The following is a 50,406-nucleotide window of genomic DNA, read 5'->3' as shown; positions in this document are numbered from 1 at the left end:
CACTTATTCCTTAGATGATTTTGCTGTGACGTTCTTTGTCACCGGCAATGGCTTTACCACCTTATCCGTGGAAATCTATTCCCGGGCACGACAAGGAATCAGTTTGGAAATCAACGCTTTGTCCACTTTGGTCTTCTTGTTTTCCATGGTGCTGGTGGTAGGGTATTACTTCATCAGTAAGGAAAACAAAAAACGCCCTGGACGCGGTCGCCGTAAAGAAATGGAGGTGCCAGAAATCCGATGAAACGATTGCAATCATTGATTATTGGTATCGTGGCGATTATCTGTGTCTTGCTTTTTGCGGTGAAACAGCTAGAGCACGCGACAGGGATGGCCGGAGCCAAAGTGGTCAATATTTACAATTGGGGCGATTACATCGACCCTGATTTGATTACTAAGTTTGAAGAAGAAACAGGCTATAAGGTGAATTATGAAACCTTTGATTCCAACGAAGCCATGTTTACCAAGATTCAGCAAGGGGGCACAGCCTATGACATTACGATCCCTTCTGAATACATGATTCAAAAAATGATGAAAGAAAATCTCTTGGTAAAACTAGATCACAGTAAAATCAAAGGGTTGGATAATATTCATGATGACTTTTTGGATCTCAGTTTTGATCCAGGTAACCAGTATTCCATTCCTTATTTTTGGGGAACGTTGGGGATTGTCTACAATGATAAATTCATTGAGGAGGGGGCGATCACTTCTTGGAATGACTTGTGGAAAAAAGATTTCCGCGACTCCTTAATGGTAATTGACGGTGCCCGGGAAGTCATGGGGATTGGCTTACAGAGTTTTGGTTATTCATTGAATTCAAAAGAAGACGACCAACTACAACAAGCCTTTGAACATTTAAAAGACTTAACGCCAAATATCAAAGCCATTGTAGCCGATGAAATCAAGATGTACATGGCCAATGAAGAAAGTCCTTTAGCCATCACTTTTTCCGGAGAAGCAGCCGATATGATGTATGAAAATGAACATCTCCATTACGTGATTCCTAAAGAAGGCTCTAATCTCTGGTTTGATAATATCGTCATTCCCAAAACCGCCAAAAATATTGACGGGGCCTATGCTTTTATCAACTTCATGTTGGAGCCTGAAAACGCCGCCCAAAATGCGGAATACATCGGTTACTCCACACCAAATGAAGCGGCTAAAGAACTCTTACCTGCGGAAATCTCTGGAGATACCCAGTTTTATCCCACTGATGAGATGCTTCGCCATATGGAAGTCTATGAAGACTTAGGCCCAGAATACTTGGGAATTTACAATGATTTGTTTTTAGAATTGAAGATGTACAGGAGATAATGGTAAAAGGCTGTAAGAATGGAGATTTATCAAGGTTCTAAAGAGCTTAAAATTGTCCTTTTTCCATCTGAGTTTTCCAATCTTCTACCAAAAGCGGCTGGAAAGCCGCTTTTTTTGTGTTATTTTATTTTTTCTACCACGTTTTTCTACCAGAGAAAAGTGGTGAAATATTTGATGATATTGGCATTGGTAGAATTTAATTCAGTAGAATAAAAATGAATTTTATTTTGTATACATCTCGATTAAATACTCTATTAAGTTTAGCGAATTTCCAAAAAAATAATTTAAGTGTTGGTTTTCATGGTCAACACCTGTAGTTCCCCTTTCTACAATGAAAGAAAGATCACTTTGCTTTACATACGTACTATTTTCAGTAGCGGTTATAGCAATGACCTTACCACCATAATTTTTACATTCTTGCATTTTAATTAGGCCATGCCTATTTTCCCCAGACTGGGAGAAAGTAATTAACGTATGTGGTGTCTCATCTGAAACTAAACTTATTTCAACTCCCTCTAGATCAATTGCATAGATTTTTTTGAGAAGAAGCTTTCGGTAGGTGTAATCTACCAAAAATTGACAAAATCCTTCTCCAAATAAATAGATTTTTTTTGTAGCAAATGCATTTGAAAAATATTCATCGATTGCCTCCCAATTGTGAGAAGAACTAGCAAATGGAAGATTATCAACTTGCCTACTTGATTTAATGGAAAATTCTGTTTCTAAGAAAAAAATAAATTCCTTGAAATTTTTGAAACCAGCACGTTTTGCTAGGCGACTGATTGAAGACTGAGATGTAAAATTTTGCTCTGCCACAGTTTTTATTTCTATTTGTTTCTTTTTCTTGATGTCTGAAATTATATTTTCGATGATTTTTTCATCGTCACCTCTAAGATTACTATTTGGTAGCAATCTATTAAAATAGTAAATTTTCTCCATATGTATCTCCTTACATGAAAGTACTTTCGATAATGGAAAGAACTATCATCTTGTTTTGAAAGCATTGTATGCGCTATCTGTATAGATTATACTACGATCATAAAGAAAGCAAATACAATTGTATGAAAGTAATTTCTTTACGAAAGAGGCAAAAAATGAAGAAAATAATTATTAATGCGGATGATTTTGGATACTCGACTGCGGTTAATTTAGGTATTGTAGAAGCATATAAAAATGGAGTTCTGACTTCTACTACGCTAATGGCTAACATGCCTGGATGTGATAACGCAATTGAGCTAGCAAAGAAGAATCCTGGTCTTGGAGTCGGTGGACACTTAGTGTTAACTTGTGGCTCGCCAAGAACAAAGAATCGTACATTAACAGATTGTAATCAAAAGTTTTTTGGATTAAAAGGATACCAAGCCAATCGAAGTATGATGGATGAACACGAGATATTTAATGAATGGTGTAGCCAAATTGATTACTTAATAGAAAAAGGACTGAAACTGACTCATTTGGATAGCCATCATCATGTGCATACATTTCCTGAAAACTACGAGATTACTAAAAGAATCGCTGAAAAGTATCATTTATGTTTTCGAAATGCATATGGACTTGAAGAAAATGTGACTCTTCCTTATCAAAAGGGAATCAGTGGCTTTTTAGATTTAATGGATCATGACGAGATTCGCAATCTCAAGTTCACCGTAAATGAAAGACACAAAGAATGTTTTGAAGAAATTCAATCAGTCCTAGACTTAGTTGAGGAGGGGGAAGTAACGGAATTAATGGTCCATCCAGCATTTGTTGATGAAATTTTATATTTTAACTCTTCCTTTAACGTTCAACGTGTCAAAGAAGTTGCTCTACTATGTGATCCTTTGATGCATAAAGTTATAGAAGAACGAAATATTGAGTGTTGCCATTATGGAAATTTGGTGATGCTAGAAAATAGGTAGATGTTATGTGAATAATTTTTATTTAAAGAGGGAGATGTGAAAGATGAAAGAGAAGTTTATGAAGTCTGCGAGTACTTTTTCTAAGGCAATAATCCAACCTGTTATGTTTATGGCGGTGACAGGGATTATTTTATCTGTCTGTGCAATTCTTAAACTAGAAATGATGCCTAATGGATTTAAGGAAGTTGGGAATTTTGTTTTTAATATTATGTCTGGTGGCATGATTGGTCAATTAAGCGCGATTTTTTGTGTGGGGATAGCGACTGCTTTAGCTAAACCTAAATACAAAACGGATGCGGCAATTTTGGGCATCATAACTTATCTAGTTTTTTTATATGCTAATAATGCTTGGTTGACAGTCACAAATCGTTTGGCACAAGCTGGAGAACAAGGGCTTTATGGTACCGGCCAAGGAACAGTTTTTGGAATTCAAGTCACTGATATGGGTGTGTTTTTAGGAATTTTACTAGGTGTTTTTGTAGGAGTGATGGTCAATAAGTTTGGAGAAATCAAACTTCATAAATATTTAGCACCATATTCAGGAACTAAATCTGCTTATATCCTAATTGTTTTTGCAACTATTTTATTTGCTATTGGAATTACTTATTTTTGGCCAGCGGTTAACTCAGTAGTCGAGTCGGTCGTTAAAGCAACCACTACTGCAGGATCAGTAGGATTCTTTTTCTATGGGTTCTTAAACAGATTGTTGTTACCATTAGGATTACATCACTTTTTATGGATGCCAATCTTTTATACACCGCTTGGAGGAACTGCAGAAATTGCCGGTCAAGTTTATAATGGTGCATTTAACATTTGGCTAGCAGAACTAGGAAATGCAGGATCGATTACTACAATGCATCCATCAATTGGATATTTGGCAAACTTTGGCTCGATTTCTCTTCCTATTGGGATTGCTTTTGCACTCTGGAAAACTGCTCGTCCTGAGAATCGAAAAAAAGTTGCTGCAATATTGATTCCAACAGTAACAACGGCATTCTTAGCAGGTGTTACTGAACCATTAGAGTTTCTCTTCTTATTCCTGTCACCACTCTTGTGGACGGCACATGCCATCGTTTATGGATTAAGCATGTTAATCACAAACTTAGTCGGAATTAATATTCAATTCGACACTGGTATTAATATGATTATCAATAGTTTTGCTTTTCCAAGTCGTTTGGGACATCAGTATTTAATTCCTATTGTATTCATTGTAACAGGCGTGTTGGAATACTTTGTATTCAAAACGTTAATTCTTAAGCTAGATATTCCCACACTGGGACGTGAAAAGAAAGAAAATTCCAGTGAGTCTGTAGTCACAGATGAAGCCGTTGAGCTACAAAATTCAATTGATGCTGACTCTGAATTTGAACCACAGATTCAAAATATTGTAGCTGGTCTTGGTGGGGCAGATAATATTGAAAATATTATTAACTGCTATACAAGGCTCCGGGTTGATGTAAAAGATGCTGATAAAGTAAATATGCAGATTCTTAAAGAAAAGGTTCAAGCATCTGGCATAGTGGATAAAGGCAAACATATTCAAATTATTATTGGTGTTGGCGTAGAGGAAGAGAGAGAAAAAGTAGAAGCTTATATGGCTAAATTAAAAGTAGCCGAAGCATAGCATAGTATTGATATAACAATTGGAGGAATTAAAAGTGGGAAACAAATTTGTAATGATCGGTGGAGGATCCACCCAATCACCTGGTATTTTGGAAGTTTTACGAAAAAGAGCAAAAGAGCTAAATTTAACTGACCTTGTCTTATATGACAATGATGAAGAGCGAGTAAATCTTTTGGGACAATATACTAAAATGTATTATGGAGAAACTGGGTCCAAAGTAAATGTCACTTATACTACAGATATAGATAAGGCGTTACAAGGTGCTGATTTCTTATTCATGCAAATACGTCCAGGTTTAAATAAACAAAGAGCAATTGATGAGAAGATCTGTATACGAAATGGAGTTGTGGGACAAGAAACTTGTGGACTAGGAGGATTCTCATTTGCAATGCGTGTTATCCCTGCTGTGCTAGAGATCATTCGTAAGGTTAAAGAAATTTGTCCCGATGCATGGATTTTAAACTATACTAATCCGGAGGCTATTTTATCCGAGGCAATTTATCGAGAATTTCCAGATGCAAATGTATTATGTATTTGTGATATGCCAATTTCTATCGAAGGTGCAATTGCAAAGTATTTCAATAAGGATTTACGGGACCTTACATTTAAGTATTTTGGCTTAAATCACTTTGGATGGTGGACGAATGTCATTGATGAAAAGGGCAAAGATTTGCTTCCTGAACTTCGAGAAGATGTTTTATCAGGAAAAATTGATACGTTGCTTATGTCCAATGGAGAGACAGAGGGTGATCAATACTGGATTGATACTTATAAACAAATGATTAGTCTATTCAAAAGGTTTCCAGAGTATTTTCCAAATTGTTACTTGCAATATTACTTAACCCCTGATGAAATGATTGCACACGATGATCCAAGTTTTACTCGCGGAGATTATGTCATGCAAGGACGCGAGAAAAGAATTTATGATGAATGTCGTCGCGTAATTGCTGCGGGTTCTGCTAAGGACTCTTCTCTCCATGCAGGGGTTCATGGAAATTATATTGTTGATATTGCCTACGCAATTATTCACAATACAAGAGAACGCTTTACAGTAAATAAAAAAAATCATGGGGCAATTTCCAACTTTGACTCAGAAGCAGTAGTAGAAACTCCAGCTTACGTTGGTTCTATGGGTGCTGAAACAATCAACATTGGAGAGATCCCTGCTTTTCAAAAGGGATTGATGGAAATGCAAAAAGCCTATGAAAAAATAACAGTGGATGCTGCGTTGTCAGGGTCATATCAAAAAGCTTTGGAAGCTGTCATGTTGAATAAAACAATTCCTAATTATACTATTGGGAAAAAAGTATTAGATGAACTATACGAAGCTAACAAAGGATTATGGCCCGAGTTAAGTTAAGTATTTCAGAAATGTATCCTGCTGTGAATTATGAAATAGAGTCGTCGCTATGGCGGCTCTTTCTTGTATGGAAAGCATTTTGAGAAACTTGTTTAATTTTTTTGATAGCCTCCATTGGAGATAGGAGAATGATAAGTGTTTAAATTATTTAAGAAAAAGGGAATCGATATTTTTTCTCCAGTAAATGGAGAAGTCATAGAGTTGGCAAAAGTAAATGATCCCGTATTCAGTCAAAAGATGATGGGAGAAGGTTTTGCTGTGGTTCCCTCTGATTCAACTGTTTATTCGCCGGTTGCTGGGATAATCAAATCGATTTTTCCAACAAAACATGCAATTTCTATTAGTAGTGACGATGGAACAGAAATATTGTTACATATTGGAATTGATACTGTTTCACTAGAAGGAAATGGGCTTTATCCTAAAGTTTTTGAAGGAAAAAGAGTTGCTATAGGGGATCCATTACTTGTTATGGATTTGCAGTATTTAAAAGAACAGGAAAAGGAAGATACAGTAATTGTAGTATTTCCTGAGTTAGAGGGTAAGCAAGTCAGTATATTTAATGGGTTTAAAGAAGTAGGAGATAAAGTTGCGACGATCAAGTAGTCTTTTTTTGGAAACTTTTGACAGAGGAATCAAATTTTGCAATTTGTTCATAAAAAATATTGAGAGATAGCAAAGTTCAAGTAGGATAGTAATAGAAAGATAAAACTCCAGGTTGGATTTCGCCACAAGCGAATTACCATACCTGGAGTTTTGTCTATTTATTTTAGGGGCGTTGTAGCTAGACTGGATGTATAAAGATCATGGTTCTAACAGAGAACTTTACTCCCATAGATTTTTTAATCAATACAAAATCAAAAACCGCTTATCCCAAATACTTTCGTAAAAATAAATCGTATCTTTGGCACTCATATATGGGTTGTCCACTGTACTGGTGAGGTTTCTCTCCATAAAAAGTTGATAGCCTAAGCCGTGAGCCATTTTAATCGTAGCATCCAAGCAGTACTCTGTTTGAGCACCACAGATTTCTATGTTTTGAATCTTTCTCTTTTGTAGTTCGTCAGCTAAGTTCGTTTGATAAAAAGCGTTGGCGTGCCACTTTTGTAGGAAGAGCGTGCCTTTATCTTTTTGAAGTTTGGGGATGATTTCCCAAGTAGAGGTGTTTGCCACAAGGTCTTCCTCATTGTGTTGGACAAAAATAATTGGTAAGCCAGCTTCATGGTATTTGGAAATTTTTTGATTGACTTTAACAATTAGTTTTTCCAACTGATAGAGGGGCTTTTCCCCATAGCAAACCCCATTTTGTAAATCAATAATCATTAAGGCGTCTTTTAACAATTCATCACTCATAGTAGCTCATCCAATGGAGTATACGCCAAGTTTAAATCTTCTGCTACAGCTTTTAAGGTCAGTTTTCCACGATAAGTATTAACGCCGTGGTAAAGGTCTGAACTTGTTTGTAAAACCTCTGTTAAAGGAGCTTGTGCCAGTTGTAAAATATAAGGCAAGGTGGCGTTACTCAACGCATAAGTGGACGTTTGAGGCACGGCTCCTGGCATATTCGCTACAGCGTAATGAATGACGCTTTCTTTTACATAAGTAGGCTTATCGTGGGTGGTGACGGTATCGCCAGTTTCAAAAATCCCGCCTTGGTCGATGGCGATGTCCACAATCACCGCACCTTCCTTCATGCTGGCGACCATTTCACGAGTTACCAATTTTGGCGCTTTATGTCCCGGTAAGAGCACGGCGCCAATGACTAAATCAGCAGTGACTAAGGAAGTTTCCAAATTGCTAATGTTTGATGCTAAGGTTTGAATTTGGCCGGAAAATTCCGATTCTAATTCTTGCAGTCGTTGTAAATTGGTATCCAAGACGGTGACTTTTGCGCCTAATCCAAAGGCGATTTGTGCTGCATTTGTGCCTGCAATTCCGCCACCGATAATCACGACTTCTCCTCTTTTAACCCCGGGAACTCCAGCTAGTAGAATTCCTTCACCCCCAGAAGAACGTTCCAAAAAGCGTGCTCCTAGTTGAGGCGCCATGCGACCAGCTATGACACTCATGGGAGCCAAAAGGGGCAATTGTCCCTCTGCTGTGGTGACATTTTCGTAGGCAATAGCATTGACCTTAGCTGCTAATAACGCTTCGGCTAAAGGTTGATTGGCTGCCATATGCAAATAAGTGAAGAGGAGTAAGTCTTCACGGAAATATTGATATTCGCAATCCAGTGGTTCTTTGACTTTTAAAACCAATTCACAAGACCAAACATCATGAGCGGATTGTTTAATCACCGCTCCCACATTTTCATATTCATCATCGTAAATAGCAGAACCGAGGCCGGCTTTGGTTTCCACCCAAACTTCATGGCCTCGTTTGACTAGCTCTAGGACACCGCTGGGAGGCAAAGCGACCCGATTTTCATTGTTTTTGATTTCTTTTAAAATACCGATTCTCATTCAATCACTCCTTTGATAACGTATTCTTAACTATCAGTATAGCAAAGAATCAAGGCCGAATGGGCAAAGAAAAAAACTGTCCAAAAAAAGGGACAGTTTTTAGCTTAAAGAGAAGTGTCTTTGGTAAAGGCCCAATAGTGACGAAACTGAGTAGTATAATCACTGGCTGTAAACCAACTATAAGTATGATTTTTTTCGGGATTGTCACTGGGATCTAAGATGGTTAAGTTATCTGTGTCAGCTTGATAACGAGCTAAGACCATAATATGACCATTATCGGTAAACTCCCCGGGAAGCGCAGAAACTGCTACGGGAATATCTTGTTCCAAATAGGTTTGGGCTTTGGAAAAATCAGCGTCTAAATCATGAAGCGTCAAGTTGTATTCTTTAGCAAAAGCAGGGAAGATAGACCAGTCTGTACCTGCGTCTGCCTGATAGTATTGGTCTTTTGCCCAATTTGTAATCTCGGTGGGAGAGACTTCCCGGTTTTCGTAATAAGCTAAAATCATCGCTAGAGAAGTTGGTGCACAACCGTTTTCCGCGATGGTTTTCCCGTTATCTACTCCATAGGTTTCAGTAGCCCAACGTTCATCGGTCTGTAAGAGTAATGGTGTCTGAATGCCTTCATCTTGTAAATAAGTATTGGCATTGGTGGCGTATTCTGTTTGGCTTAGGCTGTTTTCGTAGTGGACCTCAGAAGAAGTGCTGTAAGTGAATCGGTGCATAGCAAAAGTTGTCATGCCCCAAAATATCAGTAGCAAACCTATCAAAATTCTCAATGGTCTTTTTTTTCCTTCGACGCGCATAGTGCCCCTCCTTTTCAGTTGTCCTCAATTACTTTCATTTAAACAAAAAGCAGAAGAAAATACATCGGACTAAAGTAGGAGAGTGGACAGTATAAAAAAGGGGATGTGACATAAGTAACTAATAAACAAAAAATAGCGAACGTTTTGATTTTAAGTCAAATAAATGTACGTTTGAAAATTAATCGTGAAGAAGTCGTGTTTCAGTCCGTAGAAGAAACATTACCATACGTGTTCAGAGAAAAAGTGAATTACGGTGACTTAGCTTGATGAAATCAAGGTTAGTCACCGTTTGAAATTTTTAGAAATGAAAAGACGAGACTCTTCCTATGTTCCTTCATGAAAGAGTCTCGTCTTTTGCTTTCGTCTCACGTATAGTAATGTTCGGTTCGGAGGACTGGAATACGACTTATGTCACAGCCCCGAAAGCTTAATTTTCATATTCTTCTAATTCCAGGCTGGCATTTTCCCAGTCTTCCAAGAAAGCTTCTTGTTTTTCTTGGGCTGCTTCTAATTGTTGGTTCAAATCACTTAAAACTACGTGATCAGCTTGAATCTCAGGTTTAGCCATTTCCATTTCTAAATGATGAATGGTTTCTTCTAATTTGGCTAAATCTTCTTCGATTTGTGTGACTTTCCGTTGCAAGTTGCGCAATCGTTTTTGTTGTTCTTTGGTGTTTTGGAAGGTTTCTTTGCCGCTGGAGACGGTAGGGATTACCGTGTCGGTTTCTAGCAAGGCTTTTAGTTCTTCTTCTTCTTTTTTCTTTTCCAAATAGTAATCGTAATCGCCTAAGTAGAGCTTGCTGCCTTCAGCAGAGAGTTCGACGACTTTGGAAGCAAGACGATTGATAAAGTAGCGGTCGTGGGAAACAAAAAATAATGTACCTTCATAATCAATTAACGCATTTTCTAAGACTTCTTTATTGTCGATGTCTAAATGGTTGGTCGGTTCATCTAAGATTAAGAAGTTTTCTTTGTTCATGGCTAATTTGGCCAAAGCGACCCGGGCTTTTTCACCACCGCTTAATAAGGCGATGGGTTTTTCCACATCTTCTCCAGAGAATAAAAAGCTGCCTAGGACATTTCGAATTTCGACTTCTGGGGTGGTGGGATGTTCGTCCCAGAGTTCTTGCAAAATGGTCTTTTGGGGATTGAGTTCTGTCTGTCCTTGGTCGTAATAACCAATGGTGACATTGGTTCCTAGATGGACCTCTCCTTTAATCAAAGGCAGTTCGCCAATGAGGGACTTCAATAAAGTGGATTTACCGATTCCATTTGGTCCTACTAAAGCGATGGCATCTTTGCGGCGCACATCCAGATTTACTGGTGCTGCCAAAATGTGATTGTCATAGCCAATTGCTACGTCTTCTGTTTGACAGACCACGTTACCAGATGGTTTGGTAATGTCAAACAGGAAGTGGGCCGACTTTTCATCCCCTTGTGGTCGATCCATGCGTTCCATTTTTTCCAATTGTTTCCGACGGCTTTGGGCGCGTTTCGTGGTGGAAGCCCGGACCAAGTTGCGAGCCACAAAGTCTTCTAGCTTGTGAATTTCTTCTTGTTGTTTTTCGTAGGTTTTCCATTCGCTTTGGAGTTGTTCTGCTTTAAGGTCCAAATAGCGACTGTAGTTTCCTTTGTAATGACGCATTTTGTGGCGGCTGATTTCATAGATTTCAGTTACGACTTTATCCAAGAAATAGCGGTCATGGGAGACGATTAAGAGTGCACCGCTGTAGTTTTGTAAATAGTTTTCTAACCAAGACAAAGTCTCAATATCCAAATGGTTGGTCGGTTCATCGAGAATTAAAATATCGGGTTTTTGCAACAACATGCGAGCCAGCGCCAGGCGGGTCTTTTGCCCACCGGATAAAGTGTCGATGGTTTGTTGATAAAAGCTTTCATCAAATTGGAAGCCGTGGAGGACGGAACGGATTTCTGCTTCATAGCCATAACCATTTTGAGCTAAAAAGTCATGTTGCAATTGATCGTATTCTTTTAATAACCGTTCAGCTGCTGGTGTCCCTTGCGTGCTTTGGGCAATTTCTTGTTCCAACTGGCCTAAGCGGGTTTCCATTTGACGGAGACGATGAAACGCTTCGAGCATTTCTGCCCAAACGGTTTTATCAGAATCTAGACCGGTATCTTGGGCCAAGTAGCCAATGGTGGCCGTTTTATTTTTGGCGATGGTTCCTTCATCGGGAGCTTCCAATCCAGCGATGATTTTTAATAAAGTGGACTTACCGGCACCATTGCGCCCTACTAAACCGATACGGGAATGGTCCGCTACTTCTAATTGAATATTTTGGAATAAAACTTCGGCGCCAAAGAGCCGAGCAATTTGATTTGCTTGTAATAAGATCATAGTCGATTTTCCTTGCTTGTGAAAAGTAGGTCGAACTGGCTTTTTTTTCCGTGCTTTTAGCTAGCCGACGCTCCTTGTCAGTCTATCATACTTTCCTTCCCGTTGCGATGGTCTTGCTTAAAAAGTAAAGCTTGCTCTTGATTGAGCAAGGTTGTTGTTTTTTCACAAGATTACTGGTATGATTTCGTCAGTCCACAAGAGAAATTCACAAGCGGAGGAATCGAAATTGAAAGATCAAGTTATTCCCAAGGCGACGGCTAAACGTCTGCCTTTATATTATCGCTATTTGCGTATATTGCATCATTCTGGCAAGCAAAAAGTTTCATCCACAGAACTAAGCGACGCAGTACAAGTAGACAGTGCGACCATTCGCCGAGACTTTTCTTATTTTGGTGAATTAGGCAAACGAGGCTACGGTTACGACGTGGAAGCTTTGATGAACTTTTTTGCCAAAACGTTAAATGATGACCAAATGTCCAATGTTGCTTTAGTCGGTGTGGGGAATTTGGGGAGCGCCTTATTAAAATACAAATTCCACCAAAGCAACAGCATTCGTATCAGTGCGGCTTTTGATGTGAATCAAGAGATTATCGGCCGTATTTTAGATGGTATCCCTGTGTATCCTTTGGAAGATATGGCGGAACAAATTCGCCTACAAGAAATTGACATTGCCATTTTAACGGTACCAGCAGAACATTCTCAACCGATCGTGGATGAACTGGTGAGAGCCGGGATTAAGGGGATTTTGAATTTTACCCCTGCACGTCTTCACGCGCCAAAACAAGTTTTAATTCAAAACGTAGACTTGACTAATGAATTGCAGACTTTGATTTATTTCTTGCACAGCAATCCCAATAGAGAAGCTGACTAAAAAAACTCGCCGATTTGGCGAGTTTTTTTCTTACATACGAATCATCAAAAGAAGCTTATTTTTGCTCTTCAAAAAGCGCTTGGTAATCCACCGCTTCATTTCCCGCTGTTTGATAATTTTCTACGGTAGTTTTTAAGCGATCAAAGTCGATAAAGCGGGCTTGGCGAGCGACTTCTTTTCCTTGGGCAAAAAGTAAAATTGCCGGAGCGGTTAACACTTGGAATTCTCCGGCAACTTCTGGCATTTTGGCGGCATCAAACTGGTAAATAGGAATTTCAGTGCTCTTTAAGTGTTGTATCAATTGGGGCTTGACCGAAACACAGACACTACAGTTGGGCATCGAAATATAAGCGATTGCTAAAGGCGCGGTTGTTAAGGCGTTTAAGCCGGTTTGAAAATCATGTACTGAAATCATTTGATCACCTCGGCTTCACTTTAATACCTACAGGGGTAAATGTCAAAAAGAGTGCTTGCAGGAAAAAATTCCTTCCATCTACCAAATTTTCCTAGAAACTGATACAATCAAACTAGTCAAAAAAGCGGGGGAAGCCTCGTTTAAAGGAAAAAGGGAGACAGTTTATGACGACAATTTGGATGATGGCATTGGCAGCATTAGTTGGGGTGGTAATTGGTGCATTAATTGTAGTAATCGCTTTTAACTTGCGAATCCGCTATGAAGAGCGCCGGGATATTCGCCGCCGGATGTTGGAACACAAGACCAAAGAGATTGAGACAATTCTTTTGTTAAACCAAAAGATTCAAGAAATTTTACAAAAGCGGGCAGCTACCATGTCCAATTATGTGAGCTTTGATAGTTTTGATGATGTGTATATCACCATTGATGACTATGTTTTTTTACAATCCTTTGCCGCACAAAATAATTTTTATTTACCAAACTACATTGTAGAAGAGTTCTTTAAACAAATCAGTCAGCGAAAAGTGATCTTGTCCCCAGAAGATACCATTGCCATGGGGGGCTATGCTTACAAAGGAGCTCGAGTCTTATTAGAACAATTTTCTGATTCTTTATTGGAATTAGTGAGAGAGCGCAAAGTTCAATTAAAGAAACTTGCCAGTGAAGAACTGACTTATTTGAAATAAACAAGAAAGCGACGGAGTAGTATCTGTCGCTTTTTGATTGCGAGAAATTCCCTTAAAAGGATAGAAAATGGTACAATGAACGAGATTGGAGTGGAAATAATGACACAAGTGGTAGCCCATCGTGGGGCAAGTGGTGTTCGTCCTGAAAATACTCTACCTTCATTTTCTGAGGCCATTCGCCAAGGTACCAATATTATTGAGTTGGACGTGCATCTTTCAAAGGATCAACAGTTAATCGTGATGCACGATGAAGATGTGGAACGAACCACAGATGGCAAAGGCCTGATTCGCGAACACACATTAGCGGAATTAAAACGACTAAATGCTGGTTCTTGGTTTTCTGAAGATTATACGTCAACCAAAATTCCCACTTTACAAGAAGTGGTGAATCTTTTGTTGATTCGCAATTTTCGCGGTGTGCTGTTAATTGAAATCAAAACCGATAAATACGAATATCCAGAGATTGAAGAGCGCTTGGCTGCTTTTATGCAAAGTCAAGAGTGGACTTTTTCGTACTGGTATTGCAGTTTCAATATCAACTCTTTGGACCGCTTGCATGAATTAGATCCCGGTGCCCAGTTGGATTTGATTTTAGGGACTTCTGAAAATAAAGTACAACAGGCCATTGACCGTGGCTATATTGAAGGCATTCATCCCAAGTTGGAATGGGCGGAAAAAAATGCTGGTAGATTGGCAAGTTTTCCTTTGGCAGTGCGCCCATGGACGGTGAATACCATGGTGGGGATTCGCAGTTGCTTAAATTTAGGCGTGACGGGTATTATCACCAACTTCCCTGAAATGTGCTTTGAAGGAATCAACACTTTTCGACAGGAGCAAAAATAATGGAAAAAGTCTTAGTGATTGCTGGCCCCACTGCAGTAGGCAAGACGGCTTTAAGTATCCAATTGGCAAAAAAATTCAATGGCGAAATCATCAGCGGCGATTCTTTGCAAGTGTATCGAGGGTTGGATATCGGCACAGCCAAAGTCACAAAATCAGAAGCCCAAGGAATTCCCCATTATTTGATTGACATTAAAGATCCGAAAGAAGGCTTTTCAGTAGCGGAGTTTCAAACTTTGGCCCAAGAGAAAATTCGAGAGATTACTAGTCGAGGCAAACTGCCTATTGTAGTAGGCGGCACGGGATTGTATATTCAAGCCCTTTTGTATGACTATGACCTGGGTGGCAAAGCAAAAGGTGAAACACTGGCAATTCGTCAAAAGTACGAAGAGATTGCCAAAACCTGTGGCAATCAAGAGTTGTGGGCGTTGTTAGCCCAAAAAGATCCCGCAGCTGCCCAAAAGATTCATTTTAACAACCAGCGAAAAGTGATCCGGGCACTGGAAGTTTTTGAAAATACCGGTCGCAGTATCCTTGCCCCGGAAAATGCACCGCAAAAACGCTACGATGATTTTTTAATCGCCTTAACTACAGAGCGCAGTTTGCTGTATGAGCGAATTAATCAACGGGTGGAGCAGATGTTTGATGCTGGCCTAAAAGCAGAAGCGGAGTTGTTGCGGGATTTGCCGGACAGTCAAGGAGCAAAAGGCATTGGCTATCGAGAATTTTTTGATTATTTTGCTGGTATAACAGATTTAGCTTCTGTAAAAGAAGCCATTAAACAAGATTCTCGTCGCTATGCCAAACGCCAGCTGACTTGGTTTCGCAATCGCATGAACCCTTTGTGGCTGGATTTAGTCCAACATCCAGAACATGGGAGTGTCTTAGAAGCAAAAATATACCAATGGTTGGAGGAATGACCATGGAAGTAAAACAGGAACGGGTAATTCTCGTGGGGGTAGAAACAGAGGAAACCTGGCGTAATTTTGGCGAGTCCATGTTGGAATTAAAAGGTTTGACCAAAACGGCCAAAGGAACGGTTTGCTTTTCTTTAATTCAAAAACGGCCCCAAGTAGATCGCCAAACGGTCATCGGAAAAGGCAAACTGGCCGAACTGCGCCAGCTAGTAGAGGCCCACGAAGCGGATTTGGTGATTTTTAACCACGAATTAAGTCCCCGTCAAAGCCAGTTAATCCAAGATCAAGTGGCAGTGCCAGTAATTGACCGGGTACAGCTGATTTTAGACATTTTTGCCATGCGAGCGCGTTCGAAAGAAGGCAAACTACAAGTGGAGTTGGCTCAATTGGAGTATCTCTTGCCTCGTTTAGTGGGCCAAGGGAAAAATCTTTCACGATTAGGTGGAGGGATTGGTACTCGAGGACCTGGGGAAACGAAACTGGAAACCGATCGTCGGCATATCCGCAAGAAAATTACCAATATTAAACGAGAACTAAAAGAAGTGGCAGCTCACCGAGAGCGCACGCGGCAAAAACGCCAGAACCAAGTCTTTCAAATTGGTTTAATCGGTTATACCAATGCCGGGAAGTCCACGATTTTAAATTTGTTAACCAGTGCGGCGACTTATGAGCAAGATGAACTTTTTGCTACATTAGATCCATTAACCAAGCAATGGCGCTTGCCGGAAGGATTTCAAGTGACACTTACTGATACGGTAGGTTTTATTCAAGACTTGCCCACCCAGTTGATTGATGCGTTTCACTCTACTTTAGAAGAAAGCCGCAATATGGATCTTTTGCTACATGTGGTGGACGCTGCCAGTCCCGATCGTTCGCAACAAGAAGCCACGGTGATCGAGTTAATGAAAGAGTTGGAATTTGATCAAATTCCTTTACTGACAATTTACAATAAGGCGGATAAAATTACTCCAGATCAGTTTGTGCCCACGTTATTTCCCAACGTGCTGATTTCAGCCAAAAGCAGCCGGGGCAAAGAAGAACTAACAAAAGCTATCAAATTGCGCTTAATGGAAATTTTGGAGCCTTATTCCTTGAGGGTAGCTCAGTCAGAAGGCAAGCGTTTAAGCCGTTTGAAAAAAGAAACCTTGCTGTTAACAGAAGAGTATCAAGCAGACAGTCAAAGCTATTTGGTAAAAGGGTTTGCCGAAAAGAAGGCCCCTGTTTTAAGAAAGAAGGAAAATGATTCATGAGTTGGACCAAAAATTTTTCACCGGAATTAGTGACGAAAATCAATGAAGTGGATGGGTTAATTGCCGATCGTTTAGCCGAAGTGCGGCAAGTGGCATTAAGCAATCAAGCCAAAGTATTGGAAGCTTTTGCCCAAGCACAGATTTCTGAAACTCATTTTATGCCTTCCACCGGTTACGGTCATGATGACCTAGGTCGAGATGCTCTAGAAGCAGTTTATGCCCAAGTCTTTGGCACCGAGGCAGCCTTAGTGCGGCCACAAATCGCTTCAGGTACCCATGCCATTGCCACGGCGTTATTTGGTTGTTTACGCCCCGGGGATAAATTGCTTTATATTACCGGCACACCCTATGATACTTTATTAGAAGTGATTGGTTTAACCGGGGATGGAGTTGGCAGTCTCAAAGAGTGGGGCATTGATTTTGATGAAGTGGGACTGTTGCCAGATGGTTCTGTGGATTTTGAACAAGTCAAAGCAAAATTGGATCCTAGTGTAAAAGTGGTGGGGATTCAGCGTTCTCGTGGGTATGCCAGTCGCCCGTCTTTCACCATCGCTCAAATCAAAGAAATGTGTGACTTTGTTAAAGCCATTGCTCCGGAAGTGACAATTTTTGTGGACAACTGTTACGGGGAATTTGCAGAAGAATTGGAACCAACTCAAGTGGGAGCCGATGTAATGGCCGGCTCGTTAATCAAAAATCCGGGAGGCGGGATTGCCAAAACCGGTGGCTATATCGTAGGACCAGAAAAAATGGTTTCTGCTTGTGCCAATCAACTATCCGCACCAGGTGTGGGGATGGAAGGCGGGGCCATGTTAAGCACGGTCTTTGATATGTTGCAAGGGTTCTTCTTGGCTCCCCATGTGGTCAGCCAAGCCATCAGTGGAGCGATTTTTACTGCGGCTTTACTCGCTGCCCACGACATTGATTCTACACCGGCTTGGGATGAGCCACGGACGGATTTGATTCAATTGGTGGACTTAAAAGACAAAGAAGCCATGATTACGTTTGCCCAAGCGATTCAACGTTTTTCCCCAGTGGATGGTTTTGTAGCTCCGATTCCGGCTTACATGCCCGGTTATGAAGATGATATCATCATGGCAGCCGGCACTTTTATTCAAGGCGCCAGCATTGAGCTTTCCGCAGACGGTCCATTACGAGAACCTTACTCATTGTATGTGCAAGGCGGTTTGACCTATGAACACGTAAAGATTGCAGTGGCCAATGCGGTAAATGACGTTTTCTATCAAAAGTAATCCTTTTTAGGACAGCATCTCAAGCAATCGAGATGCTGTCTTTTTTTTAGCTTTCATGAAACATAGACTTCATTTTAATCACGTCCATCTTTTTAAAAAAGAAACGGTTTTTTATTGCTGGCAAGCTTCTATACTGAATTTTTTTCAAAAAAAATTTGAATGTTCGGTTTTTCGCGAGCTGAAATCATTGATAAATCAGCATTTTTAAATTTTTAGAAAATTTTTTCGAAATCGATGTTAGATTATCTAACATAAGCCGTTGACGAATTTTTTGAAAGTGGTATAGTTAACCCATGATCAAATTGGATGATTCATGAGAGGAGCAAAACTATGCGGGAAAAAGAATTACGACGTTCCTTGTCTGTTTTCCCCATCGGGACCGTGATGAAGTTAACGGATTTGACAGCACGTCAAATTCGCTACTATGAAGAACAAGATCTGATCCATCCCGAACGCAGTGAAGGAAATAGACGGATGTATTCATTAAACGATATCGATACCTTGTTAGAAATCAAGGACTATCTCTCCGACGGCCTTAATATGGCTGGAATCAAACATGCTTATCAAATGAAACAGCGCCAAGAAAAACAAGCCCAAGCCAAAAAGCCTTTAACCGACAATGATGTCCGTCGTATTTTTTATGATGAACTGTTAAACCAAGGTGGCTTGAATCAACAAAATCCATACCAACAAGGACCACGAATGTAGCCTTGTTGTGGAAATAAAATATCAATATATAAGGATGGGATAAAATGCCAAAAGCAAATTACACAACCGAAGATATTAAACGCATCGCCTCAGAAGAAAACGTACGCTTTTTACGTTTGATGTTCACTGATATCATGGGAACAATCAAAAACGTGGAAGTGCCAGTCAGCCAATTGGAAAAAGTCTTAGACAACAAGATGATGTTTGATGGTTCTTCGATTGAAGGCTTTGTGCGGATTGAAGAATCTGACATGTACTTACATCCAGATGTCTCCACGTGGATGATCTTCCCTTGGGAAAGCGACCATGGCAAAGTAGCTCGTCTTATCTGTGATATTTACAATCCAGACGGCACACCATTTGCCGGCGACCCTCGTGGTAACTTGAAACGGGTCTTGACCAATATGGAAGAAATGGGCTTCACTTCTTTCAACTTAGGGCCAGAACCAGAATTCTTCTTGTTTAAATTAGATGAAGATGGTGAAATCACGACTGATTTAAACGATGCAGGTGGGTACTTTGACTTTGCCCCAACTGACCTTGGGGAAAACTGCCGTCGTGACATCGTTCTTGAATTAGAAAATCTTGGCTTTGAAGTGGAAGCTTCTCACCATGAAGTAGCTCCTGGACAACACGAAATCGACTTTAAATATGCCAATGTAGTAGAAGCTTGTGACAATATCCAAACTTTCAAGCTTGTAGTAAAAACCATTGCCAGAAAACATGGCTTACACGCAACGTTTATGCCAAAACCATTATTTGGTATCAACGGTAGCGGCATGCACTGCAATATGTCTCTTTTCAAAGGCAAAGACAATGCCTTCTTTGATGAAGATGGGGAGCAACAATTATCTACTACCGCTTACCACTTCTTAGGCGGTTTGATGAAACACGCTCGGGCCTATACAGCAGTCTGCAACCCGATCGTCAACTCTTACAAACGTTTAGTACCAGGTTATGAAGCTCCGGTTTACGTAGCATGGTCTGGCTGCAACCGTTCCCCATTAATCCGGGTACCAGAATCTCGTGGTTTGTCCACTCGTTTGGAATTGCGCTCCGTGGATCCATCAGCGAACCCATATTTAGCCATGGCTGTTTTACTAGAAGCCGGCCTTGACGGGATTCGCAACGAAATGACACCACCACCATCTGTTGACCGTAATATCTACGTGATGAACGAACAAGAACGGGAAGAAGCGCAAATTCAAGACTTGCCTTCTACTTTGCACAATGCTTTGAAAGAATTGCGTAAAGACCAAGTGATGATCGATGCTTTAGGGCAACACATCTTCTGTAACTTCAATGAAGCTAAACGCATGGAATGGGCTTCCTTCCGTCAAACGGTTTCTGAGTGGGAAAGAGAACAATATTTGGAATTGTATTAAAAACAGGAAACAAACCGCTACAGGCTCCGGCTTGTGGCGGTTTGTTTGTTCTCTTATTTTGTCTTGCGAGCAAAATGCGAGCAAGTTAGTAATTTAGTTTGTTCAAACCTTCTATGAGGTTTGCTTGCATTTTATCAGTGACGTGGTTATAGATCTCCATTGTTGTTTTCATATCTTTGTGCCCTACGCGGTCCATGATTGCTTTAATTGGCATTCCCATTTCAGCTAACATGGAGACATGAGTATGCCGGAGATAATGAGTGGAAACGGGCTTGTCAATACCGGCTTTTTCTGCTGCATTTCTGAGACACGGTTCAAAGGTACGATAATCGATAGGCATCCCTTTTTTATTTGTAAAAATATAATTACGATCCTCGTAATTAGGAAATTCTCTTTTCATGAGTTGATTTTCTTGCTGTACTTTTCTAATGATTTCCACTGCTCTTTTTGAGAGAGGGATGTTGCGAAAAGCCTTGGACGTTTTTGGAGCTGTTCGAACTGGCTCGTCTGAGTATTTTCCGTCTCGGTGATCTATTGTGCCATTAACGGTGATGTAAGTTTCGTGAAATTCTGAATTTCTTAGGGCCACCATCTCTCCATACCGCAGTCCTGTTAAAGCTTGAAATTCAACCATATCTGCTTTTCTAGCGTTGACGGGTCTCGTATTCAGCTGGTCAATCAAAGCCCGAAGCTCATTTTTTTCTAAGTATTTTTCATGGCTTGCTTCCTGGCGTAAAATTAATTCCATACGAAATTGCGGAACTGTTACTTGATAGTTGTCTTTTTTTGCTTGCTTCATAACAGCGATGATTAGAGCTTTTATCTTTCTTGTATAGTTAAAAGAATACTTCTCTTCATAATATACTTTTTCAGTGAGGCTTTGCAAAAATAGCTCGTCGATATTTCGTATCATGGTTTTTGGACCAACAAGTCGCTTCACTGTTTCTACTGTCGAGATTGTGGATAGGTAGGAGGAGCGCTTTGCTTTCAGTTTGTACTTTTTTAAATAATTATCCATCGCTTTTTCAAACGTGATATTTGGTAGTTTGGAACTATTTAGCTGTTCATCGATTAGACCTTGGAGTAATTTTGCAGCCTGTTTCTTTGCCTGATTGGATTTGCTCGTGAGAGTTACAGAAACAGTTCTAGTTTTTTCAGTAAGTGGATCTTTGTAACGCTCACGGTATTGGTAGACAGTTTTTCCTTCTTTTGATTTTCTTTCTTTCATCCACATTATGATTTCCTCCTATTTTCTGCTAAAATAGGGCATAAGAAATAGGCCTATTTTAGGCTTGTTTTTTCGCAAGGCATTTCCCGCCGGTCGCCAAACTAGTCGGGAGATGTCTTTTTTTTATTGCCCAAATTCAAGAAAGGCATCTCGAACGATTGGGGCCATGTTCATGCTAAGTGAGTTCTTTTCAATAAAATCTAAATAGTTTACCGCTGAAGGATTTGCTTCGGGAAGTTCCATGTATTGCCTAACTAAATGACGTATCATGAATTCTTCTGCCTCATTTTCCATCTTCGCGTGCATCGCAAAAGTGGCACAATAGAGAGCTTCATTTTTCTGATGTTTTGCAGCGTGGCCCAACTCGTGTAAAAGGGCCTTGGTCATTTCATATTCATTAAGAATTGAACATAGCACGACTATGTTATAGGCAGCAATGTAGTGGCCATTATCGTCAAGATTGGGGTCATAGATGATTGTAACTTTCAGTTCTTCAATGATTTCCTTAATACGTTTGTCCAAAAACAGCCACCTGCCTACTTTTTCGATTTCAAATATCCTTCAATGATGCCCTTTAAGATTTCTCGATCATTGTCAGTGATAGGATCTCCGCTATAAGACATTACGGAGGCGAGAGCGGCTTCGATTTTTTCATCATCTGTCAAGCTATCCTTGAAATCTTCTTCTGGGTCAGAGGCAGGCCACGGGTCTTTTCGGTCGGTTCGGCCTAAAAGATAGTCAGTGGATACCGTAAAAAAGTCAGCCACTTTTTCTAAGACTGATGTGTTGGGTTTGCGAACATCCCATTTTCCAATCGTTCCATTTGAAATATTTAGTTTTCTTTCGAGTTCTGCGAGAGTCATTTTTCGTTGGTCTGCCAACATTTTTACTCGCTCTTTTGTGTTTACAAAATCGGCCATTTTAATTCTCCTCACAAAATTAGGATTAAATCTATTGACAAATAGAATTAAGTCTATTAAACTGAGGATGTGCTTGGGAGAGCGCAACAGCTTAAAGCCTTAACCCGATTCGTGAAAATCGATGAGATACCCAGATTCCGTTTTCGGGTATCTCTATGCACTAATGATAGAATTAAATCTATTGTTTGTCAAGGAGATTAGGCAATAAGTGTAGAAAATTATCTATTGGAAGGAGGGATGAAAATGATCTACGACAAAATAAAAAGTCTTGCTGCTCGTCGTGATATCTCGATTGCCGAATTGGAACGGAGTCTGGGGATTTCAAATGGCTCAATCTCAAAGTGGAATGTGGCCTCACCAAATTCCGCCAACTTGTTCAAAGTTGCCAAGTTTTTTGGTGTGACAATGGAGGAGCTGCTTGAAGAAAGTGAGGTGCAGGAGAATGCCAAAGCCGGTTCAAGTGAATCTTGATGAAGTTGAACAAAATCCAGACCGTGTGGCGATTAAGTATGGGAACAAAGAAGTAATTATGAAAATGTACTCCATTAAACAAGCTAGTTTGGATCGCTGGATTCGCATCATGGGTGAAACTCCAGAGTTTTCAGGTGGAGTGCTGCATCCGACTCACAAGATAGTGCTGATCGAGCTGGACGTTTTCGATGAGTTTGTTAGGTGGATGGATAAGAACAGGTATCGGAGGAGAAGTTGATGGAGAAAGATCACACGTTTGCAGCAATTTTAGTTACAACACTTTTAGGTGGATATGCCACTGTTCTGATTTTCGTCGCGGAGTATTCGAGGATGTCAGCTCTGTGTTTGACCTGGGCGCCAATCATCCTACTGGGCACGTACCTAATCGGTAAAAAAGTGGGGAGGGAAGAATAAGTGAGTAGCGATGTAGAAACGCATATAGGAAATTTGGAAACCTTGACTACAGATCTCGAACAAGTAGTTGATGTTTTAATCGTAGCCTCAGATTTATTTGTAATGCTACCTCGAGAGTTTAAACAAGGGCAGAGTCTAGTGGATGTAGCTGTAATTAGCCTGCAAAATATTCTTGCAGAAACGCAAGACGAACTAACTATGACTCAAGATTGCATAAAAAAAACTGACTCCGCCGGCAAGCAATGAGTCAGTTCATTAAAAACCATTCAAGTGCATTATAGCACGATTCGGAGGTGGGAACACGTTGGATGAAATTGATATTGTCATGAAACACCTTAGGGCGATGGGAGAATTGAAACCGGAAAAGCCCCCTAAAGCACCTAAGAAACCAAAAGAGCCTAAAGCTTTCGATCCAGAAAAAGCAACACCCGCAAGACAAAAAGCTTACGACAAGCGGATGGCTACCTATAACGAAAAGCTAAAAACGTATAACGAAGAGTTTTCTAGGTACGCCAGGGCTTTTGATAATTGGAAGCTTAACGATGACCGCAAGAAGATTTTAGTGTCACAGGTCAAGCTTACAGAAAACGGAACGTTGCTTGGGGGCAGTCCTCATCGGGCGTTTATGTTAACAGGATTTGAAAACGAGATGGAGATAGATTATTTCATCGGTGGAGAGGGTAAGAAGTTCCCGGATTTTACCAAATTCTTTCCCAATCTTGACTCACCGTTATTAACGCTAACTGACATCACTGCCTTTCGAAAATTCTGCCAACCCTTGACCTCAGTATCGGAAAGTTTGTTAGTCATTCTTGAAAACGGGGAGTGGACATTCAAACCTAACCCCCATGACAAAAATCCCTTTTTTCAATCTGCTGCCTGGGATTTGGATTACTTCGATGAGCCGGTGAAGTTTGGCATTGACCCCCAGAAGCTAGTTGATATGATTATGCTTTTTGAAAAATTGAAAGTAAAAGAGATTCGGATGCATCTTGTATCACCAGTACGACCTATCATTTTTGAAACTGAACGGGGCAACTATGTGATTTGTCCTATACGAATGAACTTTTAGGAGGAAAAAATAATGGCAAAAATTACATTAAATATTGAGGCAGAAAATACGAAAGATTTGAAAGCGACTATCGAAGACTTGAATGCGGCTATGAATCCAGCCCCTACCGTACAAATTGGCATCGAGGGAGATCACTTGGCCAAGTCGCTAGCAGAAGCTGTCTCAGAAAAGCTGGAAGAGCCAGAGAAACCAAAAAAGCCAGCCACAAAGAAGAAACCAGCACCAAAGAAAGAAGTGCCGGTAGAGGACTCTACGGACTCAACCTCAGACACCGAACCATCCGAAGCTGGAGAGTCGCAAGAGCCTATTGAAGAAGCACCACAGAAATCGGCAACGGCTGACCATCATCCGGGAGCCACCAAAGCAGATGTCCAAGCGTTGATGAAAAAAGCAATGTCTAGTGGGCATCGGGATGCGGTCAAAACTGCCTTTCAACGAAATAACGCTACGAAACTAAGTGAATTAGCAGAAGAGGACTATGGCGTGTTCATGACAGATTTGGAGGCACTGATGGAGGGTGATAAATAATGGCAAGTCCAACTTTTCATGCCCGGCTTTCTCCTTCTGGTGCCAAGCGGTGGCTTCACTGCACTATGGCGCCGACGATGGAAGACGGAATACCTGACAGTGGCAGTGTGTATGCGGCAGAAGGAACGGCGGCACACAGCTTGGCAGAGTTAAAACTGCAATACGAGACGGGCAAAATTACCAAGCGAACCTTTACTCTACGCTACAACAAGTTTAAAGCGAACAATGAGTTTTACAGCCCTGGCATGGACGACTATGTAGACGAATACGTTGGCACGGTGATGGAGCGATTCAATGCTCTACCGAATGCCTCGATCGACTTGGAAGTGCGGGTGGACTACTCCGACTGGGTGCCAGACGGAACTGGGACCTCTGATGTGGTAATTGCGGCGGATGGGGTGATTGAAGTAATCGACCTGAAATATGGGAAGGGTGTTCCTGTTTCTGCTGAGTGGAACGAACAAGCCATGCTATACGGTTTGGGAGCTTTTCACGAATACGACATGATCTATGATTTTCAAGAAGTTCGCATGACTATTGTGCAACCTCGCCTAGGTAGCATCAGCACGTTTGAGATGACGATAGAGGAGCTTTTGAGTTGGGCGAATGATTTTGTGAAGCCTCAAGCCGAAAAAGCCTCTAAAGGTGAAGGGGAGTTTGACCCATCACCAGACACCTGTCAATGGTGTAAAGCAAAAGGGTTCTGTAAGGCCCGGGCTGAGAAAAATTTAGAGATAGCATCTTATGAATTTAAGAACCCGGCTTTTCTATCTCCTTTAGAGTTAGCTGACATCTTGGCCAAAGCGAAAGAAATTACTTCCTGGATTAAAGATGTAGAAGAGTATTCTCTTGAGATTGTCCGAGATCATGATGCCCGAGTTCCTGGTTGGAAATTGGTTGAAGGTCGTAGTAATAGGAAGCTGACGGATGAAGAAGCCGCCATCTTCGTTCTTGAAGCAGAAGGCTTTGAGGATGATGACATCCTGAAACCTCGCACTCTCCAAACCATCACTGCCTTAGAGAAAGTGATTGGCAAAAAACGTTTTGCTGAACTTCTTGGGGAATATGTAGTGAAGCCAGAAGGGAAACCTGTACTCGTACCCGAAGAAGACAAGCGCCCAGCTCTGAACGGTCTAGCTTCTGCCGAAGAGGACTTCGGGGGTGTCGGGGATGACTGAAAAAGAGAAGAAGGAAAAAGTAGTTCTCTTTCAAGGTTCTAACTATCGAGTTTTGGCTATGGATCGCTACAACGTCATGCTAGAAATCCTAAACAGTGAAGGTAACTACAAATTCGTTGGCTATTACACATCAACAGTAAAAGCTTTGCAGGCGTTGATTCGGCAAGACTTACTAATGGACCGCACAGAAACACGAGATATCAAAGAATACCTGAACGAAATTCAAGTCTACAAAGAAAAAATTATGAACGACATCGAGGCACATTTTTCAGCCGAAGATGATGAACTATTCAACTAAAAAAAACGAAAGTAGGAAATTAAAATGGCAAAACGAAATGGAACGAAAGTAATCACAAATAAAGTACGGTTGAGCTATGCCAACCTTTTACAACCAAAGGCGTTTGAGGGACAAGAAGCGAAATACTCTACTATGCTCTTGATTGACAAGGACGACAAAGAAACGGTCAAGCTGATGAAGGAAGCTATCAAAGAAGCTTATGAAGCAGCTAAAGGGGACAAGTTGAAAGGAGTCAAACCTGATCGCTTAAAAACCACTCTGCGTGACGGGGACGATGAATTTGATACAGAAGAACGGCCTGAGTTTGCCAACAAGTATTTCATCAATGTTTCTTCAAAGACGAAACCGGGTTTGGTGAAACGTGAAGGTGGGATGACGGTTAAGACCGAAGATCCCGATGAAATCTATAGTGGTGTGTATGCTTTTGCCTCCATTAACTTTTACGCATACAACACTGCTGGCAACAAGGGGATTTCTGCTGGACTTAATAACATCATGACGACTGGTAAAGGGGACTATCTAGGAGGACGTGCTTCTGCGGATGCGGACTTTGGTGATATGGACTGGGACGATGAAGAAGAATCTGGAGACGATTTCTTCGCATAAAAAGTGAATAGGGGCAGCGATGCCCCTTTCTTTAATTCTGGAGGTGTTAGGACGTGACGATGACAACCAAGCAGGTTGCACAGTATATAGCAAAACAGCTACTCGCTGCCGGAGTAGTAATCCAATACTACGAAGCGTATTCTACCAATTCCATCTACCTTAAATTCGATTGTGGTCTTGCTAATTCTTTGCGCATTGGTGACCACAAAGGGAAAAAGAATTTGAATTATATGTTCATGGTGGATGTCAATCATCGAGGTGCAAGGAAAATTTTGCGGGGTAAGTTTACTCAATATATCTATGGGCCTGATGAGATTCAGCTCAATCTTTTGGTTGAGCACATTCTGCATCATCGAGAAACAAAGATTATGAATTGTTTCACCGAAGATTTCTATCGTGAGGATATGAAAGCAGCCTACTTGAAAAACCGTAAGCAAGCGGGATTCTGGAAGCAATCAAAGTTCATTGGCAAGAAAGTGGAATTTCTATGAAAACGTTAAATATTGATATCGAAACTTACTCAGAAGAGGACCTGGGTAAAGTCGGGGTTTACAAGTACGCCGATAGTCCTAGCTTCGAAATCCTTCTTTTCGCATACGCCATCGATGGTGGCCAAGTGGAGTGTGAGGACATGACGCTTTCAGATGTGCCGGATGAAGTAGTTAAGGCTTTGACAGATAAGGATGTTTTGAAAGTAGCGTTTAATGCTCAGTTCGAACGGATTTGTCTTTCTAAGTGGCTAGGGGTTCCGTACTATCTGGATGCCCGGCAGTGGCACTGCACCATGGTCCACGCCAACGAGTTAGGTTTGCCAGCTTCACTTGGTCAGTGCGCCAAGTATTTAGGCATCGAACAGCAGAAAGATACCCGAGGCACACAGCTCATCAATTATTTTTCGAAGCCGTGTAAACCGACAAAGGCGAACGGAATGCGGACACGAAATTTGCCGGAACATGATCCCGAAAAATGGGCTACCTTTACTGAGTACTGTATTCAAGACGTGGTGGTAGAAATGGCTATTGCTGACAAGTTGAGCCGTTTCCCAGTCAAAGAATCAGAGTGGGAGCTTTACGCCCTTGATCAACGCATCAATGATTTAGGTGCTGAGATTGACCATGAATTAGCGACAGCAGCGATTGAGATTATGGACCAATTAACGGACGAAAATATGGAGAAAATGAGAGCTGTCACGGGCTTAGAAAACCCCAACAGCTTGAAACAATTCAAAGAATGGCTAGCTGGCCAAGGCACGCCATTCGAAAAACTGGGTAAGGAATTAGTCGAGAAGGCGCTAGCGCTTGGCAATCTGCCGGAACAAGTGCAGGAGGCTCTAAAGCTCCGTCTCAGTCTTTCGAATTCCTCCACTAAAAAGTATCTGATGATGGACGGCGCACGTTGTAGCGATGGCCGTATTCACGGTATCTTGCAATTCTATGGCGCCAACAGGACCGGCCGTTGGGCGGGGCGTCTTTTGCAGGTACAGAACCTTCCCCGCAACTATCTGGATGATATTGGCTATGCCCGAGATTTGGTAAAAGCCAAAGATCTTGAAGCGATTGAATGGGTCTATGGCGATGTGCCGGACACTCTCAAACAGTTAATCCGCACCGGGTTAGTCGCCAAAGAAGGGCACCGTTTCATTGTTTCCGATTTTTCCGCGATTGAAGCCCGAGTGATCGCCTGGTATGCCAATCAAGAGTGGGTACTAGATGTTTTTCGCACTCATGGGCAAATCTATGAAGCGACGGCGGCTCAGATGTTTGGACTTGGCGCTGTGGAAGATTATGACTGGAAAAGTCATGAGGGGAAAGCCATGCGACAACGTGGGAAAGTGGCAACGTTGGCTTTAGGTTATCAGGGTGGACCTGGCGCGTTGATCGCGATGGGGGCTTTGGACAATGGCATTGCTGAAAGTGAGTTGCCGGAAATCGTTAGCCGATGGCGTGAAACCAATAAACGGATTACTCGCTTCTGGTATGACACGCAGGCAGCAGTTCTCGACTGTCTGGAAAATGGCGGCGTGAGGAAGGGACCGAGAGGACTCAAGTTTTTCAAGAGGTCTGGTTTTCTTTTCATCCAGCTACCAAGTGGCCGGCGTTTGGCTTATGCGAAGGCACACATAGAGGAAGGAAAGTTTGGCCCTGCTGTCTTTTACGAGGGACAAGGAGACAAAGTGGTATTCACCAAACAGCAGACCTATGGCGGGAAACTGGTGGAAAACATCGTACAAGCAACAGCTCGGGATGTGTTGGCAGAAGCCATGCAACGACTCGAAAAAGCGGGCTATCCGATTGTTTTTCACATCCACGATGAAGCGGTGGCCGAGGTGCCTGACGGCTCTCACTCCATCGAGGAGATGAACAAACTAATGGCCGTGGCGCCTGATTGGGCAGACGGATTGCCGTTGAATGCTGAGGGATTTGAGACCAAGTATTACATGAAAGATTAAGGAGGAAGATTTGATGAAACAATTTTATGTTCAGTATTTGAACTCTTCGAATAAGTTATGTGGCGAATATATTGCCGCCTATGATTTGAGGGATGCCGAGCTAACTGCGAAAAATATTCAAGGACTTTCTCGCATCATTGACGTGAAGGAGGTAGAAGGATGAAAAACTATGACCCGAATATTTATTGGGGGAGACACACAATTAAAGTGTCTTTTCAATGCTGGGATTATAAAGGGTATGTGACCTACCGGGTTGGGGGTAATGCGAAAGGTATCAGCGTACTCCAGATAGATCACTATGAACTTTCAGATACGAAATTTTTAGATAACAACGTTCGCCTCCGAGATAGTGGTGAGGGGTGGTACCGGATGTATTTGACTAATGGAGAAGGTGAAGAGCTAGAAGTTGAAGAAGAGTGGACAGAAATCAGCAACAGTATTGTTGGAGTGCAGATTATTGATTTTGTGAAGGAGGGTGAAGCATGATAAAAACGAGTCATTGGGAGACGTTAAATTTTGAAAATGCTATGAGGGGGATGCGGAACCCTATGAACAGCTGGGAGAAATCAGACAGCGTGCATCAACATATTGGTCCGAATGATTTAGATTTATTGCTGCGCTTGACTAAAGCCGGCACCGACCACAGAAAAGTTCTTCGCCAGATGATGGTTTCTGTCGATATCACGGCCCCGTTGTATTGGTGGAAGGAGTTTGATACTTACAAAGTCGGTACTGTGGCCAATTCTACTAGTACGATGCACAAGATCCACACGAAGCCTTTTGAGATGGTGGATTTTAGCACTGATCAGATGGTAGGAACCGCCGTGCTGTTTATGGCAGAGCAGGTGATACCGACACTAGAGAGTATGCGCATAGTATATCTGACTCATCATGACAAAAAGGTGTGGTATTCAATTATCCAGCTTTTGCCGTCTAGCTATAACCAAACTCGGACAGTGACACTAAATTATGAAGTGCTTCTGAATATGTATTTGGCAAGACGAAAACACAAGCTTCAAGAATGGCAAGACTTTTGCGAGGAAGTCTCGGCACTTCCTTACTTCAAAGAAATTTCGGGGGTGTAGCAGATGGATGCTGAAACGATTGCTCTTTTAAGGAAGCTACTATTTTGGCTGAATCAACATATCCCGGAATTGCAAGAGCTGTGGATGCACCTTTTGAACCTTTTAGCTAACTATGGATGAGAGGGTGTGAGTGAGATGAGAAGATCGTTGACTGAAACGTTCTGGGTGAACATGGAACGATATCAGGAATTACGGGGGCTTGATGATAAGCAAATTGCCCAGCATCTGGGGATTAGAAGGGATTCATGGAGAGAATACCGCAGTATGAAGCAGAGTCCGAAACTACAACGGGTGGAAAAACTCGCCAAGATTCTGCGAGTAAAACCGATTGACCTTCTGGAGAGCTGGACGGAAAAGGAATGGCGAGAAGTTTTTGAGAAAGGATAAGGACGTATGGAACAACCGAAAGTAGCACCAAAACTGAAATATGACGGTGAGATCAAACTCGCCATCGGAAGTTCCAAGACCGAACGTAAGTGGAAGAACCGAGAGCAGTCTTGGTCTGAGTTTCTTCTTGGACTGAATACGCCTACTGTGACCCAAGAGACGGTGGCGGACTACAAGAAGATGCCGAAGAGCCGGCAGGACGCCATCAAGGACGTTGGCGGGTTCGTGGGTGGTTGGCTAAAGGAAGGCAAGCGGAAGCGGGGCTACGTGCAACAGCGTAGTCTCGTGACGCTAGATGCCGATAGCACGACTCTGGATTTCTGGGATGACGTACAGCTGATGGCAGATTTCGCCTGTGCGGTGTACACAACCCACAGTCATCTGGTGAAAGGACCACGGTACCGGTTAATCATTCCCCTCAGTAGGCCTGTAACGGCTGAGGAATATGAACCGCTAGCCCGGAAAGTGGCAGAGATGTTCGGCATGGACAACTTCGACGACACGACGTATCAAGGCGAACGGTTAATGTACCGACCCAGCCACTCGATGGACGGTGAGTACTTCACTGACTACTTGGATCAACCTTGGCTGGATCCCGACACAGTTCTTAGTGAGTATGTGGATTGGCGAGATGCCAGTTTTTGGCCGGAGAGTAGTCGAGGACACACGATTCGAGACGCCCAGGCGAAAAAAGCTGGGGATCCCTTGGAGAAAAAGGGCATCGTGGGTGCCTTCTGTCGGACCTACGATATTGTTTCTGCGATTGAGACTTTTCTGCCAGATGTCTATGGACCGACTGGGCGAGATGACCGCTGGACCTTCTTAGGTGGGACCACTTCTGGTGGATTGGTCGTCTATGAAGACAAATGGGCCTATAGTCACCACGGGACGGACCCGGTGGGAGACCAATTGGCGAACGCTTTTGACCTTGTCCGGATCCATAAGTTTGGGGATTTGGATGAAGACGCTAAGCCCAATACACCGCCTCAAAAGATGAAATCCTATCGTGCGATGAATGAGTTTCTACAAGATGATAAGGCGGTAATCGGTCAAATGGCCAAGGATCGTTTGGGCGAGGCCGCGGAAGACTTTGACGGGTTTGAAGTGGATGAGGATAATGCGATTGAAACTGGATGGCTGACTTTTGATCAGAATGGTTTCCCAATTATTAATCCATACCTATTAGCACAAGAAGTAGTAAGTGAGGTGCCACTGTTCTATGATGGCCAAGAGTTTCTGCGATATGACCAACGAAAAGGAATCTGGTGCACGGGGGCGGAAGACTACCTAAGAAGTTACCTCACCAACCGAAAACTGCTGAAAGAAACTAAGATTCGGCATTTGTCTGAGGCCATTTCGGCTATTAAGAATTTGATCTACACTGAGGAAGATTTTCAGGAAACGGACGTCAATAAGTTGGTTTTGTCCAACGGTATTTATGACCTGAAACAGGACACGTTTACTGCCGGTTTTGACAAGAAACTCTATGCCAGAACCGCCCACCCTGTTGAATTTGATGCAGAAGCAGATTGCCCAGTATTTGACGGATTTGTTCGGCAGATAGTTGGGGGCGAAAATGCCGCCTTTGTTTATGAGTGGTTTGGTTATAATTTCTACCGAGAATACACGCTACAGAAGATGCTTTTCATTCACGGAAAAGCCGGAACAGGAAAGTCTACTTTAGTTAATATCTTGAAAGAACTGATTGGCAAAGATAACTATAGCGCCGTCACGTTGAAAAACCTGATGAACGAACGCTTTGCACCAGCTGGACTTTACCGAAAGGCTGCCAATTTCGATACAGATGCCAAGCCTGAGTATTTGGCCGATGGTTCTTTGCTGAAACAATTGACCGGGGAAGATACTATCTATGCGGATCGTAAGAATCAGGAGCCTATATATTTCTATAATTACGCCAAGCTGACCTTTGCCATGAACGAGCTGCCGGCCATGCGAGATTTTAGTGGTGGTTTGAAGCGTCGTCTGTTGATTCTAAAGATTGATGAAGAATTAACCGATGAAGTTAAACGGGAGTTTCCATTGAAAGTGATGATGGACGAAATGCCGGGGATTTTTAATAAAGCGATGAAGGGCCTACGGAAGGCGCTGCAACACGGATTCACTGAAACGTCGGACATGTTAGAAAATGTTGGACGGTGGGTCCAAGGCAATGATGTGCTTTCACTGTTTATTGAGGATGAATGCGAAGTTGGCCCAGAGCTGAAAACCCCAGCTAAAGAAGCCTACAGCAGTTATGTTAGTTACTGTAAGCAGTCAGGCTATCACGCAATGACAAGAAACAATTTTGTGAATCGTATGAAGGAATTAGGCTATGAAAACAAGGCAGTGAAAGTTGACGGAAAAGCCATAAAATGTTGGCTTGGAATTAAGGTGGATGACGAATTTTAGGTTACTTTTCCTCAAAGGTAAAAAAGGTAACCGGCGAAAAAGGTTACTTAGTTACTTTTATTTTGAACTCAAAAAATTTTTGTTAGTGAGAAAAAAAGGTAACTAGGTAACTAGTAACTTTAAAAAAGTAACCCAACTGAAAAAGGTAACCAAAAGGTAACCCGTTAAATCGTTGATATAAAAATATTTATAGTATATCGGTTACCTAGTTACCTTTTTCTTCTATTGAAATAGTATAAAAAAATAAAATATATAAAAGGGTATATAGGGGTATGCATAGGTTAAATATATAGGGAGCCTGAGTGAGTTGGAAAAAAAGGTAACCGGAAAGAGGGGATGGGCATGGATTTAGAAAAAGATGTGGAGAAGCATTTGAAAAGCCAAATTTCAAAAAGAGGAGGTCTGAGTTTGAAATGGACCTCGACGGTGAGAGGTGTGCCGGACCAAATTATTTGTCTCCCGAACGGGGACACTGTTTTCGTCGAGGTGAAAAAGCCAGACGGCCAGACGCGAAAATCCCAAGACAAAATGATTCGAACTTTGCAAGATTTGCATCAAACAGTTTTTGTCTGTTACACAAAAATGCAAGTAGACACACTGGTGAGAGACTTGGAAAGAATCGGGTGCTTTAACCGTGGAAGCTAAACTTCATGAGTACCAGGAGTATTCGAAAGACTGGATTCTGGATCATCCATACTGCGCCTTGTTCTTAGATATGGGCCTAGGGAAGTCTTTAACCACCTTGACTGCTATCGATGAATTGCTAAACACATTTGAAGTGATTGAAAATGTTTTGGTGATCGCGCCTTTGTCAGTAGCAGAAAAGACCTGGAGTGATGAAATCGAGAAGTGGGACCATTTGAACCACCTAACCTTTTCCAAAGTGTTAGGATCCAGACAACAAAGAATGGCGGCTTTAGACAAAAAGGCAGATGTCTATTTAATCAATCGGGAGAATGTGGAGTGGCTAGTTGATCACTACCGAAAAGATTGGCCGTTTCGAACCGTCATCATCGATGAGTCCTCCAGTTTCAAATCGCCATCAGCGAAACGATTCAAGGCTTTGCGGAAAGTCCGGCCAATGATTGAGCGGTTGGTAGAACTGACCGGGACACCATCGCCGAACAACCTAATGGACCTGTGGAGCCAGATTTATCTTTTGGATCAGGGTGAGCGATTAGGAAAAACGATCACTGCTTTTCGAAATCACTATTTCACCCCGGCCTCGCAAAACGGTCACATTGTTTATAGCTGGGCGCTACTTCCGGGAGCAGAAGAGGCAATCTACAAGAAAATCAGTGATATTTGTGTTTCGATGAAGGCCAAGGATTACTTGAATTTACCACCCCGTACCAACAACGTGATTGAGGTGGAGCTATCCAGTGCAGACTGGAAAAAATACAAAGAACTGGAACGGCATTATGTGTTGGAACTCGATGAGTCGGATGTGGTAGCTAGCAATGCCGCTACCCTTTCCAACAAATTGCTACAAATGGCGAATGGCTGTATCTACGACGAAAATGGAGAAGCAAAGCCAATCCACGAGAAAAAGCTAGACGCTTTGGAGCGAGTTATCGAAGAATCACAGGGGCAGCCAGTTTTAGTTTTTTACCAGTACAAGCACGACCTTAGTCGAATTCAAGAGCGATTCAAGCAAGCTAAAGTGTTAGATGTTTCTGCCGGCGACATCAAAAAGTGGAATGAGGGTAAGATTCCTGTACTTTTGGCCCACCCACAATCTGCCGGCCATGGGTTAAATCTTCAAGCAGGAGGGCACATCATTGTTTGGTTCGGGCTAACTTGGTCTTTGGAGTTTTACCAGCAAGCTAATGCCAGATTGGATCGTCAAGGACAGCAGAACCCTGTCATCGTTCATCATCTTGTCGCAAAAGGAACGATTGACGAAGATGTGATGAAGGCGCTAGAAACCAAAGAAGTAGGGCAAGAAGCTTTAATGGCAGCCGTCAAGGCACGAATTAACGAGTATCGGAGGTAGGAATATTGGCAAATGGGTTAACGAAGCATCAGCTAGAAATTATTGCAGAAGCAGTTTTAAAGCAGCAGAAGAAACAGGAAAAGAAAACTGAAACCGCCGAGAAAGACTGGCGATTGAGAAATACCAAATTACTTCTTCGCCATTACCGCTGGTTAAGTCTACACTGTGAGGAACTAGTGGAGGATCTCGACGAATACGAGGAAATTCTTTTTGAGCCGGAAGAATTAAACCTTAAAGCGCTTATGAAATACAAGGCGAAAACGAAAAAAATGATGGATTATTTTGATGCTACTTGGGGTTCCTATTATCAACATTGCAAGAATCGGGGAGCAATGGCCCAGCGCAGAGTTGATGTTTTGTACAAGCTTTATATATCAAAAGCTGATTTCAAAAAAGTTGAAATTGCTGAAATCTATGGGGTTGATGAGTCTACTATTCGCCGAGATGAGAGCAAGGCGACCAAAGAATTGTCTATCTTCCTTTTTGGAATTGATAGCCTTAACGATCTTGAAAATATTTTGTCCGCAGGTTGAATGCACAAACAGTGCCTTGAAACCGCCGATAAAAAGATTTAAGATGATATCGTGAAATAATTATGAGATGAGAAGGCATTCGCTTCGGCGGGTGCCTTTTTTATGCAGAAAGAAGGTGAATAGACGTGACAATGACCGCTAAACAGCAAATCTTTGCGGATGAATACCTAAAGGACCTCAACGGGACCAGAGCTTATAAAGCTGCTTATCCAAATGTGAAAAAAGATTCGGTGGCTTCTGCCAATGCGGTACGATTGCTAGGAAATGCTAAGGTTAAATCTTACATTGACGAACAGCTAGAAAAGATGCACAACGAACGAACTGCGGACGCCCAAGAAGTTTTGGAGTATTTGACCTCTGTTATGCGAGGACAGCAGAAGGAAGAAGTTTTACGTGGTGTCGGAATGGGGGAACAAACGAAAACGAATATCGAAGTTGGAGCAAAAGACCGCTTAAAGGCTGCGGAGCTGTTAGGTAAGCGCCATGCGCTATTCACCGATAAGGTAGACCTCCAAACTGGTGATATCGTGATTAAGGTTGGTGAATGGGATGAAGACGAGACCGAAGATTAATATCGTCCTTGAGTTCCCAAAGCCAGCTAAAGTTTTCAACAAACATATTTTTGATATTCGAGACGACTACACCCGCTTTACCGAGATTCACTATGGAGGTGCCAGCTCTGGCAAGTCTCACGGCGTAGTTCAAAAAGTTGTGATGAAGGCCTGTAAAAAATGGCGAAAGCCCCGTAAAGTTCTTTTCTTGCGGAAGGTTGGCCGGTCTATCCGCGACTCCATCTTTGCCGATGTGGTTGCCTGCTTAAGTGACTGGAACCTTTTAGACCGTTGCAAAGTAAACATGACGGACTTTCGTATTACTTTGCCAAACGGTGCGGAGTTTCTTTTCAAGGGTATGGATGACCCGGAGAAAATTAAATCCATCAAAGGAATTTCGGATGTTGTGATGGAAGAAGCCACAGAGTTCACGCTTGATGACTACACCCAGTTGACTTTACGGCTGCGGGATCGTGGGCATAAGTTTCGCCAAATATTTTTGATGTTTAACCCGGTTAGCAAATCGAACTGGGTTTATAAACAATTTTTTGCAGAAGGGGTCACCAACGATCCTAAGCGGATTCGAATCCATCACACCAGTTACAAGAACAATCGGTTTTTAGATAAAGAGAACCGCCAAACCATCGAAGAATTGGCAGACCGAAACCCGGCTTATTATCGAATTTATGCTTTGGGCGAATTTGCCACTTTGGATAAGTTGGTCTTTCCAAAATTTAAAACAGCATTACTCAACAAGGACAAGCTAAAAAGTTTGCCCTCTTTTTTTGGTCTTGACTTCGGCTATGTCAATGACCCGTCAGCCTTTGTCCATGTCAAGATTGATGAGGCGAATAAGAAGCTCTACATCCTCGAGGAATACGTCAAAAAACACATGCTGAATGATGAGATTGCCAAGGTAATTCAAGAATTAGGATATGGCAAAGAAGATATCTATGCCGATTCTGCCGAACAAAAAAGTAATGCCGAACTACGAGTAAAAGGTCTGAGTCGTGTCCACGATGTTAAGAAAGGTAAAGGCTCGATTCTATCGGGCTTACAGTTCATCCAGCAATACGAAATCATCATCGACGAGCGGTGCTTTAAAGTCATTGAAGAGTTCGAGAACTACACCTGGCAAAAAGACAAAAAAACAGGGGAGTATGTGAACATCCCCGTTGATGCATACAACCACACGATTGATGCGATTCGGTATGCGTTGAGTACCGCCATCTTTAACCTAAAACCAAAACCCGATACAGCAAAAAAACTGCAAGTTGCGAAACGCTTCTTCGGTTAGGAGGGAAACAATGGACAAAGTAAATGAATTTGAACACGGTGCGGATATCCAGTTAAATGGCCGAGATATTAACCACACGGCCTTTCCGATTGAAGCCAACCTGAATTACCGTTATCCCTCAGCAGACGAGCTGTTGAAGGATTTGGATACATTAGCAGGGATGATTCAAGATCACTATGAGAATCAGGTACCACGCTTGGCGGTGCTGGATGATTATTACAAAGCACGGAACACAACGATTACCAAAAATCGGCGCCGAAAGGAAAAAGGGAAAGCGGACCACCGCGCTGCACACAACTTTGGAAAAATTATTTGTACCTTTGATGTGGGCTACAATACTGGAAATCCAATCAAGGTAGAATTTTCTGGAGATGAAGCAAAGCAGGAGGCGGTTGAGGAGTTCAATCTCAATAATGATATTGACGGTCTTAACAGCGAATTGTGGCTCGATATTGACAAATACGGCCGAGCTTATGAAATTCACTACCGCGATGAAGATGATATCGATTATGTGGATCTCTCAAATGTGTTTGAAACTTTTGTAGTTTACGACACGACAATTAAGCGAGAACCAATCTTGGCGGTTCGCTACCCGAAAGCGCGATTTGGTCGAAATGCTGACAAAACGAGGGTCCTCCCCGTTGTATACACGGATAAGGAGATTATTACTTTCAAAGAAACCACCGTCGGGCAAATCAACCTGATTGAAGAAGACCGGGTTCCCCATTCATACAAAGCGGTGCCGGTGGTGGAACATGCCAGCAATCGTTTCAGAATGGGGCTGTACGAAGATGTGCTGTCCCAGATTGATTTATACGATGCAGGACAGTCAGACACAGCTAATTACATGACAGACCTGAACGATGCTTTACTGGTCATTAGTGGAGATATTGAAGCTTCCGGTTTAAATACCGACAATGCAATTAAGCAAAAAGATGCCAATATATTGTTATTGGAATCAGGCACAGACGTCAACGGGAATAAGACTTCCGTGACCGCCGGCTATATCTACAAGCAATATGATGTGACTGGTGTGGAAGCCTATAAAGATCGCACGAAAAAGGATATCTATGAAACGGCTATGGTGCCAAACCTCTCGGATGAAAAGTTTGCCAGCAATCAATCGGGCGAGGCGATGAAGTACAAGCTTTTTGGCTTTCAGCAGTTGACCTCGGTCAAACAGCGCCTTTTCAAAAAAGCATTGGTTCGGCGTTATCGCCTACTCTTTAACCTTAAATCAGAAATCAATGAGCTAGAGAATGCTGACTTGAAGGGGATGAAAGTTACCTTTACCCCGAACCTTCCGAAAGCAGTCCTGGAGGAGATGAAAGCATTAGTTGATTCTGGTGTGGAATTTAGCCAAGAAACTCTTTTAAGCCAAGCATCTTTTGTGGAAAGTGCACAGGAAGAGCTTGAAAAAATCAAAAAGGAAACCCCAACGCCAACCGTGCCGGATTATCAGTTTGAGAAAGGAGCGGATGAGGATGCCGAGAATTAATTTTGAATTAACGGGGGATGAAGTACGGGCTCTTGTTCGAGGAGAAACAATTTCTTTAGGAAAAGTTGGGGGATATCGAGAGATTACCATTACTTCTAAAGAGAAACGAGCCCGCTATAATCACACTGACCTTTTCACTGGTGAGCTATTAGGGGGCGGCAGTAGGATTTCTGTAACTAACCACCCTAATTGCGGATTGCCAAACTACTCGCAGGATAAATAGCCTATGAACTCACAAGAATATTGGCGAAAGCGAGAAGAAGAGTGGATTCTTCGACAGCTAACACAGGACCAAGACCAATCTAAGGCGATTGCTAAAAAGCTACAGGCCTCACTTGATGCGATCCAGAAAGAGATTGATGCCAACTGGGAGCGGTTTGCTGGACGGGAAGGTGTGACACTCTCCGAAGCCAAAAAGAAGGCTCTCAAGATGGATGTAGAGTCTTTTGCAAGAAAAGCGAAAGCCTATGTCGAAACCAAAGATTTTTCTTCAAAGGCCAACGACGAGCTTCGGCTTTACAACGTCACCATGAGAACCAATCGACTTGAGCTGTTGAAATCTCAAATTGGTCTTGAACTAATCGCCATGAGTGATGACCTTGATCAGTACATGGCTGAAACCCTCACAAAGTCTGGCGAAGAAGAAGCGATGAGGCAAGCCGGTATTTTGGGCGAAACTCTCAGCAAAGATTACAAAAAGACTGCGGAGGAGATTGCTAATGCTAGTTTTCAAGGCGCAACTTTTTCTCAACGAATCTGGGGCAACTCAGAAGTCCTCAAAGCCGAGTTAGACCGACTCCTTACAAAGTCATTGGTGCAAGGACGAAATCCACGAGAGATGGCAAGAGAGCTTCGTACGCTATTCGACAGAAGTCAGTATGAAGCAGAACGGTTGATGCGGACTGAAACAGCACGGGTCCAAATCTCAATGCAGATGCGGAGCTATTTGGATGCAGGAATTACTGAATATCAGTTTATTGCTGAGCCATCTGCTTGTCCTACCTGCGCCGCGTTGAACGACAAGATTTTCAAAGTGGAAGATTTTCTGGCGGGTAAAAATGCGCCACCGATGCATCCCCACTGTCGGTGCTCTACAGTGCCTTACTTTGACGAGGAGACACAGATCAATGGAGAGCGAATCCAATACGTTAATCCTATCTATAACGAACCAAGACCCGAAAAAGAAGATTTTGATGATCCAAATGACTGGTGGGAAGAGCGAGAAAAACGAAATGAGAGAATGTCCGGGCGAAAAGAATGGCTGAAAAAGGAAGCGGATCGTTTTTATGATATTCGATTGGAAAATGCAAAGAGTATTTCAGAATCGATTAAGAGTATCGAAAAAAACGGGATAGCAACGAAAGGTCTTGAGAATCTGGATCGAGTTGCTTTAGACTCAATCAGTAGAGGACTGGATGAAGTTAAAGCTAAGTACCCAGATTTCATTAAGTATCTTAATAACAAGGGGATGACATTTCAGGCTAATACGATTGGTGATAACTATGAGTTAATGGCGTATACTGGGTATACAATAGATATCAACGCAAGTCATTTTTCGAATAGAGATCAATATGTTAAAAACATCTTGGGAATGATTGAAAGCAATACAGAGTATTCCGGTAATAACTGGAATGCGCGGTCAAATGAATTTACTCATTTTATATGCCATGAGTTGGGGCATGCGTTCGATGATTACATCAGCTTTGAGAAAAACGGATACCATCGTTTTGAACTTTGGAAGCTGTTTGATGCAAAAAATGTTGAGGATTTGCCTTTCGTTTCCGATTATGGCACCACAAGTGCTGTCGAATGGTATGCCGAAACATTTGCTCAAAGCGTGGTAGGCGAGCAAACGGAAGTAACTAAAAAATTCCAAGAATTCGTTGCGGATCAACTTACAGGGGAGAAATAAACCATGACAATTATTTTAAAACCAGACTTTTTAAAAGACGATCGTGTTTACAAAGAAAATGGGAAATGGGTCTATGATGAAGATGCCCCATCGGATATCAAAAAGAAGGTTGACGAGTTTAACAAAAAGATCGAGAAGAACGGAAAAGAACCTTTAGTTTAGTCGGTCAGGTTAATTAAGGAGGAATCTTGATGGAAAAACAGAATAGCCGTTGGCAGCCGATGACTCTACGCGAAGTTGTCGGTCTTTTTTGCGTTACCCTTAAAGAAACCTCCAGACAGAAAGGAGAAGGTCCATGAACGTATTTAAAGTGAGTTTTAGCCACGCTTGGGACTGCTGGCATGACTTTACCTTCGTCACTTGTAGAAGCAAACGTGAAGCTATACAGAAAGCTTTAGAAGAAATTGACTTGCCAGAAATAGCAAATGAAAAAATTATCATCACCGTTACTGCTGAGGGAAGTCTAGGGAAGGTGAAACGAAAATGACGGAACAGTTTTTGTGTGGTCACTGTCGAAAGTTGACACCTTTCATCAAGAAAAAAGATGACTTGCTTGGTGGCGTTCAGCACACCTATGCCGAATGCGCCCACTGCGGACATCGGTACACTATCATGTACACCGACAAAGCAATTCGTCAGTTGATGATGAAACAGCGTCGAACTCGAAAGCCTGAACGAAAGCAGTTACTTGCTTTTGAGATTACTCAAGCAGCGAATGAGCTGAAAGCCAGGGTAGCAACTTCATGAAAACTTATATGTTGGTTTATTGGAAAGGTGTTAATGACGAGGAAGGATGTTTCGTTGAAGAGAAATGTTTAATCAGCGATGAGACACTGGCTTCTTTACTTTCGAATGAAACACCGAATTTTATAAAAGTAATTGTAGACGATGGAGAAGCGATGTTTTTCCCTACCACAAATATCAATTACATCAAAGAAGTATATGAAGCGGCGCCAGAGAGATTCTAGCACTGCTTTTTTATTTTGCCCTCTACTTTTCGGGGCGTTAAATATTGAACTGCTTCGGCTGACCGGCGTAACTGGTCCAATTTATCGGGTAACGGCGTAACCGTGGAGGATTACTCATGAAAAAACGTTTCTTAATGCCTTTGAATTTGCAATTTTTCGCCGAAGCAGGCGCTGACGGTGGCACTGACAATTCCGGACAAGATCAGGGCCAAAACGGGGCCGACAATGGCGGACAAGAACAAGGCAAAACATTTTCTCGTGATGAAGTAGCAAAAATGATCGCTGCTGAAAAGAGCAAGGCACGAACTGCTTGGGAAAAAGAGCAGGAAGCAAAAGAGGCAGAAGCCAAAAAACTAGCTAAGCTAAACGGTGAAGAAAAGCTTCAACATCAACTGGAGCAGAAAGAAGCCGAGATTGCCGAGCTAAAACGTAGCCAGGCTTTATCTGAAATGACCAAAGAAGCTTCTAAAATGTTAACAGAAGCAAGTCTTCCTCACGATGAGGAACTATTGGCTCTTATTGTTTCGGACGACGCAGAGGCTACTAAAAAGGCGGTTGGCATTGTCACTGCCTATGTTTCCAAAATCAAAAAAGAGTCCGCACGGCAGGAAGTTCCGAACGTAGGCGGCAAGTTCTCCACTGATAAGACCTTCAAGTCAACTGTGGCAGAACTAGCCAAGAAAAATCGAATTGTAAAATAGGGGGAAATAAACTATGAAAAAAGAACCATTGATGAAAATGCAGTTACAGTTTTTTGCGCAGACATGGAATCCAGATAATGTGACAGTCTATGAAACAAAAGAGGGAACTATTCCCGACAAGTACAACACGCTAATTTTGAATGAGGTAATGGAAAACTCTAAAATCATGCAATTAGCGAAATACGAAGAAATGGACGACAAAGAAAAGAAATTTGAATATTTCGCAGAAGGCCCGGGTGCTTACTGGGTTGGTGAAGGTGAAAAGATTCAAACTTCTAAACCTAAGTGGCTGCAAGCGACTATGGTAGCGAAGAAATTGGGGGTTATCATTCCAGTTTCTCGGGAATATTTGAATTATAAAATGTCCGATTTCTTTACGGTTATGCAACCAAAGATTGCAGAAGCTTTTTACAAAAAATTTGATGCTGCAGGTATTCTGAATGTCGGAAACCCATTTCCACAATCCGTGGAAGAATCCGTTGTTGCTGCAGGTAACGTAGTGGAAGGCGAATTGACTTACGATAATATCCTGACTTTAGAAGATCACATCGGGGAAAACGATTTTGAACCGAACGCCTTCATTTCTACTCGGAAAAATCGCACTGAATTGCGTGGCGCATCTAAGGTGGTTGGTAATACCACCGAATTGATTTATGACCGCGCCGCTAACACGATTGATGGTTTGCCAGTGGTGGATTTGAAAGCAATGGAAAAAGGTAATTTGTACGGTGGGGATTTTGATTACATGTTCTACGGGATTCCTTACAACATCAATTTCAAGATTTCCGAAGAAGCGCAATTGTCCACGCTAACCAATGAAGACGGAACGCCAATCAACCTGTATGAACAAGAATTGGTAGCTTTGCGTGCCACCATGGACGTGGCGTTGATGATCGTGAAGGACGAAGCTTTCGCGAAAATTCAACCTGCTACAGTACCGGAGGGATAAGACATGAAAAAATATACTGTTTTAAAACCATTTCGAGATACACACACGAAATTGATTCAAAAAGAAGGCACCGTGATTGAAGTATCAGAAGAGCGTGCTGCTGAAATCGTCAAAAATTTAGGCGAAGGGTTCATCAAAGAAGTTACTGCCGCTGAAGATGAGTTTCCGAAACATACTGGGGGCGGATATTATGAGTTGTCCAATGGTGAAAAGGTTAAAGGAAAAGACGTAGCGATCGAAGCAGAAAAAGCCTTGGCAGAGTAGGTGGGGCTATGGCGACTATCGCAGAAGACATCCAGACACTGCTAGGCGGGGAGAATGACAAGAAGCTAGAAGTTATCGAGAGGCGCACCACCGAACGCTTGAAATCAATTCTGGGACTTTCTGCTACCACGGAAGTTCCCGCTGAATTTGAATCGATTGTCTATGAAGTCACCCTTAAGCGATTTAACCGAATCGGAAATGAGGGGATGGCTTCGTATAGCCAAGAAGGCCTATCCATGACTTTCCCAGATTCCGACTTTGCCGAGTACGCGAACGAGCTTGAAACCTTTAAGCGGAAAGGTGAAGAGGAGCTGTATGGGCCGAAGAGAGGAGGCTTCCGTTTCCTATGAGATACGACACTGAAATATTGTTTATCAAAGATGGGTCCAGCTCTCACTATGACCCGGATTTAGGTGAATGGGTTGAGGATGAACCAATCGTGACAGCCACTACCGCCAACGTCACAGACCTAGGGACGGATAGAAGTGTGACACTATTCGGCAGTATCAAACAAGGAGCAAAGGTCATTCGGACTCAGTCTCTTTTTTTGATTCCAGATTGGGACATCATTGATATTGGCGATAAGAGCTATCAGCTCACGACTGCCAGACAGCCACTTGACCGAAATAGCCTAATTGTGGAAGAGGTGTCCGTTCATGGCCAAGGGGATTAGTATCCGGGGTATCAAAGAGTTGGAAGCTAAACTAAAGCAGAATGGCACTTTGAATGCGGTGAAAAAGATTGTCAAAACGAACGGGGCGGAGCTGAATCGGAAAGCGAGCAGAAAAGCGCCTGTGGATACAGGCTTTCTTCGGCGTTCAATCATCTTTGCTTTAGCCGATGGCGGCCTGACAGCTACTTCTACAGCTACCGCTCATTATGCGCCATATCTTGAATACGGCACCCGCTTTATGAGCGCACAACCTTTCATGTATCCGGCATACCTGGAGCAGAAAGCAAAATTTTTGGAAGACTTAGGGAGGCTGACCAAATGATTAAAACACGAGATCAGTCTCTTTTTGATGAGATGTTCAAGCGGTGTCTAGCCTTAGGATATGCCACTTACGACTACAAGCCGATGAACGAAGTCGGCTATCCTTTTGTGGAGTTTGAAGGGACTGAGACGATCCATAGTCCTAATAAGACAGCGATTAAAGGTTCTGTCTCCATCATCATTTCAGTATGGGGATTGCAGAAAAAGCGGAAGCTGGTGTCAGATATGGCATCTGCTATTTTTAATGCCGGGCTTCGTTTGAAAGCCACAGAAGGCTATCACTGGGGCTTGAATATCCAAGGTAGCACCATCTCCATGAGAGACGATACCAGCACCAATACGCCACTAAAAAGGGCGATTATCACCTTAGAATTTAGAAATCTTTAGGAGGAATCACTATGGCAGAACTAACAGCAGTACAGGGGATTGACGTAATCCTACTGTTCCGCATTTTGAAAGAAGCGACGGAGAATCCAGCAACCAAACTGGCTTTCCAGACCGAACACGAACTAACTGAATCCTCGGATACTGAGTCCACGGCTACCAAAGACGGCCCAGTGAACGGAAATGGGACTTCTGAAACAGAAATCAGCTGTACCTCTATTTTGGCCCGTAACGATGAAATGGTGAAAAAACTTCGTCAAGCGCGACGGGATGGCGACATCATTGAAGTTTGGGAAGTAGATGTACAGGACAAAGATGTTGAAGGAAAATATGGCGCCACTTATTTCCGTGGTAAGGTTTCTGAGTTTAGCAAGAAACCCGCAGCAGAAGGTCTGACCGAAGTTTCTTTAACGTTTAAGATTGACGGTGAAGGCCAAGACGGCCGGGCTACCCTAACAGCTGACCAAGAAGAAGTTGTCCAATATCAATTTGAAGATACGACTGTTGCGCCACCTGAAGGCTAACGGAGAGGGGAAACCCTCTCTTTTTATTTTGACTTGGAGGAGAAAAACGAATGAAAATCACGATTAATGGAACAGGCTACACACCTTATTTTGGCTTAGATTTTATTGAAAACTTAGATAACAGCAATATTGTGCAGTACAACGGCTCTGAGATTACGGTAGGAACAACCATGGTCATTGGTTTATTAGCTGATACTCGGAATCCTAAGTATTTAGTGCCAATCATCAAAGCAGCTCTGTGCACCGAAGACACCATTCCGACTGATGTTGACCTCAAGAAATGGGTTGAAGGGCAAGAAAACATCAAGAATACGGTAGACGCTTTTTTATTGAATTTGCAAAAAGTCAACCTGTTGCAAGAGATGGTGAACTGGAAATCCGTGAAGATCCAGAACAAGGAAGCCTTGAAGATGTACCTCAGCTAACCATTGAGGGAATGCGCCTGGAGCTTATCCGCCACTATCCTCATTTGACGGACGAAAAGGAACTAGGGCGGATAACACTTCGGCACTACCAACGCCTCATGAAAGCTTCTAACTTACGAGCTCTGGACCGAGAGTATGAAATCCATCTGTTAGCTTGGAAAAATCGTGAAATCGAAGCGGTCAAAGGCAAGCATTACGTCTACTCGGATTTCCGTAAATTCATGGATTATCGAAAGCAAGAAGCACTATTGCTAGGCCGAACTCCTCCGAAATCAAAATCTGGCAACAAGCTCATGTATTTAATGGCGAAAGCAAATCAGACGAAAAGGGAGGGAGGATAATTGGCAGAATCATATTCGGTTGAGGCACTGCTCTCAGCCAAAGACAATGGCTTCACAAACACGATGAATTCGGCAGTGAAAGACTTAAGCAATCTGACTGGTGAAACGAAAACAGCAAACAAATCCGTGGCTTCAATGGCAATTGGATTCGCAGCTGTCCAAGTTGGTGCCAAGGTCTTCGGAGTTTTAGCCAATTCTATGGACGCGGCGATTAGTCGTTTTGACACAATGGAACGATACCCGAAAGTCATGTCCGCTTTAGGGTACTCCACAGATGAATCCACGATATCCGTCAACAAGCTGTCACAAGGGATTGATGGGTTACCGACCAAACTAGACGATGTGGTTTCCACAGCTCAGAGGATGACCGCCATCACTGGAAATTTGGATAAATCCACGGATGCCACAATTGCTTTGAACAATGCCATGTTGGCCTCTGGAGCGTCTACGGCAGACGCAGAACGTGGTCTGCAACAGTATGTCCAAATGCTCTCTACTGGTGTGGTGGACTTGGAGAGCTGGAAAACCCTCCAGGAAACCATGCCTATCGGACTCCAAAAGACTGCTGAGGCCATGGGCTTTGTCGGTGAGACCGCTCAGCGCGATCTGTACGCAGCGCTAAAAGATGGCGACGTAACCTTCCGTGAGTTCCAGAATCAAATCATTGACCTCGGAACCGGTACTGGCGAACTGGCAGAACTGGCCCGAGTCAACTCAGAAGGGATTGCCACCAGCTTTGGGAACTTGAAAAATGCTGCTTCTAAAGGCTTGGCCACGGTGGTGACATCATTCGACACGCTATCCAAAAAGGTGACAGGGAAGAACATCGCCAAAAACTTGGATAGTCTAAAAGGTGTAGTCAATACAACTTTCAAAGTAATTGGCACATCCATCGAGGCTACCACGCCGTTGTTTGAATTAGCTGCAGACGGTATTAAGCTAGTCACCGACCAAGGGGATATTTTGATTCCAGTGCTTGGTGGAGTTGCAGCAGGGTTCGCTGCATGGAAAGCTATCTCGACTGTGAACTCTATTATCGCCAAGACGGATAGCCTCATGATTTTGGCTGGGCTATCTGGTGAGAAGTTGACCATTACTACCACTCGGCATATGGCAGCTCAAATAGCGGATACGACTGCAACGAAAGCGGATATAGCTGCTAAAGGAGCACAGAACGGGATGATTACCATTAGTTCTGCGGTGATTGGTGTGCTAACTGGTAGTATTTCTGCTTCCACTGTTGCGACTACTTTAATGACTGCTGCGACAACTGCTTTTAGTACCGCTCTAAAAATTGCGACTGGTCCAATTGGTTGGGTTGTAGCCGGTGTGGGTGCATTAGTAGCTGGAGGAGTGGCGCTATTTAAATGGCTGAACAAGGAAACAGATGCCTCTAAAAAGCTTAACAAGGAGCAATCCGCGCTGTCTGAAAGCACCAAAACATTGACGGATAATACGCAAAACAACGTCAAAAAGCGTAAAGAAGAGTTGTCCACCATTGAAACCAACAGCGCGGCCTACCAAGACCTAGGAGACCAAATCACAACTTTGGCAGCTAAAGAAAAACTGTCCAAAGATGAGAAAAAACTATTGAAGGATTCCGTGGAACAGTTGAACGGTTCCGTTGCTGGATTGAATCTCCAATACGACGAAGAAGGCAAGATGCTCTCTATGTCCACAGAGCAACTAAAAGCCCGTATTGAAGCCCAAAAGAATCAGGAGACAGCGAACCAAGCCCAAGAAGACTTGCTAACTATCCTCAAAGAACAGCATGAGGTAGAAGCACAGCTTTCTGAAACTACCGCGCTTCGGGATGAGTGGAACAAGAAGCTCGAAGAAGGCACGGTCAAAGGTAAAGAGCACAAAGAGGCCATGAAGGAGCTCGACGATCAGGAGAAAACTCTGACCGAGACCCAGAAAGCCCTAAGTGCTGAACACCAAAACACTCAGGCTGTTTTGACCGAGGCCAACGCGGCCGTGACAGAAGCAGTCGAGAATGGCACTATGCGCCAAGTCGTGTCTTACCAAACTTTGACTGATGCCCAGAAAACGGCTGTGGACGGTATGAAGGCGAAATGGCAAGAATACCAAGAGGCCGCCACCAATATGTTTGATACCTTGTCAGACAAACAGGAAATGTCTGTCGGCGAGATGCAAGCCAATCTGGAAGAAAATCAACGCGTTATCAGTACATGGGCAGACAATATCGCCACACTTGCTAGTCGAGGCGTGGATGAAGGATTGCTTGCCAAGTTACGAGATGCGGGTCCAGAATCGGCCGGCTATGTTGCAGCAATGGTTTCAGCTTCGGACACCGAGTTGCAAAATCTTAGCAGTACTTATGCCAAGGGTGGAGAAACAGCCACTTCGGCCTTTAAGACGGCTTGGGATACTGGCGCACAGGGAATTGACGAGAAAGTAACTTCCATGGTCTTTTCTGCCGAAGAATCGTTAACCACGGCTATCCAAACCGCTGACTTTAAGACTTTAGGTGAAATGGTACCAAAAGGTGCAGCGGAAGGTGTGGAAGCTGGCTCTAAAGATGTTGCAACGGCTGCGGGTGATATGGCCAAAGGGGCAGATGAGGCTTTTGCCAGTGAAGCAGATATTCATAGCCCTTCACGAGTTTTTCATGAACACGGTACTAATATTGCAAGAGGCGCCGAAAAAGGTATCAAAGAAGGCGAGTCCGCTGTTACAAGTGCCGTTCGCTCGATGGCATCAAAATTACCGAACGAGATGAACAGTTTACCAAGCTCTTTCCGTTCCTCAGGGGTTAATGCGATGCAGGGGTTGGCAGATGGAATCTATGCCGGTAGCGGTTCTGCTTTAAGCGCGGCTCGGTCTATTGCTAATCAAGTCGCTGCTACCATCAACAAGGCGTTAGACATCCATAGTCCATCGCGAGTCACCAGAGAGTCCGGAGAAAACACCACGGACGGCCTAGCTTTGGGGATGATGGACAGAATCCGGTATGTCGTTTCATCCGCCAAAAAGGTGGCCAGAACTGCTGCTGAAAATATGCAGATACGAAGCCAGCAATCCTTTGATTTTGCAATTGCTGGTGGGGGCTATACCGCACAATCTATGAGTCAGGTAAAATCGTTCGAGATGCAGGTAGACAATCGTCCTATCTATGTAACGTTGCCGGATGGCCGGATTTTGGCGGAGGCGACAGTTCCATATATGGGAACGTTGCTTGAGAAAGAGACGGATAAGGCCGCGGGTCGGTCTGGAAGAAGGAGGGTGAAATGATGCTGTATGAATTCGTAGACACGAATGCTGTCGGAGGCACATCTTTGCCCTCCGAAGCGATGAACTTTAACGGAAACTTTTTGGAAGACTTGATTCCCGGCTATCGAACTTTATCTGTCAGCGGCCGGGAAACATTGTCCACGGAGATTAATTATTTTAAGCTAAACAGACTTCCGGGAATGTATATTTCTGGGACGACTCTTCCAGAAAGAATCATCACTGTCAGATATCAGCTAAAAGCTCATTCGGCAAGGGAGTTCATGCTGAAATACCGAGAGTTGATGGCGGTATTAAATAATAGAAGCCCAGAAGGTTATCCTATCGAAAATGTTAGTTTTTCTTTTGCGGATGAACCCGACGTTTCCTATTTTGGAATGCTTGGTGATATTGAACCGCCCCCTGAAGGACAGCTTTGCGTAGTCTCTACTTTCCAGCTTTATTGTAGTGATCCTTTTAAACGGGCAGAATCTACCGCCTACGACCCAGCGAAACCGTTGAAATATGATGTAGGGAATCCATACGGCTCCAAATCCTACCCAAATACACGGTCGTTTAAATGGATTTACAGCCGGCACTATTCTGGTTTGGAAAACTACTCAAGTCTGAATGCGGATATCAAAATTA

At 42.7% G+C, this 50,406-nt stretch carries 62 protein-coding genes and 1 pseudogene; 54 read left to right on the top strand and 9 right to left on the bottom strand.

All coding sequences use genetic code 11. The features are described 5' to 3' along the window. From AB5754_RS06240 to AB5754_RS06230, 3 genes are all read left to right on the top strand, one after another. The coding region (locus AB5754_RS06240; protein WP_368259508.1) for an ABC transporter permease at window positions 1-244 on the top strand (244 nt) is incomplete at its 5' end. Further along, window positions 241-1,314, top strand: coding sequence for a PotD/PotF family extracellular solute-binding protein (locus AB5754_RS06235; RefSeq protein WP_368250973.1), 1,074 nt, complete (start codon window positions 241-243; stop codon window positions 1,312-1,314). The genes AB5754_RS06240 and AB5754_RS06235, both read left to right, overlap by 4 nt. Before the next feature lie 18 nt (window positions 1,315-1,332). Further along, window positions 1,333-1,527 (top strand): hypothetical protein, encoded by a 195-nt coding sequence (locus AB5754_RS06230; RefSeq protein ID WP_368250972.1) that lies wholly within the window; start codon window positions 1,333-1,335, stop codon window positions 1,525-1,527. Window positions 1,528-1,536: 9 nt separating this feature from the next. On the opposite strand, the gene AB5754_RS06225 is transcribed toward AB5754_RS06230, so the two are convergent. Beyond that, on the bottom strand, window positions 1,537-2,253 hold the full coding sequence (locus AB5754_RS06225) for a MurR/RpiR family transcriptional regulator (protein WP_368259507.1): 717 nt from the start codon (window positions 2,251-2,253) through the stop codon (window positions 1,537-1,539). Window positions 2,254-2,408: 155 nt separating this feature from the next. Here AB5754_RS06225 and AB5754_RS06220 point away from each other — a divergent pair, with 155 nt between their 5' ends. The 4 genes from AB5754_RS06220 (at window position 2,409) to AB5754_RS06205 (ending at window position 6,799) form a co-directional block, all read left to right on the top strand. Next, complete coding sequence (locus AB5754_RS06220; RefSeq protein ID WP_368250970.1) at window positions 2,409-3,212, top strand: carbohydrate deacetylase; 804 nt, start codon at window positions 2,409-2,411, stop codon at window positions 3,210-3,212. A gap of 43 nt (window positions 3,213-3,255) precedes the next feature. Next, window positions 3,256-4,836: a PTS transporter subunit EIIC gene (locus AB5754_RS06215; RefSeq protein ID WP_115873458.1), complete on the top strand. Its 1,581-nt coding sequence runs from the start codon at window positions 3,256-3,258 to the stop codon at window positions 4,834-4,836. A gap of 34 nt (window positions 4,837-4,870) precedes the next feature. Then, on the top strand, window positions 4,871-6,196 hold the full coding sequence (locus AB5754_RS06210; protein ID WP_368250969.1) for a 6-phospho-alpha-glucosidase: 1,326 nt from the start codon (window positions 4,871-4,873) through the stop codon (window positions 6,194-6,196). A 135-nt stretch (window positions 6,197-6,331) separates the two neighbouring features. Then, entirely contained in the window at window positions 6,332-6,799 is a 468-nt protein-coding gene (locus AB5754_RS06205) for a PTS glucose transporter subunit IIA (RefSeq protein ID WP_368250968.1), read from the top strand. Between the two features lie 240 nt (window positions 6,800-7,039). Here the strand turns inward: AB5754_RS06205 and AB5754_RS06200 are convergent, their stop codons facing one another. The 4 genes from AB5754_RS06200 to abc-f form a co-directional block, all read right to left on the bottom strand. After that, on the bottom strand, window positions 7,040-7,546 hold the full coding sequence (locus tag AB5754_RS06200; RefSeq protein WP_368250967.1) for a cysteine hydrolase family protein: 507 nt from the start codon (window positions 7,544-7,546) through the stop codon (window positions 7,040-7,042). Continuing rightward, a complete protein-coding gene (gene ald / locus AB5754_RS06195) occupies window positions 7,543-8,655 on the bottom strand; it encodes an alanine dehydrogenase (protein ID WP_368250966.1) in 1,113 nt (370 codons plus the stop codon). Before ald ends, AB5754_RS06200 begins: the two co-directional genes overlap by 4 nt. A 104-nt stretch (window positions 8,656-8,759) precedes the next feature. Beyond that, window positions 8,760-9,461, bottom strand: a complete 702-nt coding sequence (locus tag AB5754_RS06190) for a C39 family peptidase (protein WP_368250965.1) — start codon at window positions 9,459-9,461, stop codon at window positions 8,760-8,762. Between the two features lie 427 nt (window positions 9,462-9,888). Continuing rightward, window positions 9,889-11,820, bottom strand: coding sequence for a ribosomal protection-like ABC-F family protein (gene abc-f / locus AB5754_RS06185; protein ID WP_368250964.1), 1,932 nt, complete (start codon window positions 11,818-11,820; stop codon window positions 9,889-9,891). Between the two features lie 226 nt (window positions 11,821-12,046). Between abc-f and AB5754_RS06180 the strand changes: the two genes are divergently transcribed. Beyond that, the gene (locus AB5754_RS06180; protein ID WP_368250963.1) at window positions 12,047-12,691 is read left to right on the top strand and encodes a redox-sensing transcriptional repressor Rex; all 645 of its coding nucleotides are present in this window, start codon (window positions 12,047-12,049) and stop codon (window positions 12,689-12,691) included. Between the two features lie 55 nt (window positions 12,692-12,746). Here AB5754_RS06180 and AB5754_RS06175 read toward each other — a convergent pair whose 3' ends face one another. After that, window positions 12,747-13,106: a thioredoxin family protein gene (locus AB5754_RS06175; protein WP_311832781.1), complete on the bottom strand. Its 360-nt coding sequence runs from the start codon at window positions 13,104-13,106 to the stop codon at window positions 12,747-12,749. 164 nt (window positions 13,107-13,270) lie between these two features. On the opposite strand from AB5754_RS06175, the gene AB5754_RS06170 reads away from it, so the two are divergent. The 7 genes from AB5754_RS06170 to glnA all read left to right on the top strand — a co-directional run bounded on the left by AB5754_RS06170 (window position 13,271) and on the right by glnA (window position 20,145). Next, window positions 13,271-13,792: a hypothetical protein gene (locus AB5754_RS06170; protein WP_311832782.1), complete on the top strand. Its 522-nt coding sequence runs from the start codon at window positions 13,271-13,273 to the stop codon at window positions 13,790-13,792. 99 nt (window positions 13,793-13,891) lie between these two features. Next, window positions 13,892-14,635 (top strand): glycerophosphodiester phosphodiesterase family protein, encoded by a 744-nt coding sequence (locus tag AB5754_RS06165; protein WP_311832783.1) that lies wholly within the window; start codon window positions 13,892-13,894, stop codon window positions 14,633-14,635. Then, complete coding sequence (gene miaA, locus AB5754_RS06160; RefSeq protein ID WP_368250962.1) at window positions 14,635-15,552, top strand: tRNA (adenosine(37)-N6)-dimethylallyltransferase MiaA; 918 nt, start codon at window positions 14,635-14,637, stop codon at window positions 15,550-15,552. Before AB5754_RS06165 ends, miaA begins: the two co-directional genes overlap by 1 nt. Before the next feature lie 2 nt (window positions 15,553-15,554). Continuing rightward, window positions 15,555-16,799 (top strand): GTPase HflX, encoded by a 1,245-nt coding sequence (gene hflX, locus AB5754_RS06155; RefSeq protein WP_368250960.1) that lies wholly within the window; start codon window positions 15,555-15,557, stop codon window positions 16,797-16,799. After that, window positions 16,796-18,052: an aminotransferase class I/II-fold pyridoxal phosphate-dependent enzyme gene (locus AB5754_RS06150; protein ID WP_368250958.1), complete on the top strand. Its 1,257-nt coding sequence runs from the start codon at window positions 16,796-16,798 to the stop codon at window positions 18,050-18,052. The genes hflX and AB5754_RS06150 overlap by 4 nt, the downstream gene beginning before the upstream one ends. Window positions 18,053-18,382: 330 nt before the next feature. Beyond that, window positions 18,383-18,760, top strand: coding sequence for a MerR family transcriptional regulator (locus AB5754_RS06145; protein WP_311832787.1), 378 nt, complete (start codon window positions 18,383-18,385; stop codon window positions 18,758-18,760). A gap of 44 nt (window positions 18,761-18,804) precedes the next feature. Beyond that, entirely contained in the window at window positions 18,805-20,145 is a 1,341-nt protein-coding gene (glnA, locus tag AB5754_RS06140) for a type I glutamate--ammonia ligase (RefSeq protein WP_311832788.1), read from the top strand. A gap of 85 nt (window positions 20,146-20,230) precedes the next feature. Here the strand turns inward: glnA and AB5754_RS06135 are convergent, their stop codons facing one another. From AB5754_RS06135 to AB5754_RS06125, 3 genes are all read right to left on the bottom strand, one after another. Next, window positions 20,231-21,379: a tyrosine-type recombinase/integrase gene (locus tag AB5754_RS06135; RefSeq protein ID WP_368250957.1), complete on the bottom strand. Its 1,149-nt coding sequence runs from the start codon at window positions 21,377-21,379 to the stop codon at window positions 20,231-20,233. Between the two features lie 117 nt (window positions 21,380-21,496). Further along, the gene (locus AB5754_RS06130; protein WP_368250956.1) at window positions 21,497-21,895 is read right to left on the bottom strand and encodes an ImmA/IrrE family metallo-endopeptidase; all 399 of its coding nucleotides are present in this window, start codon (window positions 21,893-21,895) and stop codon (window positions 21,497-21,499) included. Window positions 21,896-21,909: 14 nt separating this feature from the next. Further along, window positions 21,910-22,293 carry a helix-turn-helix domain-containing protein gene (locus tag AB5754_RS06125; RefSeq protein ID WP_368250954.1) on the bottom strand — a complete coding sequence of 128 codons (384 nt, stop codon included), beginning with the start codon at window positions 22,291-22,293 and terminating at the stop codon, window positions 21,910-21,912. Window positions 22,294-22,536: 243 nt separating this feature from the next. Between AB5754_RS06125 and AB5754_RS06120 the strand changes: the two genes are divergently transcribed. The 39 genes and pseudogenes from AB5754_RS06120 to AB5754_RS05930 all read left to right on the top strand — a co-directional run. Then, a complete protein-coding gene (locus AB5754_RS06120; protein WP_368250952.1) occupies window positions 22,537-22,764 on the top strand; it encodes a helix-turn-helix domain-containing protein in 228 nt (75 codons plus the stop codon). Continuing rightward, on the top strand, window positions 22,736-23,002 hold the full coding sequence (locus tag AB5754_RS06115; protein WP_368250951.1) for an excisionase: 267 nt from the start codon (window positions 22,736-22,738) through the stop codon (window positions 23,000-23,002). Before AB5754_RS06120 ends, AB5754_RS06115 begins: the two co-directional genes overlap by 29 nt. Before the next feature lie 176 nt (window positions 23,003-23,178). Beyond that, window positions 23,179-23,424: a hypothetical protein gene (locus tag AB5754_RS06110; RefSeq protein ID WP_368250950.1), complete on the top strand. Its 246-nt coding sequence runs from the start codon at window positions 23,179-23,181 to the stop codon at window positions 23,422-23,424. 58 nt (window positions 23,425-23,482) lie between these two features. Beyond that, window positions 23,483-24,250: a hypothetical protein gene (locus tag AB5754_RS06105; RefSeq protein WP_368250949.1), complete on the top strand. Its 768-nt coding sequence runs from the start codon at window positions 23,483-23,485 to the stop codon at window positions 24,248-24,250. A 12-nt stretch (window positions 24,251-24,262) separates the two neighbouring features. Next, a complete protein-coding gene (locus AB5754_RS06100; RefSeq protein ID WP_368250947.1) occupies window positions 24,263-24,778 on the top strand; it encodes a hypothetical protein in 516 nt (171 codons plus the stop codon). After that, entirely contained in the window at window positions 24,778-25,956 is a 1,179-nt protein-coding gene (locus AB5754_RS06095) for a DUF2800 domain-containing protein (protein WP_368250946.1), read from the top strand. The genes AB5754_RS06100 and AB5754_RS06095 overlap by 1 nt, the downstream gene beginning before the upstream one ends. Then, window positions 25,949-26,254: a hypothetical protein gene (locus tag AB5754_RS06090; protein WP_368250945.1), complete on the top strand. Its 306-nt coding sequence runs from the start codon at window positions 25,949-25,951 to the stop codon at window positions 26,252-26,254. The genes AB5754_RS06095 and AB5754_RS06090 overlap by 8 nt, the downstream gene beginning before the upstream one ends. Window positions 26,255-26,278: 24 nt before the next feature. Beyond that, window positions 26,279-26,860: a DUF2815 family protein gene (locus AB5754_RS06085; RefSeq protein WP_368250943.1), complete on the top strand. Its 582-nt coding sequence runs from the start codon at window positions 26,279-26,281 to the stop codon at window positions 26,858-26,860. A 53-nt stretch (window positions 26,861-26,913) separates the two neighbouring features. Continuing rightward, window positions 26,914-27,351 (top strand): hypothetical protein, encoded by a 438-nt coding sequence (locus AB5754_RS06080; RefSeq protein ID WP_368250942.1) that lies wholly within the window; start codon window positions 26,914-26,916, stop codon window positions 27,349-27,351. Continuing rightward, entirely contained in the window at window positions 27,348-29,309 is a 1,962-nt protein-coding gene (locus AB5754_RS06075; RefSeq protein ID WP_368250940.1) for a DNA polymerase, read from the top strand. Before AB5754_RS06080 ends, AB5754_RS06075 begins: the two co-directional genes overlap by 4 nt. Window positions 29,310-29,322: 13 nt before the next feature. Next, window positions 29,323-29,472, top strand: a complete 150-nt coding sequence (locus AB5754_RS06070; protein WP_368250938.1) for a hypothetical protein — start codon at window positions 29,323-29,325, stop codon at window positions 29,470-29,472. Then, complete coding sequence (locus AB5754_RS06065) at window positions 29,469-29,795, top strand: DUF5406 family protein (protein WP_368250937.1); 327 nt, start codon at window positions 29,469-29,471, stop codon at window positions 29,793-29,795. Before AB5754_RS06070 ends, AB5754_RS06065 begins: the two co-directional genes overlap by 4 nt. After that, window positions 29,792-30,394, top strand: coding sequence for a hypothetical protein (locus AB5754_RS06060; RefSeq protein WP_368250936.1), 603 nt, complete (start codon window positions 29,792-29,794; stop codon window positions 30,392-30,394). Before AB5754_RS06065 ends, AB5754_RS06060 begins: the two co-directional genes overlap by 4 nt. A gap of 135 nt (window positions 30,395-30,529) precedes the next feature. Continuing rightward, window positions 30,530-30,781, top strand: coding sequence for a helix-turn-helix domain-containing protein (locus AB5754_RS06055; protein ID WP_368250934.1), 252 nt, complete (start codon window positions 30,530-30,532; stop codon window positions 30,779-30,781). A gap of 6 nt (window positions 30,782-30,787) precedes the next feature. Then, window positions 30,788-33,190 carry a phage/plasmid primase, P4 family gene (locus AB5754_RS06050; protein ID WP_368250933.1) on the top strand — a complete coding sequence of 801 codons (2,403 nt, stop codon included), beginning with the start codon at window positions 30,788-30,790 and terminating at the stop codon, window positions 33,188-33,190. Between the two features lie 342 nt (window positions 33,191-33,532). Further along, complete coding sequence (locus tag AB5754_RS06045) at window positions 33,533-33,835, top strand: VRR-NUC domain-containing protein (protein ID WP_368250932.1); 303 nt, start codon at window positions 33,533-33,535, stop codon at window positions 33,833-33,835. Continuing rightward, on the top strand, window positions 33,825-35,186 hold the full coding sequence (locus AB5754_RS06040) for a DEAD/DEAH box helicase (RefSeq protein WP_368250931.1): 1,362 nt from the start codon (window positions 33,825-33,827) through the stop codon (window positions 35,184-35,186). Before AB5754_RS06045 ends, AB5754_RS06040 begins: the two co-directional genes overlap by 11 nt. A gap of 5 nt (window positions 35,187-35,191) precedes the next feature. After that, window positions 35,192-35,719 carry a hypothetical protein gene (locus AB5754_RS06035; RefSeq protein ID WP_368250929.1) on the top strand — a complete coding sequence of 176 codons (528 nt, stop codon included), beginning with the start codon at window positions 35,192-35,194 and terminating at the stop codon, window positions 35,717-35,719. 131 nt (window positions 35,720-35,850) lie between these two features. Further along, the gene (locus tag AB5754_RS06030; RefSeq protein WP_368251022.1) at window positions 35,851-36,291 is read left to right on the top strand and encodes a terminase small subunit; all 441 of its coding nucleotides are present in this window, start codon (window positions 35,851-35,853) and stop codon (window positions 36,289-36,291) included. After that, a complete protein-coding gene (locus AB5754_RS06025) occupies window positions 36,269-37,567 on the top strand; it encodes a PBSX family phage terminase large subunit (protein WP_368250928.1) in 1,299 nt (432 codons plus the stop codon). The genes AB5754_RS06030 and AB5754_RS06025 overlap by 23 nt, the downstream gene beginning before the upstream one ends. 10 nt (window positions 37,568-37,577) lie before the next feature. Continuing rightward, window positions 37,578-39,065, top strand: coding sequence for a phage portal protein (locus AB5754_RS06020; RefSeq protein WP_368250926.1), 1,488 nt, complete (start codon window positions 37,578-37,580; stop codon window positions 39,063-39,065). After that, window positions 39,052-39,288 (top strand): hypothetical protein, encoded by a 237-nt coding sequence (locus AB5754_RS06015; RefSeq protein WP_368250925.1) that lies wholly within the window; start codon window positions 39,052-39,054, stop codon window positions 39,286-39,288. The genes AB5754_RS06020 and AB5754_RS06015 overlap by 14 nt, the downstream gene beginning before the upstream one ends. A gap of 3 nt (window positions 39,289-39,291) precedes the next feature. Continuing rightward, window positions 39,292-40,176 (top strand): annotated as a pseudogene (locus AB5754_RS06010) (minor capsid protein); the annotation flags it as partial. 804 nt (window positions 40,177-40,980) lie between these two features. Then, window positions 40,981-41,139 (top strand): hypothetical protein, encoded by a 159-nt coding sequence (locus AB5754_RS06005; protein WP_368250924.1) that lies wholly within the window; start codon window positions 40,981-40,983, stop codon window positions 41,137-41,139. A 133-nt stretch (window positions 41,140-41,272) separates the two neighbouring features. Further along, window positions 41,273-41,464: a hypothetical protein gene (locus AB5754_RS06000; RefSeq protein WP_368250923.1), complete on the top strand. Its 192-nt coding sequence runs from the start codon at window positions 41,273-41,275 to the stop codon at window positions 41,462-41,464. Then, window positions 41,461-41,724 (top strand): hypothetical protein, encoded by a 264-nt coding sequence (locus AB5754_RS05995; RefSeq protein ID WP_368250921.1) that lies wholly within the window; start codon window positions 41,461-41,463, stop codon window positions 41,722-41,724. Before AB5754_RS06000 ends, AB5754_RS05995 begins: the two co-directional genes overlap by 4 nt. Next, the gene (locus AB5754_RS05990) at window positions 41,721-41,945 is read left to right on the top strand and encodes a hypothetical protein (protein ID WP_368250919.1); all 225 of its coding nucleotides are present in this window, start codon (window positions 41,721-41,723) and stop codon (window positions 41,943-41,945) included. The genes AB5754_RS05995 and AB5754_RS05990 overlap by 4 nt, the downstream gene beginning before the upstream one ends. 116 nt (window positions 41,946-42,061) lie before the next feature. Beyond that, on the top strand, window positions 42,062-42,646 hold the full coding sequence (locus AB5754_RS05985) for a DUF4355 domain-containing protein (protein ID WP_368250918.1): 585 nt from the start codon (window positions 42,062-42,064) through the stop codon (window positions 42,644-42,646). A 13-nt stretch (window positions 42,647-42,659) separates the two neighbouring features. Continuing rightward, window positions 42,660-43,595, top strand: a complete 936-nt coding sequence (locus AB5754_RS05980) for a phage major capsid protein (RefSeq protein WP_368250917.1) — start codon at window positions 42,660-42,662, stop codon at window positions 43,593-43,595. A gap of 3 nt (window positions 43,596-43,598) precedes the next feature. After that, window positions 43,599-43,859, top strand: a complete 261-nt coding sequence (locus AB5754_RS05975) for a hypothetical protein (protein ID WP_368250916.1) — start codon at window positions 43,599-43,601, stop codon at window positions 43,857-43,859. Between the two features lie 8 nt (window positions 43,860-43,867). After that, window positions 43,868-44,209, top strand: coding sequence for a phage head-tail connector protein (locus tag AB5754_RS05970; RefSeq protein ID WP_368250914.1), 342 nt, complete (start codon window positions 43,868-43,870; stop codon window positions 44,207-44,209). Beyond that, window positions 44,206-44,532: a hypothetical protein gene (locus tag AB5754_RS05965; protein ID WP_368250913.1), complete on the top strand. Its 327-nt coding sequence runs from the start codon at window positions 44,206-44,208 to the stop codon at window positions 44,530-44,532. The genes AB5754_RS05970 and AB5754_RS05965 overlap by 4 nt, the downstream gene beginning before the upstream one ends. Next, window positions 44,516-44,854 carry an HK97-gp10 family putative phage morphogenesis protein gene (locus AB5754_RS05960; RefSeq protein WP_368250912.1) on the top strand — a complete coding sequence of 113 codons (339 nt, stop codon included), beginning with the start codon at window positions 44,516-44,518 and terminating at the stop codon, window positions 44,852-44,854. The genes AB5754_RS05965 and AB5754_RS05960 overlap by 17 nt, the downstream gene beginning before the upstream one ends. Then, window positions 44,851-45,240: a phage capsid protein gene (locus tag AB5754_RS05955; RefSeq protein ID WP_368250910.1), complete on the top strand. Its 390-nt coding sequence runs from the start codon at window positions 44,851-44,853 to the stop codon at window positions 45,238-45,240. Before AB5754_RS05960 ends, AB5754_RS05955 begins: the two co-directional genes overlap by 4 nt. Window positions 45,241-45,251: 11 nt before the next feature. Continuing rightward, window positions 45,252-45,761 (top strand): phage major tail protein, TP901-1 family, encoded by a 510-nt coding sequence (locus AB5754_RS05950; RefSeq protein WP_368250908.1) that lies wholly within the window; start codon window positions 45,252-45,254, stop codon window positions 45,759-45,761. Between the two features lie 50 nt (window positions 45,762-45,811). After that, the gene (locus AB5754_RS05945) at window positions 45,812-46,186 is read left to right on the top strand and encodes a tail assembly chaperone (RefSeq protein ID WP_368250906.1); all 375 of its coding nucleotides are present in this window, start codon (window positions 45,812-45,814) and stop codon (window positions 46,184-46,186) included. Window positions 46,187-46,197: 11 nt separating this feature from the next. After that, window positions 46,198-46,527 (top strand): hypothetical protein, encoded by a 330-nt coding sequence (locus AB5754_RS05940; RefSeq protein WP_368250904.1) that lies wholly within the window; start codon window positions 46,198-46,200, stop codon window positions 46,525-46,527. Continuing rightward, complete coding sequence (locus AB5754_RS05935) at window positions 46,528-49,782, top strand: tape measure protein (RefSeq protein WP_368250902.1); 3,255 nt, start codon at window positions 46,528-46,530, stop codon at window positions 49,780-49,782. Next, on the top strand, window positions 49,779-50,406 hold a 628-nt coding region (locus AB5754_RS05930), incomplete at its 3' end, for a distal tail protein Dit (RefSeq protein ID WP_368250901.1). The genes AB5754_RS05935 and AB5754_RS05930, both read left to right, overlap by 4 nt.

Source organism: Enterococcus sp. 2201sp1_2201st1_C11_2201SCRN_220225 (assembly GCF_040925905.1).
Taxonomy (GTDB): Bacteria; Bacillota; Bacilli; order Lactobacillales; family Enterococcaceae; genus Enterococcus_C; species Enterococcus_C asini_A.
The sequence above is the reverse complement of the archived record's forward strand: the minus strand, read 5'-3'. Positions and strand labels throughout refer to the sequence as shown.

Bases quoted from the DNA above. Each gene is read 5' to 3' on its own strand.
- AB5754_RS06190 (WP_368250965.1), bottom strand. From the start codon at position 9,461: ATGCGCGTCGAAGGAAAAAAAAGACCATTGAGAATTTTGATAGGTTTG.
- AB5754_RS06065 (WP_368250937.1), top strand. From the start codon at position 29,469: ATGAAAAACTATGACCCGAATATTTATTGGGGGAGACACACAATTAAA.
- AB5754_RS06085 (WP_368250943.1), top strand. From the start codon at position 26,279: ATGGCAAAACGAAATGGAACGAAAGTAATCACAAATAAAGTACGGTTG.
- AB5754_RS05985 (WP_368250918.1), top strand. From the start codon at position 42,062: ATGAAAAAACGTTTCTTAATGCCTTTGAATTTGCAATTTTTCGCCGAA.
- AB5754_RS06235 (WP_368250973.1), top strand. From the start codon at position 241: ATGAAACGATTGCAATCATTGATTATTGGTATCGTGGCGATTATCTGT.
- miaA (WP_368250962.1), top strand. From the start codon at position 14,635: ATGGAAAAAGTCTTAGTGATTGCTGGCCCCACTGCAGTAGGCAAGACG.
- AB5754_RS06115 (WP_368250951.1), top strand. From the start codon at position 22,736: ATGCCAAAGCCGGTTCAAGTGAATCTTGATGAAGTTGAACAAAATCCA.
- AB5754_RS06225 (WP_368259507.1), bottom strand. From the start codon at position 2,253: ATGGAGAAAATTTACTATTTTAATAGATTGCTACCAAATAGTAATCTT.
- AB5754_RS05965 (WP_368250913.1), top strand. From the start codon at position 44,206: ATGAGATACGACACTGAAATATTGTTTATCAAAGATGGGTCCAGCTCT.
- AB5754_RS05970 (WP_368250914.1), top strand. From the start codon at position 43,868: ATGGCGACTATCGCAGAAGACATCCAGACACTGCTAGGCGGGGAGAAT.
- AB5754_RS05945 (WP_368250906.1), top strand. From the start codon at position 45,812: ATGAAAATCACGATTAATGGAACAGGCTACACACCTTATTTTGGCTTA.
- AB5754_RS05990 (WP_368250919.1), top strand. From the start codon at position 41,721: ATGAAAACTTATATGTTGGTTTATTGGAAAGGTGTTAATGACGAGGAA.
- AB5754_RS06060 (WP_368250936.1), top strand. From the start codon at position 29,792: ATGATAAAAACGAGTCATTGGGAGACGTTAAATTTTGAAAATGCTATG.
- AB5754_RS05950 (WP_368250908.1), top strand. From the start codon at position 45,252: ATGGCAGAACTAACAGCAGTACAGGGGATTGACGTAATCCTACTGTTC.
- AB5754_RS06230 (WP_368250972.1), top strand. From the start codon at position 1,333: ATGGAGATTTATCAAGGTTCTAAAGAGCTTAAAATTGTCCTTTTTCCA.
- AB5754_RS06125 (WP_368250954.1), bottom strand. From the start codon at position 22,293: ATGGCCGATTTTGTAAACACAAAAGAGCGAGTAAAAATGTTGGCAGAC.
- AB5754_RS06075 (WP_368250940.1), top strand. From the start codon at position 27,348: ATGAAAACGTTAAATATTGATATCGAAACTTACTCAGAAGAGGACCTG.
- AB5754_RS06020 (WP_368250926.1), top strand. From the start codon at position 37,578: ATGGACAAAGTAAATGAATTTGAACACGGTGCGGATATCCAGTTAAAT.
- AB5754_RS06120 (WP_368250952.1), top strand. From the start codon at position 22,537: ATGATCTACGACAAAATAAAAAGTCTTGCTGCTCGTCGTGATATCTCG.
- AB5754_RS06025 (WP_368250928.1), top strand. From the start codon at position 36,269: ATGAAGACGAGACCGAAGATTAATATCGTCCTTGAGTTCCCAAAGCCA.
- AB5754_RS05955 (WP_368250910.1), top strand. From the start codon at position 44,851: ATGATTAAAACACGAGATCAGTCTCTTTTTGATGAGATGTTCAAGCGG.
- AB5754_RS06145 (WP_311832787.1), top strand. From the start codon at position 18,383: ATGCGGGAAAAAGAATTACGACGTTCCTTGTCTGTTTTCCCCATCGGG.
- AB5754_RS06000 (WP_368250923.1), top strand. From the start codon at position 41,273: ATGAACGTATTTAAAGTGAGTTTTAGCCACGCTTGGGACTGCTGGCAT.
- AB5754_RS06215 (WP_115873458.1), top strand. From the start codon at position 3,256: ATGAAAGAGAAGTTTATGAAGTCTGCGAGTACTTTTTCTAAGGCAATA.
- AB5754_RS06095 (WP_368250946.1), top strand. From the start codon at position 24,778: ATGGCAAGTCCAACTTTTCATGCCCGGCTTTCTCCTTCTGGTGCCAAG.
- AB5754_RS06200 (WP_368250967.1), bottom strand. From the start codon at position 7,546: ATGAGTGATGAATTGTTAAAAGACGCCTTAATGATTATTGATTTACAA.
- ald (WP_368250966.1), bottom strand. From the start codon at position 8,655: ATGAGAATCGGTATTTTAAAAGAAATCAAAAACAATGAAAATCGGGTC.
- AB5754_RS06015 (WP_368250925.1), top strand. From the start codon at position 39,052: ATGCCGAGAATTAATTTTGAATTAACGGGGGATGAAGTACGGGCTCTT.
- AB5754_RS06090 (WP_368250945.1), top strand. From the start codon at position 25,949: ATGACTGAAAAAGAGAAGAAGGAAAAAGTAGTTCTCTTTCAAGGTTCT.
- abc-f (WP_368250964.1), bottom strand. From the start codon at position 11,820: ATGATCTTATTACAAGCAAATCAAATTGCTCGGCTCTTTGGCGCCGAA.
- AB5754_RS06030 (WP_368251022.1), top strand. From the start codon at position 35,851: ATGACCGCTAAACAGCAAATCTTTGCGGATGAATACCTAAAGGACCTC.
- hflX (WP_368250960.1), top strand. From the start codon at position 15,555: ATGGAAGTAAAACAGGAACGGGTAATTCTCGTGGGGGTAGAAACAGAG.
- AB5754_RS05995 (WP_368250921.1), top strand. From the start codon at position 41,461: ATGACGGAACAGTTTTTGTGTGGTCACTGTCGAAAGTTGACACCTTTC.
- AB5754_RS06170 (WP_311832782.1), top strand. From the start codon at position 13,271: ATGACGACAATTTGGATGATGGCATTGGCAGCATTAGTTGGGGTGGTA.
- glnA (WP_311832788.1), top strand. From the start codon at position 18,805: ATGCCAAAAGCAAATTACACAACCGAAGATATTAAACGCATCGCCTCA.
- AB5754_RS06100 (WP_368250947.1), top strand. From the start codon at position 24,263: ATGGCAAAAATTACATTAAATATTGAGGCAGAAAATACGAAAGATTTG.
- AB5754_RS06165 (WP_311832783.1), top strand. From the start codon at position 13,892: ATGACACAAGTGGTAGCCCATCGTGGGGCAAGTGGTGTTCGTCCTGAA.
- AB5754_RS06045 (WP_368250932.1), top strand. From the start codon at position 33,533: ATGGATTTAGAAAAAGATGTGGAGAAGCATTTGAAAAGCCAAATTTCA.
- AB5754_RS05980 (WP_368250917.1), top strand. From the start codon at position 42,660: ATGAAAAAAGAACCATTGATGAAAATGCAGTTACAGTTTTTTGCGCAG.
- AB5754_RS06070 (WP_368250938.1), top strand. From the start codon at position 29,323: ATGAAACAATTTTATGTTCAGTATTTGAACTCTTCGAATAAGTTATGT.
- AB5754_RS06220 (WP_368250970.1), top strand. From the start codon at position 2,409: ATGAAGAAAATAATTATTAATGCGGATGATTTTGGATACTCGACTGCG.
- AB5754_RS05975 (WP_368250916.1), top strand. From the start codon at position 43,599: ATGAAAAAATATACTGTTTTAAAACCATTTCGAGATACACACACGAAA.
- AB5754_RS06005 (WP_368250924.1), top strand. From the start codon at position 40,981: ATGACAATTATTTTAAAACCAGACTTTTTAAAAGACGATCGTGTTTAC.
- AB5754_RS06055 (WP_368250934.1), top strand. From the start codon at position 30,530: ATGAGAAGATCGTTGACTGAAACGTTCTGGGTGAACATGGAACGATAT.
- AB5754_RS06050 (WP_368250933.1), top strand. From the start codon at position 30,788: ATGGAACAACCGAAAGTAGCACCAAAACTGAAATATGACGGTGAGATC.
- AB5754_RS05940 (WP_368250904.1), top strand. From the start codon at position 46,198: ATGCGCCTGGAGCTTATCCGCCACTATCCTCATTTGACGGACGAAAAG.
- AB5754_RS06175 (WP_311832781.1), bottom strand. From the start codon at position 13,106: ATGATTTCAGTACATGATTTTCAAACCGGCTTAAACGCCTTAACAACC.
- AB5754_RS05960 (WP_368250912.1), top strand. From the start codon at position 44,516: ATGGCCAAGGGGATTAGTATCCGGGGTATCAAAGAGTTGGAAGCTAAA.
- AB5754_RS06135 (WP_368250957.1), bottom strand. From the start codon at position 21,379: ATGTGGATGAAAGAAAGAAAATCAAAAGAAGGAAAAACTGTCTACCAA.
- AB5754_RS06150 (WP_368250958.1), top strand. From the start codon at position 16,796: ATGAGTTGGACCAAAAATTTTTCACCGGAATTAGTGACGAAAATCAAT.